Here is a 52,688-nt window from a genome sequence, read left to right as displayed (position 1 = left end):
CCGCAGTCCCACGGAACTCGGTCGAGGCCGGACGCATCGCGAAAGTCTGGGGCCTGACCGACGCCCGCATCGGCGACGCGATCGGCGAGTACCGCGCGACGACGGGTCACCTGTTCGCGCCGCCGACGTTGGAGACCGTGGTCGTGCCCGACGCGGCCGACCGGACGGCGGTGCACACCGCGCTGACGCAGTTGGCTGAGCAGGACCCGCTGATCAACCTCCGTCAGGACGATCTGCGCGGCGAGCTGTACCTGTCGCTGTACGGCGAGGTGCAGAAGGAGGTCATCCAGACCACGCTGACCGAGCAGTACGGGGTCGCGGTGACGTTCCGGGAGACCACGATGATCTGCGCCGAGCGGGTCGTCGGCGTCGGCGCGGCGGTCGAGCACATCTACCGCAACCCGTTCCTCGCCACGGTCGGGCTGCGCGTCGAACCCGGTACGCCCGGCAGCGGCCTGACGGTCCGGCTGGACGTGCCGGTCGAGACCATGCCGCTGTTCGTCTACAAGGCGGTCGACGTCTTCCGGGACGCCCTGGAGCAGACCGTACGCGAGACGCTCCAGCAGGGACTGCGTGGTTGGCGGGTGGAGGACGTCGTGGTCACGCTCACCGACTGCGCCTACAACTCGCCCGGCACGACGGCGGGGGACTACCGCAAGCTGGTGCCGATGGTGTTGATGGACGCGTTGCGGCAGGCAGGCACGGTCGTGTGCGAGCCGGTGCACCGGCTGACGATCGAAGGGCCGGCCGACACGCTCCGCGCAGTGCTGCGGTTGCTCGCCCAGCACGGAGCCGTCCCGTACGCACCGGTGACGGCCGGGCCGGCGTTCGAGCTGACCGCCGACGTCCCGGCGGCCGAGGTCCACGCGATTCAGCAACGGCTGCCCGCGTTGACTCGGGGCGAGGGTGTGATCGAGGCCGAGTTCGACCACTACCGCCCCGTCCGCGGCCGTGCCCCGGAACGAGCGCGGACCGACCTCAACCCGTTGCACCGCAAGGAATACCTGCTGCACGTCCTGCGCCGGGTCTGACCCGCCCGGCGGCCCGCCGGGCAAGGCGCGGGGGCGTCAGCTGAGGGCGGCCGCGAGTTCGGCGTTGTGTGTCGCGAACGCGGTCCACTCCGCCGGAGTCGCGGCGACCCGGGCCGCCGCGGCCGCCGCCGAGCACGGCCGGACCTGCCAGCCGTCGAGCCGCCCCGCCCGGATCTCGAAGCGCACCAGGCGTCCGGCGGCCCAGCCGTGGAAGTCCAGGTCGCGGTCGGCGTACCCGGTCACCCGTTGGGTCGCCACCACCCAGTCCACCGCCTCGATTTCGGTCTGCACTCGTGCGGCGTGTTCGTACGCCGTCCGCCGGGCGGCTTCGTCGCGCCGGGCGATCAGCTCCGCCCGCAGGAGCCGGACAGCGTCGGGATCGCGAGCCAGCACCGCGGCCAGTGCGGCGGCGAGCTGCTCCCGAGACCCGGGCGTCACCTCGCGTACGCGGGCCAGGTCGCGCTCGGCCGACGTGAGCGCGTCGGCGGCGTACGGGAGGGGGAAGACGCGGTGCAGTCCGGCGATGGCGGCGCGTACCTTCGTCCCGCCGAGATACGGGCCGAAGCCGCCCGCCGCCGGCGTGTACGCCACCCGTAGCCCGGGAGCCGTCGCCGACGCGTCCAACCGCAGGTAGACCGGGGTCTCCTGGCCGCCGGCCGTCCGGTTCCACGGCGGCAGGCGGCGTTCGAGCACAGTGCGTTCCAGCCAGGCGGCCTCGTGGTCGGAGGCGCAGACGACCGCCTCCACCCGGGTGACGCGGGGCATCATCCGCCGCAGGTGCGGCCGATCGTCCAGATCAGACCAGTACGACAGCGCCCGGCGTCGCAGATTCACCGCCCGGCCGACGTACAGCGCCCGGCCGCGTTCGTCACGGAACCGGTAGACGCCCGGCTCGGCGGGCAGCCGCGCGGCCGCCTCCCGAGCCGGCACGGCACGGGGGTCGGCGGCAGTGGGCACGGCCTAATAGTCGCGGCTGCCGGCCCGATTCGCCAGGAGGCAGATGTACAGGATGATGATCAGCACACCCAGGCCGACCGCCCACAACGTCCAGCTCTTGGCGCGTTCGGTCCGCTCCTCGGCCAGCCCGTGGTCGCCGCGGCTGTTGGCGTCCATCGCCATCGCCGAGAAGACGATGCCGACGATGCCGAGCGGGGTGCAGCAGAACAGGGTGGCCGCGATGGACAGGCCGAGCCACAACCCCGGCGAGCTGTCACCGCGGTAGGAGGGGCTGCCGTAGGGATCGGTCATGACCACTGTGTAGCAAAGCCGCGCCAATCCCGCTGACCCGTCAGAGCTGGGCTGCCCGGCCGTTGAGGTAGCGCTGCTGCTGGAGGTTGCGCGCCCGGTCGGCGGCCTCCCGATACGCCGCCCGGGCCTCGTCGAGCCGCCCGGCCCGCTCCAGCAGATGCGCGCGGACGGCGTACAGGCGGTGGTCGTCGCGCGTGCGGGCGTCGGCGGCCAGCGGTTCGAGCAGGTCCAGTCCGGTCTGCGGGCCGTGCACCATGGCCGCCGCCACCGCGTGGTTCAGCGCCACCATCGGGTTGTCGGCCAGCTTCAGCAGCACCTCGTACAACGCGAGGATCTGCGGCCAGTCGGTCTGCTCGGCGCTCGGCGCCTCGTCGTGCAGCGCCGCGATGGCGGCTTGCAGCTGATAAGGACCCACCGGCCCGCGCGGCAAGGCTGCGGTGATCAGGTCGACGCCTTCGGCGATCAGGTCCGCGTCCCACCGTCCACGGTCCTGTTCCGCCATCGGCACCAACGCTCCGTCCCGACTGGTACGCGCAGCGCGACGTGCGTCGGTGAGCACCATGAGCGCCAGCAGCCCGGCGACTTCCGACTCGTCCGGCAGCAGCCGACGCAGCATCCGGGTCAGCCGGATCGCTTCAGTGGTCAGCTCCACTCGATGCGACGCCGGGCCGGACGTGGTCGCGTACCCCTCGGTGAACACGAGGTAGAGCGTGTGCAGCACGGCGGCGAGCCGCTGATCGCGGTCGGCCGGCGAGGGCAGCGCGAACGGCTGGCCGCTGGTGGCGACGGCCTGTTTGGCGCGGGTGATCCGCCGCGTCATCGTGTCCTCGGGGACGAGGAAGGCGCGGGCGATCTCGGCGGTCGTCAGGCCGCCGACCGCGCGGAGCGTCAGCGCGATCTGCGACGCCGGAGTCAGCGCCGGATGGCAGCACAGGAAGAGCAGGACGAGGGTGTCGTCCTCGCCGGGCCCACCGGATTCCGCGTTCGTGCCCGTCGTCAGCAGCACATACCGTTCCTCGCGGGCGCGCCGCGCCTGCTCGCTGCGCAGCAGGTCGGTGAGCTTCCGGGCGGCGACCGTGATGAGCCAGCCCCGGGGACTGGCCGGCAGCCCGTCGGCGGGCCAGCTCGTCGCGGCGGCCAGCAACGCCTCCTGCACCGCGTCCTCGGCCAGGTCGAAATGGCCGTACCGGCGCACGAGCGCGCCGAGGACCCGCGGCGCCAGGTCGCGCAGCAGGTCCTCGGTCTCGGTCATGCCGTTCCTCCGGTGGTCCGCCGGGGTCACAGGTCCAGTTCGTCGCGCCCGTCGGCGATCGGCCGGACGTCGGCGTACCCGTTGGCCCAGACGTCACCCGGGCTCGGGCAGGCGGACAGCTTCGCCGCGATCTCGGTGGCCCGGTCGAAGCCGTCGCACTCCACGATCCACCAGCCCGCGAGCACCTCCTCGGTCTCCGCGTAGGGTCCGTCGGTCACGACGGGGACGCCGTTCTCCAGCCCGCGTACGCGGCGGGTGTGCACGGGCGAGACGAGCGCCTTGGTGTCGACCAGTTCGCCGGACTCGGTCAGCTCACGGTTCAGGTTCTCCATGAACTGGTACATCGGCGCCCAGTCCTCCGGGCTGACGTCGCCCTTGCCGCTCATCAGGTCGTAGTCGGCCTGCGAGCCGAACGTCAGGATCATGTACTTCATCGGGCTCTCCTCCTCTTGGCGATCCTTTCACCCGGGACGTCGGAGCCGCCGGACGTGACCGGACACCGTCGGCCGAATCAATCGGCGAATTTCTGCTGAGCGCGGTCCCGGGCCGCTCGCCGGGCTATCGCGATCATTAAGCCGAGCGCGGGCAGCAGGAGCAGTGCGACACAGAGCTGCGGGGCAAGCTTCAGCGGATTGAGCGCGGCGACGGCGTACGCCCGGCCCGGCCCGATGAGGGCGAGCTGCCGTCGGCCGGACTCCGGGATGGTGACCTCCCACTCGTAGCGGCTGTCCGGTTCGGCGGTGACGGCCTGCCAGTCGGTGCCGACGAACGCCCCGTTCACCGGGCCGTGCGCGGTGCCGAACAGCGATTGCCAATGCCCGTCGCATCGGGACTGCTGCCGTTCGAGCCGGTCGTAGGTGACGTGGCAGCGGTCGAGGGTCACCGTGGTGACTCCCGGCAGGCCCAGCAGCATGGCGAGCAGCCCGGCGCCCAGGACGGCTGCGACGGCGACGGCGCGGGGAGCGAACCTTCTCATGCCGGGTAGAGGCGCGCGGCTGTGCCGGACGTTGCCGGCGGCTGTGCTGCACGTTGCCGGCGACCGGTTGGACGTCGCCTGCGGCTGTGCCTGATGTTGCCGCGGGCAACTTATCCAGAAATCTGAATGTAGCATTGACTCGGGCACGGTCCAGCCTTAAATATTCAGGAAAGTTTCCTAAAAATAGGGGAGGGCTCATGCGCACCAGACGCCTGATGGGCGCGCTGCTCACCGCGGGAATCGTGGCCACCGCCCTGGTCGCGGCCGCGCCCGCCGCGTACGCCGCGGCCGGGCTGACCGCGACGTTCTCGGCGGCGAACAACGGCTCGTGGTATCTCGACAAGTACGTCGTCGCCAATCCCACGTCGGCGGCGATCACCGGGTGGTCCCTGGAGTTCGATCTGCCGTCGGGAGCCACCCTCGGCAACGTCTACAACGGAGTCGCGAGCCAGTCCGGTTCGCACGTGACGATCGTCAACGCGCACTACAACGGGACGGTGGCCGCCGGGGCGACGACCGAGCCGTACAGCCCGTGGTGGGTGGCGTACGGGTCGGGGGCCGCCCCGCTGAACTGCCGGATCAACGGCAACAAGTGCGACGGCAGCGCCGACCGCGCCCCCGGTACGCCCACCGGCCTGGCGGTCACCGGGCGTACCACCAAGACGGTGTCGCTGTCGTGGACCGCCGCCGCGGCGACCGACTTCCCGATCGCCGGCTACGACGTGCTGTCCGGCTCGACCGTCGTGGGCTCCAGCACCACCACCAGCGCGGTGGTGACCGGGCTGACCCCGAACACCGCCTACTCGCTGAGCGTCCGGGCGAAGGACACCCGGGGCAACCTGTCGGCGGCGAGCACGCCGGTGAGCGTGACGACGCTGAACCCGGCCGACGACACCACCGCGCCGACCGCGCCGAGCAGCCTGCGGTCCACCGCGAAGAGTTCGACGACGGTGAGCCTGGCCTGGACGGGCAGCACCGACGCCAGCGGCATCGCCGGGTACGACGTCTATACCGGCACGACCCTGCGGGCCAGCGTCACGGGCACCAGCGCGACCGTGTCCGGGCTGTCGCCGCTGACGGCGTACTCGTTCACGGTGAAAGCGCGCGACACCTACGACAACGTGTCCGCGGCGAGCAACGCCGTCAGCGTGACGACCGACGACGTGATCGGCTCCGGCCAGTACGCCAAGGTCGGCTACTTCGTGCAGTGGGGCATCTACGGGCGGCAGTACTTCGTCCGCAACCTCGACACGAGCGGCTCGGCGGCGAAGCTGACCCACATCAACTACGCCTTCGCCAACATCGACCCGGTGAACCTGACCTGCCTGCAGGGCGTCACCAAGGGCGTCTCCGGCAACCCGCAGGACCCCGACCAGGGCACCGGCGCGGGTGACGCGGACGCCGACTACGGCCGCCCGATGGCCGCGTCGCAGTCGGTCGACGGCGTCGGCGACACCGGCTGGGAGCCGCTGCGCGGCAACTTCAACCAGCTCAAGAAGCTCAAGGTGAAGTACCCGAACCTCAAGGTGCTCATCTCGATCGGCGGCTGGACCTACTCGAAGTACTTCTCCGACGTCGCGGCGACGCCGGCCAGCCGGCAGAAGTTCGTCCAGTCCTGCCTGGACATCTACCTCAAGGGCAACCTGCCCGCGTACAACGGGGCGGGCGGTCCCGGCACGGCGGCCGGCATCTTCGACGGCATCGACCTGGATTGGGAGTGGCCCGGCGCGGAGGGCCACGCGGGCAATCACGTGAGTCCGGCGGACAAGGCGAACAACACCCTGTTGCTGGCGGAGTTCCGGCGGCAGATGGACGCGCTGACCGTGACCACCGGCAAGCGGTACCTGCTCACCGCGTTCACCCCGGCGGACCCGGCGAAGATCGCGGCGGGGTGGGACATCGGCCCGACCGGGGTGTTCAGCTCGCTGGACTTCGCCAACGTGCAGGGCTACGACTTCCACGGGGCCGGCTCGGACAACTCGTGGGAGCCCAACCGCGCCGGGCACCAGGCCAACCTCTACCGCGACACGCAGGACCCGTACGCCTTCGAGTTCAGCGTGAACCTGGCGATCCAGAGCTATCTGGACGCCGGGATCAGCCCGCGCAAGCTGACCTTCGGCCTGCCGTTCTACGGCCGGGGCTGGCAGGGCGTCGCGGCCGGGAGCGTCAACGGCGAGTGGCAGTCGGCCACCGGCGCGGCGCCCGGTCAGTTCGCCGAGGAGGCCGGTACGCGCGGCTACTCGAACCTGATCGCGGGCGTGCCCGGCTGCACGGTGTACCACGACACGCAGTCGGTCTCGACCTACTGCTACACCGGAGCCAACGGGCAGTGGTGGTCCTTCGACGACACCTGGTCGATCGGCCAGAAGATGACCTGGCTGAAGAGCAAGGGCCTGCTCGGCACGATGATCTGGGAGATGTCCGGGGACACCGCGTCCGGGACGCTCATGGCAGCGGTCTCCTCGGGTCTGTAGCGCGCTGAACAACCGGCCGATGACACTCGGCCCGTAGTGGACGGCGTTTGGCCGGGGGTTTGTCGCCCCCGGCCACGCGTCCCGCCTACGCTGGGCACATGATCACCGAGGCCGACGTACCCGCGGCGGACATCACGCCGGCGGACATCATCGCCGCCCGGCGGCGCATCGAGGGCCGGATCCGGCGTACGCCCCTGTTCGAGGCGGCGCCGGAGCTGGTCTTCAAGCTCGAATACCTCCAGCACACGGGTTCGTTCAAGGCCCGGGGCGCGCTCAACAACGTGCTCGCCGCCCAGGAACGGGGCGATCTCGGCCCGGCCGGGGTGATCGCCGCGTCCGGCGGCAACGCCGGGCTGGCCGTCGCGTGGGCGGCCGCGCAGATCGGCGTACCGGCCGAGATCCACGTCCCGGCGAACGCGCCCGCCGTCAAGGTGAAGCGGCTCCAGGCGCTCGGCGCGACCGTGGTGCAGACGGGCACCGAGTACAGCCACGCCCTGGCCGCCTCGGCCGAACGGGCCGCGCAGACCGGCGCGTTCGTGTGTCACGCGTACGACCAGCCTGAGATGGTCGCCGGAGCGGGCACCATCGCCGTGGAGCTCCTTGAGGACACCGCGGTGGACACCGTGCTCGTGGCGGTCGGCGGCGGCGGGCTCGTCGGCGGCATCGCGGCCGCCCTGGCCGATACGCCGGTACGCGTCGTCGGCGTCGAACCGGTCGCGGCGCCCAGCCTGCACACGGCCCTCGACCGGGGTGGCCCGGTGGACGTCGAGGTCGGCGGCTACGCCGCCGACTCCCTCGGGGCGCGCCGCGCCGGCCGGATCGCGTACGCCGTCGCTGAGCGCACGGGAATGGTCAGCGCGCTCGTCGAGGACACGGCGATCCGGGACGCCCGGCAACGGCTGTGGGACGAATGGCGGATCGTCGCCGAACCCGGGGCGGCCGCGGCGTACGCCGGGCTGACCGCGTACCGGCCCGAGCCGGGCGAACGGGTGGCCGTCATCGTGTGCGGGGCGAACACCGACCCGAGCGACCTGGTCTAACCCTTTCCGCCTGCGCTGGGCACGATCAGGGCTTTGCCGCGGAGCCGGCCGGCTTCGGCGTCGGCGTGCACGGCGGCGATCTCGCTGAGCGGCCAGACGTCGGCGATGTCGACGGAGACCACTCCGGCGTCGACGAGCCGGACGAGGTCGGCCAGCTGCGCCGGGTCCCGCCGCATCACGAACTGCTCACTGCGTGCGCCGTCGGCCGCCACCTCGGTGGTGATGGAGACGATCACGCCGCCCGGCCGGACGAGCCCGGCGACCTCGGCTCCGGAGTCGGGGACCAGGTGCAGCAGCACGTCGACCGGTTCGGTGACGGCGTCGGCGACGGGTCCGGCGGTGTAGTCGACGATCTCGTGCGCGCCGAGGCGGCGTACGGCGTCGGCGCTGCGGGCGGAGGCGGTGGCGATCACGTGCCCGCCTGCGTGCCGGGCGAGTTGCACGACCAATCCGCCGACGCCGCCGCCCGCTCCGTTGACGAGGACTCGGCGCCCCGGCTGGATCCGGGCGCGGTCGATCGCCTGCCACGCGGTCAGCCCGGCGATCGGCAGCGCTGCGGCGTCTCGCAACGCGATCCGGTGCGGGGCGCGTACGAGTAGCTCGGCGGGTGCGACGGCGTACTCGGCGGCAGCGCCGCCGTCGAGCTGTCCGATGACCCGGTCACCCGGAGTCAGGCCGCGTACGCCCGGGCCGATCGCCGAAATCGTGCCGGCGACGTCCCAGCCCAGCGTGTACGGCAGCGTCACCGGAAGGATCTCGGTGAGCCAGCCGGACCGGAGGCCGATCTCGGAGGGGTTGACGGAGGTGGCGGCGACCTCGAGGAGGACTTCGCCGGGTCCGGGGACCGGGCGGGCGACGTCGTCGAGGCGGATCACGGACGGGTCGCCGAAGGCGTGGATTCTCGCGGCTTGCATGTCCTCGACGCTAGATCGGCCTCCGCGAGACGATCTATGGGACGCAGTCCTGAAAACTTAAGCGATCGTCTCGTGAGAGAGTGTGCCCGTGGACGTGCTCAGCGACGTGATCAGCGTGATGCGAACGGGCCGGCCCCGGTCGGCGCAGGTGACCTGGCACGCGCCGTGGGCGCAGCGGTTCGCCGGAGTGCCGGGCTCGGCCGGGTTCCAGATCATCCTGAGCGGGCCGTGCACGCTGGTCGAGCCCGGGCCGGTGGCGCTCGCTCCCGGTGACGTCCTGCTCGTGCCGCACGGGCGCGGGCTCACCCTCGCCGACAACGCGTCGACGCCGGTGACCGTGCCCGAGTGCGAACCCACCGGGCCGCCCGGTCAGCGCGGCGCCGTCGCGGTGGTGGGCGAGCCGAGTGGTCCGGGCGGTCCGGCGACGGTGACGCTGTGCGGGGCGTACGAGCTGGATCGGGCGCTGACGCATCCGTTCCTGCTGAGCCTGCCGGAGCTGATCCATCTGCCGGCGCACCTCGGCCGCCACCCCGAGCTGCGTACGGTGGTCGACCTGCTGGCGGCCGAGCTGGCCGCGCCCCGGCTCGGCGGCGACGCGGCGGTCCGGGCCCTGCTGGACACGTTGCTGCTGCTCATCCTGCGCAGCTGGGTCGACGACGCCGCGCCGGACACCCGGACCGGCTGGGCGGCCGCGTTGCGCGATCCCGCGACGGTGGCCGCGCTCGACGCCGTCCATCGTGATCCGGCCCGGCCGTGGACGGTCGCCACGCTGGCCGCCGAGGCCGGGCTGTCCCGGGCGCCGTTCGCCCGCCGGTTCGCCGAACTGACCGGTCGGCCGCCGCTGGCGTACCTGACGTGGTGGCGGATGACGCTGGCGGCCCGGCTGCTGCGGCAGACCGACGCCCCGCTGCACGCGATCGCCCGCCGGGTCGGCTACGGCTCCGAATACGCCTTCACTGCCGCGTTCAAGCGCCAGTACGCGCTGCCGCCGGGCCGGTACCGCCGATCGGGTTAGCCGAAGATCCGCGCCCGGTACGCGCTGCCGCCGGGCCGGTACGGCCGATCGGGTCAGCCGAAGATCCGGGCGCGGTCGAGGACGCAGACCGCTTCGGTGCGGTCCTCCACCGCGGCGTCGCGTTCGTAACGGAAGCCGGCTTTGAGCAGCGCCCGGATCGACTGCTCGTTGCCCGTGTCGGGGGAGGCGAGCACGCGCGCCGCGTCGGGGACCACGTCCCGGGCGTACGCCCAGATCGCCTGCGGGCCGACGCCGCGCCCGACCAGGGCGGGATCGCCGATGAGGTAGTCGATCGCGACGGCGTCCGGTTCGCCCACGGCCTGCGCGTACGCCGGATAGTCGGCGGTCCGGTAGTGCTGGAAGATCCCGGCCGGGACGTCGTCGACGAGCAGCACCTGGACGCGTACCGGGCTGTTGCCGTCGACGCGGGGGCCGTACTTGCGCTCGATCGTGGCCAGGTCCTCGGGCCGGTGCCGCCACCAGTGTGCGACGTGGGGTTCGGCGAGCCAGCCGAGCAGGGCTGGGAAGTCCGCCCGGTCCAGCGGCCGGAACGCCAGCCGCGGCAGCGGTACGCCCGACCCGCGCCGGAAGTTGTCGGCGACCGATTCCGGGGCGAGCCGGGCGAGCGCGGCATCCCGCGAAAGCCATTCGAAGCGGTCGTGCTCGGGGTCGATCATGACGACGGCGGCGGCCGGGTCGACCTCGGCGGCGAACACCGCCCAGCCGCCGGACAGGTCGACCGGGCGCAGGTCCAGGCCTTGCAGCCCGGCTTCCTCGGCGAGTTCCCGGGCCGCACCGGTCAGCACCGGCTCGCCCGGATGCCGGGCGCCGGACGGTGACGTCCACGCCCAGTCGCCCTCGTAGTCGGGGCCTTCGTGCGTCCGGTGCAGCAGCAGGAACTCCAGCCCGTCCGGCCCGGGGCGGCGGACCACCACGCCGGCGCCGCGCGGGTTGTCGGGCGCGATCGGCAGCCCATCCCAGGTGGTTTCGAGTTCCGGGTCCGCTGTCAGGTCCGAGTCTGTGAGGATGTCGGTCACGATTTCCGGGTCGGCTGCCGCTTCCGCCTTTTCGGTCACCCGACGACCCTACCGGTCGGTGCATCTGTGACGGGCTCCGCGCCGATACGATTCGATCATGGGGATCGACCCGGGTCTGAGCGGTGTGCCGGAGACCGCGCTGTGGACGCTCTATCACCGCGTACGCGAGGCCCGGCGGCCGGACACCGTGCTGCCCGACCCGATGGCGGTGCATCTGATCGAGCAGTTCGACTATCCGTTCGAGGCTCGTTTCGGGGTGGGCTTCCCGGTGCAGCCGCAGATCATGGCGCTGCGGGCGCGGACCTTCGACGACGAGGTGCGCCGGTTCCTCGGCCTGCATCCGGGCGGGCAGGTCGTCGCGCTGGGGGAGGGACTGGAGACGACCTATTGGCGGGTCGGCGACCCGCAGGTCCGCTGGCTGAGCGTCGACCTGCCGCCGATGGTGGAGCTGCGGCGCCGGCTGTTGCCGCAGGAGGACCGGCAGCGGCTGTGGGCCGGGTCGGCGCTGGACGGGGCGTGGCTGGACGAGGTGGACCCGGCGCAGGGCATCCTCGTGACCGCGCAGGGTCTGATGATGTACCTCCGGCCCGAGGAGGCGGAGGGGCTGCTCGTCACCGTCGCGGAGCGGTTCCCCGGCGGACGGATGATCTTCGACGCGATCACCCCGGCGATCGATCAGCAGGTCGTCCGGCACATACGCGGCCGAAGCGCGTTCGAGCCGCCGCCGTTGCACTGGTTCGTCGGCCCACAGGACCTGCCCCGGCTGCGGGCGCTGTCGCCGGCCATCTCCGACGTACGCGAGGTGCAGCCGCGGGTCGGCCGGGGTCTGGCGGGCTGGCTGGCGCCCCGGTTGAAGCGGATTCCCGGCCTGAGCCGCCGCCGGCCGATGATCATCGTGGTTGACTTCTAAGCATGCCTGCCGACAAGGGCTTGACCCTCACGTAACGGGAGGCGGCACTGTGGTCTCCGAAAGGAGGGAAGCCATGAGCCTCACCGTGGGACAGGTCGCCGAGCTGGCCGGAGTCACCGTACGCACGCTGCACCACTACGACGAGATCGGGCTGCTGACGCCCGGCGGCCGCACGAGCGCCGGATACCGCCGCTACGACGACGCCGACCTGGATCGGCTGCAGCAGATCCTGCTCTATCGGGAACTCGGGTTCTCCCTGGAGGAGATCGCCGTCATCCTCGACGACCCGGACGCGGACGCGCGCGAGCACCTGCGCCGCCAGCACCGGTTGCTGACCGGCCGGATCGCCCGGTTGCGGGAGATGGTGGCGGCGGTCGAATACGTATTGGAGGCACAGAAGGTGGGCATCGACCTCACGCCCGAGGAGAAGTTCGAGGTGTTCGGGGACTTCGACCCCGACCAGTACGCCGCCGAGGCCGAGCAGCGCTGGGGCGGCACCGACGCGTACGCCGAGTCGGCGCGCCGGACCCAGCGGTACACCAAGGAGGACTGGCTGCGCATCCAGCAGGAGACGGCGGATCTGCTCGAGCGCTGGATCGCCGCGTACGACGCGGGGGTGCCGGCCGACAGCGAGGCGGGCATGGCGCTGGCGGAGGAGCACCGGCAGCAGCTGTCGAAGTTCTTCTACGACTGCACGTTCGAGATCCACACCGGGCTGGCCGAGATGTACCTGGCCGACGAGCGGTTCACCCGCAACTACGATCAGCACCGGCCTGGCCTGGCCCAGTACGTGCACGACACCATCGTGGCGAACGCGATCACGCGCGCTTGACGGCCCTCGGCGTGCGCCGGAGTTCACTCATCTCGCATGCATTGAGCAATTGATGTATTTATTGCTAGCGTGTCCGGAGTGCCGTCTGCACGCACGAGGGGGTCGTGATGACCATCGCCGACCGTACGCCTGTCGAATTCCCGTTCGCCGCGCCGCCATCCCTCTACCACCCCGCACCGGAGCTGGGTGAGCTGCGGGAGGAGTGCCCGGTCGCCCCGGTCGTCTTCCCGGACGGGGCGACCGCCTGGCTCGTCACCCGGCATACCGACGTCCGCCAGGTGCTCACCGATCCGCGGTTCTCCCGCGCGCACGCCGTCGCGGGCGAGGTCGAGACGGGACTCGGCCGGCTGGCCAGCGAGTCCATCCTCGGCCTGGATCCGCCGGAGCACACGCGACTGCGGCGGCTGGTCGCCGGCGCGTTCACCGCCCGCCGCGTCGAGCAGCTGCGGCCGCGGGTGACGGCGATCGTCGACGATCTGCTCCTCGCGCTGCGGAAGCAGCCGCAGCCGGCCGACCTCGTCGCGGGCTTCAGCCTGGCGCTGCCCGTACGCGTCATCTGCGACCTGCTCGGCGTGCCGGAGTCCGACCAGCACCGGTTCCACGGCTGGTCCGACGCGGCGATGGGCGACCGCACCCGCGATCCGCGGATCATGATGGCCGCGTTCGCGAGCCTGCAGGGCTACCTGACCGAACTCATCGCGGAGAAGCGGGCGCATCCGGCCGACGATCTCATGACGGCGCTCATCGACGCTCGCGACAACGCCGACCGGCTGTCCGAGGCCGAACTGGTCAACCTCGGGGTGTCGCTGCTCATCGGCGGCCACGAGACCACCGCCAATCAGATCGTGATGATCCTGCTGACCCTGCGGGCGCATCCCGACCAGTGGGCGGCGCTGCGGGCCGACCCGTCGCGAGTGCCCGCCGCGATCGAGGAGCTGATGCGGTTCACCCAGCTCGGCGCGGGTGCGGGCGGCATCGCCCGGGTCACCACCGAGCCGGTCGAACTGTCCGGCGTCACCATCCCGGCCGGACAGGCCGTGCTCCCGGCGCTCGCCTCGGCCAACCGCGATCCGCGTGCCTTCGCCGATCCGGACACCCTCGACCTGCACCGCGGCGACTCGCACGGACACCTCGGATTCGGCGCCGGCGTACATCATTGCCTGGGCGCGCAGCTGGCCCGGATGGAGCTGCAGGAGGCGCTTGCGGGCATCCTGCGCACCCTGCCCGGGTTCGCGATCGACCTCGACGACGCCGACATCGCGTTCAAGCCGACGATGATCCTGCGTTCGGTCGCGTCGCTGCCGGTGCGCTGGGACGAATCCTGACATGGACCCGGCCCCGCGGTGGACCGTCACAGTGGACCGGTCACGGTGCATCGGCTCGGCCATGTGCGTCGGCGTCGCCGGCGACCGGTTCGCTCTCGACGGCGACGCCCGGTCGGCCCCGCTCGTGTCGCCCGTCGAGGCGGACGAGCGGGTGCGGGACGCGGCGGCGAACTGCCCGATGGAGGCCATCGAGCTGCGCGACGCGACGACGGGCGAGCTGATCGACCCCTACGCCTGACCCGTCCTCGGGTAGCCTGCGGCGAGTGATCGACACCTACTCCCTGCCGTCCGGCCCGCCCGACATCATGCCCGAGGGCATCGCGAGCCACGGGGACGTCTTCTACGTGTCCAGCGCGCGGCACGGCACGATCTTCCGGGGCCACGTCGGCGAAGCCACGCTGCAGGTCTGGCAACCAGCCGGCGCCGACGGGCGTACCCAGGCACTCGGGCTCACCGTCGACCCGCTCGGGCGGCTGCTGGTGTGCGGCTGGGAGACCGGCCACCTGTTCGCGTACGACACGGCCACGGGCGAACTCTCCGCGCGGGTCACGGTCGACGCCGAGGTCACCGGCCTCAACGACGTCTGCGTCCAGGACGGGTACGCCTATGTGACCGACTCGAAGCGGCCGGTGGTCTGGCGGCTGGCCGTCGACGGCGAGGTGGGACCGGCCGAGGAGTTCCTCGACCTCGGCGCGTTCGGCGCGCCCGATCCGGCGGACTGCTTCCTCAACGGCATCGTGGCCGGCCCCGCGCCCGGCACCCTGATCGTCTGCGATCAGGCCGAGGAGGTGCTGTGGCGAGTGGACACCGTCACGGCCACCGCCGAACGGGTGGATCTCGGGGGAGTCCACGTCGCCGGGGACGGCCTGGTCTGGGTCGGCGACGTCCTGTACGCCTGCGACAACTCCGAGGAGGACGGTGGCATCCGCATGTGGCTGACCGCGCTGACGTTGTCCGCCGACGGGCGTACGGGGAAGGTCGTCGAGCGCTGGGAGCGGCCGGTGGCGGACACTCCGACCACGGCGGCGTACCTCGACGGGCGGCTGTTCCTGGTGAACTCGCAGATGTTCGCCGAGCGTAGCGGCCATCCAGTCGGCCACCCGTTCACGGTCAGCGCGCTGATCCCACCGCACAGCTAATGTCCTAGGACGCCTTACAGGGAGTGGCGCATGCTGCCCAACGGGGAACATCGGATCACCGTCAACGACGTCGAGCACTGGATCCGGGTCGAGGGGAGTGAGGCTCCGGGCGAGCCGGTCGTCTTCATCCACGGCGGGCCCGGTGCGAACGCCTTCCTGCTGGAGCAGACGGTCGGCCCGCACCTGGCGGTGTCGCATCCGGTCGTCTATTACGACCAGCGCGGTTGCGGCCGGTCCGGTCCCGCGCTGGGCTACTCGATGGAGGCCTTGGTCGCCGATCTGGACGGGCTGATCGGCGCGCTCGACCTGAACGCGGTCACCCTCGCCGGCTTCTCGTTCGGCGGCCAGGTCGCCGCCGAGTACGCGGTGCGCCATCCGGCCTCGGTGCGCCGGCTGATCCTGGTCGCCCCGCCGATCCTGGGCCCGCTGCGGTGGGACAACCGCCTCGCCGGGCTGGACGCGGTCGCGGATCCGTCGTTCCGCCGGGTCCTGCGGGAGTCGGCGCCGTCGCTGGAGTTCACCTTGGGGCGGCCGTCTTTCGGCTCGCTGCGCCACCTGTGGGCGGCGATGGACGCCCGGACCGGTGCGCGGTTCTCGCTCCACGATCCCGACATCCAGCGTCCGCCGGGCCTGCCGGAGGGGGAGGGGCTCGCGTCCAACGCGGAGTTCGCTGACGCCGTGCTGGCGGAGCAGCGGCCGGGTTCCCTGCTCGACGACCTGGCTGCGCTGGACGTGCCTACGCTGGTCATCGTCGGGCTCTACGACCGTACCGTCGGTGTGGACGCCTGCCGGGACATCGTGGACCGCATGGCGAACGCCCGGCTGGCGCTCCTGTTACGCAGCGGGCACGCGCCGATCGAGGAACCCGAGGCGTACGCCGCCGCGATGACCGCATTTCTAGTGTCCTAGGACGGCCTACGCGGTGTGAGCGTTGGGGGACTTATTCAGCAGGAGCGCCTTCGGCGCACCGACTCAAAGGGGTCGCCCTTGTCGATCTTGAATTCGACGCATCGGTTCGTCGTCACCGAAAACGTGCTGGTCAAGCAGTACGCCTCGTGGGATCGGGGCGAACACGTACGCGAGTGGACGGTGCTGTCGGCGTTGGCCGCGTCGGTGCCGGATCTGGTGCCGCAGGTGATCGAGTCCGGTCTGGACGCCGATCCGCCGTGGCTGGCGATGACCGTGCTACCGGGCGAGCCGTTGTCGGGGCGCCTCGACAACGCACGCCTGGACGCGCTCGAGGTGGCGTTGCGCCGGTTGTGGTCGGCGCCGGTGGGATCGTTGCCGCCGCGGCGGTTCGATCCGGCGTACTGCTGTGCTGAGGTGCGCCGCCGGTTGGCGGAGTCGGCCCGGCCGGCGGGGGTCGCCGGGGATGCGTTCGACGTCGCGCTCGGCCTGGCGCCGCTGCCGTCGTCGGCCGCTGGGCAGGTCGTCGGGCACGGCGATCCGAATCTGGCGAACTACCTGTGGGACGGCGTACGCGTCCGGGTGGTCGACTTCGAGGACGCGGGCTCGTCGGATGTGGCGTACGAGCTGGGGACTTTGGTGGAGCATCTGTCGGCCCGGGAGCTGGACGCGGACGTGTTCTGCGCGCGGTTCGCGGATCTGGGGGTGGATGCGGGCCGGTTGCGGTTGGCGCGGTTGTGGTGGGCCGCGTTCTGGCTGCATCTGTTGTTGCCGGGTGGGCCGGCGGCGCGTCGGAATCCGCCGGGGACGCTGGAGGTTCAGGCGGTGCGGCTGCTGTCGCTCATGGGTTGAGTGGTTACGCGCGCGTGGTACGCCCGCGCCGCGACCACGATCTGTTCGGGTGTGTGGTCGAGCCCGTCGAGGTCGATGGTGGTTCGCCCGCCGTCGCTTTGTTCGTATTCGAGTTGGAGGTCGGCGGTGGGCGCATTCGGTCGGGGTCCTTTGAGGTAGAGGCCGGTGATGTCGGTCCAGGGTGTCGGCTTGCCGTAGAGCGTGTGGATTCCGGCTTCGGTGAGGCGCAGGAAGGGTCTTCTGCGGACGGGGAGCAGCAGAGCCCAGATGAGGGCCGTCGCAGCGGGGAGCAGTGGTGTGGTGATGAGGCTGCGGGGCAGGTCGCCGGCGTCGGGTGGGGTGGGTAGGTCGAGCCAGGTGATCTGTGCGGGGGCGATCACTGCGATGGCGACGGCGAAGAGTGTGATGCCGGTGAGTGTGATGGGCCAGGTGCGCCGGACGGCCAGTGGTCTCGGGGCGGGGACTGGTGTGGTGCGGAGGATGGCGCGGAGGTTGGTGATTTCGGCGTGGGCGGGTATGCCGGTGAGCCATCGGTCGAGTGGCAGCCGCAGGCGGAGCTGGTTGGTGGCGGCGGCGTACGCGGCGGCGCCGAGGAAGCCGAGGAGTACCGGTATCCATCGGCGGCCGGTGACCTCGAATCCGTGGAAGTAGTGCCCGACGAGCCAGCTGCCGAAGAAGAGTGTCAGACCGATGCGGCCGACGATGCGGTTGATCTGGTGGTGGCGGGTGCGGTCGCGGCGGGCGGCGGTGATGATGGCGACGGCGACTGCGGGGTCGGGGTGGGCTTCGCCGTGTTCGGCGAGCCGGAGCGCTTCGGCCCGGGTGGCGGCGGGGAGTGTCGCCCAGGCCTCCGCGTCCGCGGTGGGTGGCATGGGCAGACGGTAGCGGGTCAGCGCAATTCGCGGCGGATGACGAGTTTGAGTCCGGACCAGGTGTCGTCGATCGCGGCGACTTTGACGTCTACCAGGCCGGTGGGTAGGGCGATGTCGCGTACGGCGTCTTCGGTGAGGTCGGTGGGCGCGGCGAGGCCTTTTTTGACGGCGGTTTGTTTGGGCCAGCAGACCCAGAAGGCGGCGTCGGGGGTCATCGCTGTGCGTACGCGTGGGAGTGCTTGGAGCAGTGTGGCGCGGCTGGTGGTGAACAGGAGGATGACGTCGTGGGGGCCGCGCAGGGTGGTGTGGGCGGTGACGCCGAGGTCGAGGGTGAGGCCGGCGGGTTGGTGGAGGACGGCGAGGCGGGTGGTGGGGGTGATGCCGAGTTTGCGGGGCAGGGGAGTGCCGGAGTAGCCGCTCATGGTCGGGGCACCGTGCTTCCCATCATGCCGGTGAAGGTTAAACGAAGTTCCGCCTGATGTTTGTCCAATGTGTCCTGGAACGCCACGCTGGCGCCGGGTCAGACGCTGTCCGGTGTCGGGTTCAACGCCACCTGGGACGACTACACCAACGCGGACCCGCCGAACTTCAGCCTGAACAACCGGCGCTGCTCACGGGTCTGACCCGGACTGCCTGGACGCCGCGCGGGGCACGGCCCGCGCGGCGCCTCCGGCTCACACCGTCAAGATCAATTTCCCGGTGGTACGCCGTCCTTCGAGATCTTCGTGGGCACGTCGGGCCTCCGCGAGCGGGTACCGCTGCGACACCTGGATCCGCAGCTGCCCGCCGGCGATCCAGCCGAACAGGTCGTGCGCCCGGCCCAGCAGCTCGTCACGGTCGGCGACGTAATGGCCCAGCGTCGGCCGGGTGACGAACAGGGAGCCGAGACCGGACAGCCGCTGCAGGTCGAACGGCGGCACCGGGCCGCTGGCCGCCCCGAACAGGGCGATCAACGCCCGGGGGCGTACGCATTGCAGGTCGCCCTCGAACGTGGACGCACCGACCCCGTCGTAGACGACGTCCACCCCCCGGCCACCGGTCAGCTCCTTGACCTGCTCGGGGAACGGCGTGCGGTCATAGCGGATCACCTCGTCCGCGCCGGCCTCCCGGGCGAGTTTCTCCTTCTCCTCGGTGGACACCGTGCCGATGACCCGCCCACCCCGCAGCTTGATCAACTGGGTCAGCAGCAGGCCCATGCCACCGGCGGCGGCGTGCACCAGCACCTGGTCGCCTTCGCGGACCGCGTACGTGGACCGGGTCAGGTAGTGCGCGGTCAGGCCCTGCAGCATCGCCGCGGCGGCCAGATCGAAGTCCACCCCGGACGGCACGTGGACCAGCGCCCGCTCGGGCACCACGGCCAGTTCGGCGTAGCTGCCGGGCACCGAGCACCAGGCGACCCGGTCGCCGACGGCCACCTGGGTCACCCCGTCGCCGACCTCGACCACGACGCCGGCCCCTTCCGACCCGGGCACCAGCGGCAACGGCAGCGGATAGCGGCCTTCCCGGTGGTAGACGTCGATGAAGTTCACCCCGGACGCGGCCACCTTGACCAGCGCCTGCCCGGGGCCTGGCCGGGGGTCGGGCCGTTCGGCGTAGGTCAGGACCTCGGGACCGCCGGTGGCGTCGACGACAATCGCATGCATGCCCTCACCCTAGTGCGGGCGGCGGTCGCCGGTCCCGGGTCAGGCCAGCCCGGGCAGATACGGCGGCAGCGCGGCCCCCGGCGCGAGCCGCTGATACTGCGGCGAGTCGACGAACCGGGCCAGCACATATCCCGACGCCAAGGTGAACGCCCGCCCGGACAGGATCTCGTCACCGGGCAGGAACACCTTGTGCACCCGGGTCGGCTCAGGCAGCTCACCGGCGGGGGAGATCTCGACGACCTGCGCCACATCCTCCGGCGTGGCCGGCGTGCGCCCGCAGAACGCGACGGTCAGCACCGGATGGCCGGGGGCGAACCCGGACCAGAACAGCTCCAGATCACCGTCGACCGGCACATGCGCGACCTGCCCGGCGACCCGTACGCCCGCCGAGGCCGGGCTCTCCCCGGCCTCGACGCGCGCGTGCGGCAGACTCCACCGGTTGGGCCGGTCGGATGCCTGGTCGTCGTGCAGGTGCACGAGGATGCGGCCCTGGAAGTCGACCAGCGCCACCAGCGCGATGCGGGCTGTCATAGGTCCAGTCTGCCTCCCCGGATCAAGCCGCGCCGCCCCTGCCGTGTGGTCAGCCCATCCGGTCTCATCGGCTCAGCATCTTGTCGGGGTCGGGGCTGATCTTGCTCAGCGGGCCGGTCAGCCCATCCAGTTCATTTTGTCGGGGTCGGGGCCGATCCGGCCGTTCGCGTCGAGGCCGTCGATCGCGGCCATGTCGGCCGCGGACAGCTCGAAGCCGAACACGTCGAGGTTCTCGGCGATCCGTGCGGGCGTCACCGACTTGGGGATGACGATGTTGCCCAGTTGCAGGTGCCAGCGCAGCACCACCTGGGCCGGCGTACGCCCGAGCGCGTCGGCGATCTTGGCCAGCGCCGGGTCGTCGAGCAGCCCCTTGCCCTGCCCGAGGGGGCTCCACGCCTCGGTTTCGATGCCGTGCTCGGTGTGGTACGCCCGCAGCGCCGCCTGGTTGAACCGCGGATGCAGCTCGACCTGGTTCACGGCCGGGACGACACCGCTGTCGTCGATGATCCGCGTGAGGTTCGCCTGGGTGAAGTTGGAGACCCCGATCGCCCGTACGCGCTTGGCCTCGTACAGCTCGACCAGGGCACGCCACGCCTCGGCGTACTTGTCCTGGCGGGGCACCGGCCAGTGGATCAGGTAGAGGTCCAGATAGTCCAGGCCGAGCTTGCGCAGGCTGGTATCGAACGCCCGCAGCACCTTGTCGTGGTCGTGCTCGTCGTTCCACAGTTTCGTGGTGATGAACAGTTCGTCGCGCGGGATCCCGGACTCGGCGATCGCCCGGCCCACACCTTCCTCGTTGAAGTACAGCTTGGCGGTGTCGACGCTGCGGTAGCCGGCCCGCAGCGCGGTGGCGACCGCGTCGTGCGCCTGGTCGTCCGGGACCTGCCAGACGCCGAAACCGAGCTGCGGCATGACGACGCCGTTGTTCAACGTGACTGTCTGCATGCCCCCGATGATTCCACTTGCCAAGCATCGGCAACCGGACAACGCTGCGGAGTGTGACGCTCATCCGCGCGTACGCCGCCGGCACCGACGCCGAAGCCGTGGCCGGGCTGGTCGGCGAGATCTGGCAACGGCCGGTGCCCACGCAGGACATCCTCGAACAGGACCGGACCGCACCGGCCGGGCGGATCGCCGCGTACCTGGTCGCCGAAGCCGGCGGCGTCGTCGCGTACGGCAACGCGATCCGCGAACCGGCCAACCCGGACGGCCTGTTCCAGGTCGACGTCGTGGTGACCGCCGCCCACCGCCGCCACGGCATCGGCTCCCAGCTGCTGGCCGGGGTCGAGCGGTTCGCCGTCGAGCACGGCGCGACCCGGCTCGGCGGGGTCGTCCCCGGTGTCGCCGAGGACGCCGGCACGGCCTTCGCGACCGTCACGGATACGCGATAGTGCGTCGTGCGTACCACTCGTATCTGAACGTGGCCGACGTGGACCCGCGGCTGCTCGACCAGCCCGACCCGCCGGGTGTCCTGGTGACCACCCTGGCCGCGCTGGGCGACGACGAGCCGGCCCGGCGCACGCTGTGGGACGTGCATGAGCGGACCGTGCCGGACATGCCGGGATCGCGCACCGCGGTCCGGCGGCCGTACGCGGGGTTCGAGCATGCGGTGTTGAGCCGGCGGTCGTTCCGCGCGGACGGGGCGTTCCTCGCGTTCGCCGGCGGCGAGGCGGTGGGACTGGCGATCGTGTCGTCCCAGCCGGAGGCCGGCACGATGAACCACAACTTCACCGGCGTGCTGCCGCAGTGGCGCGGCCGGGGCGTCGCGTCAGCGCTGAAACGCGCCACGATCCGGTACGCCCGCGACCTGGGCGTGGCGACCCTGCGCGCGGGCAACGACGCGGAGAACGCGCCGATGCTGGCGATCAACGCCCGATACGGCTACCAGCGCCGCGGCGGCCACCTGCGCATCGAGAAGACCCTCTAGCCCGCGTCGGGTCAGCGAGCCGGGTCGGGCACGGCCGGCAGGGCGCCGGCGGGGTCGGGGAGGACCGCGTCGAGCAGGCCGGGGAAGCGTTCGGCGACCTCGCCGGCGCGCAGCCGGACGAACTTGCTGGTGCCTTCGCGGCGGGTGGTGGTCAGGCCGGCCTCGCGGAGCACCTTCAGGTGGTGTGAGCGGGTGGCCTTGGGCATGTCCGGGAACAGGTGGCCGCACGCGTACTCGTGGCCGCCGGACAAGGCCTGCACGATCTGCAGGCGCACCGGGTCGGACAGGGCGAACAGCACGGCGGTGACCGGCACCTCGGTCAGGGCCGGCTCGTCGGGGTGCACGGCGGAAGTCACGTGATCGTCCTCACCACGTCGATGGTTCGACTTTTCTCGAACAAGATCCTAGGCTCAGCTTGTTCGGTTCTTCTCGAACAATACCTGGCTTGGAAGGGGAACCGCCATGGGCCGCGCCGCCGCCCTCACCTCCGTACTCATCTGGGGCGTCCAGTTCAGCGTGCTCGCCGCCGCGCTGCGGCAGCTGGACGCGTACCACTTCAGCAGCCTGCGGTTCGTCCTCGGGGCGCTGGTCATCGCCATCGTCCTGGTGTGGCGGGAAGGCCGCGCCGCGCTGCGCTTCGACGGGCGGCTGCTCGCCGCCACCGGTTACGGCGCGGCCGGGTTCGCCGCGTTCAGCATCCTGCTCATCGTCGCGCTCGGCTACACGTCCCCGCAGAACGTGGCCCTGGTGGCGGCCACCTCGCCGATCCTCACCCAGTTGCTGCGCTGGGCATTGGACGGCGTACGCCCGCACCCGGCGATCCTCGCCCTGGCCGTGGTCGCCCTCTTCGGGCTGGCCCTGGTCATCACGAAGGGACACCTCGCCGGGTTCGGTGCGTTCGGCTTCGGCGACCTGATGGCGCTGGGCGCCGCGCTCGGCTGGTCGATCTTCACCTACGGCGCGGGCAAGTTCCCCAGCTGGAGCCCGCTGCGCTACACCACCCTGACGATGATCGGCGGCGCGGCGGTGACCCTCGCCGTGACCGTGCTGGCCGACGTCACCGGCCTGGCGCACCTGCCCACCCTGACCGCGGTGTGGGCGGTCACCCCGCACCTGGTGTACGTGGCCGTGATCGGCTCGGTCGTCGCCGCCCTGGTCTGGACGGTCGCCGTCCGCTCGCTGGGCGCCACGACGGCGGTGCTGTTCATGAACCTGGTCCCGATCATCGCGCTGCTCGTGGCGGTGACCACCGGCGCGCGGCTGGGCGGGGTGGAACTGCTGGGCGCGGCCGTCACCGTCGCCGCCCTGCTCGGCGCGGCCGCCGTCCACCGGCGGGCGACCGCTCCGGCCCGCGCCGCGGCCCAGCAGATCCCGGTACGCTCCGAAGCATGATCACCCCAGGTTTGTCCTTCGGCTCGGCCGCCCGGCTCTACGACACGATCCGGCCCACCTACCCGCTGACGGCGATCACCTGGGCGCTCGGCGCTCCCGGCGATCGGCCGTCACGGGTGCTGGACCTGGGGGCGGGCACCGGGCTGTTGTCCGCCGCGCTGCGAGCGGCCGGGCACGAGGTGGTGGCCGTCGAGCCGGACGACCAGATGCGGGCGGTGGCCGCCACCCGGCTGCCGGAGACCGAGGTGCTCGCCGGGTCCGCCGAGGACATCCCGCAGCCGGACGCCTCCGTCGACGCGGTCCTCGTCGGGCAGGCGTACCACTGGTTCACGCCCGAGCGGGCGCTGCCGGAGATCCGCCGAGTGCTCCGCGACGAAGGGGTGTTCGCTCCGATGTGGAACATCCGTGACGACCGTACGCCGTGGGTGGCGGCGTTCTCCGGGATCGTCGGCCACGAAGGCTGGGGCCTGGTCGACGGCTGGCAGTACGGCCCGGTCGAACCCTGGTTCACCGACCTCGAACTGGGCATGTTCGAACACACCGTGGCGATCCCACCGGCGGCGCTGGTCGACCTTGCCCGGTCCCGCTCCTACTACCTGACCGCCGACGCCGGCGAACAGGCCCGGCTGACGCAGGAACTGACCACGTTGGCGGGTACGCACCCGGACCTGGCCGGGCGGGACGCCGTCGACATGCCGTACCGGACGTGCGTGTACCGGATGCGCCCCGCCTGACGGTCCGTTCACCGGCGACGGGCTGCCCCGATCGGCTGGCGGCGGGACTTCCGGAGGCTCAGCTACGTATCCGGACCGGCGATACGTCGCTCCGCCTCCGGAAGTCGGAAGATCACGCCCCCGGCGGCCCACGCGGCGGCGGCTCGCCGATAAGGCGGTTCGATTCGAACGGCTGGGCGGGACGGGCGGCCGCTCCACGCCGGTGCCGGTGGCGCCGGGCCCAGCGAGCGGTCGCTCGTCTGACTCGGGCTAGCGCTCCGCCCGGGCGAAGGGTTGCTCAGCTGCCGCTCCGCCCGGCGATCAGCTGGCGAGAGTGAGTACTTCGGCGCCGGGTAGTTCGGCGAGGAGCTTGCCGGGCACGAGGAGCTTGCCGCGACGCCGGCCACTGCCGATGACGACCCACGGCGTACTCGCGACGGCGGCGTCGACCAGCAGCGGCCAGGTTGCGGGCAGGCCGATCGGGGTGATGCCGCCGTACTCCATCCCGGTCTGCGCCACCGCGTCGTCCATCGGCGCGAACGACGCCTTGCGCGCGTCGAGCCGTTTGCGGATCACCCCGTTGACGTCGGCCCGGGTGCTGGCCAGCACGACGCACGCCGCCACCGTGGTGTTCTCACCACGCCGTCCGGCCACCACGACGCAGTTCGCCGACTGCTCCGGCGGCACCGCGTACACCTCGCCGAAGACGGCGGTGTCGGCGTTGGCCGGGTCGGTGTCGACCACCAGCACCGACGCGGCGTGCTCCCAGCCGGACAGGGCGGCGGCCACCGGCGGGGCGAGCAGATCGGGGCGCTCGGCCGCGGGCCAGGCCGCGTCGAATCGGCCGATGGGCGTGTCAGTCATCCCGCCAGCATACGAACGACGGCCCGCCCCGCTTCGCTCACACACCCGCCCGCCAACCCTTCGCCACCGTGCGGCGGCCCGGGCCGTTTGATGCGGCGACCCGGGCCGTTGATCATGGGGTTTCCGGTGTCGACACACCGCCGACACCACCGTTAACTCCATGATCAACGGGAGGGGGAGGGGTGGGGGGCGCGTAGGCTGGCGGCCGATGGCGACCTGTCTGTTCTGCGAGATCGCCGCCGGTCGGCAACCGGCGGCCGTGGTGTACGCCGACGAGCTGGTGACGGCGTTCCTCGACGTCCGCCCGTTGTTCCCCGGGCACGTGCTGGTGGTGCCGAAGGAGCACATCGCGGTGCTGGCCGATCTGCCCGCGCCCGCCGTCGGCCCGTACTTCGAACAGGTGCAGCGGATCGCGGTCGCGGTGCAGTCGGCGATGGGCGCGCAGGGCAGCTTCGTGGCGGTCAACAACGTGGTCTCCCAGAGCGTTCCGCATCTGCACACCCATGTCGTGCCGCGTACCAAGGGCGACGGGTTGCGCGGGTTCTTCTGGCCGCGCACCAAGTACGCCTCGCCGCAGGAGGCCGACGACGTCGCGGCCAAAATCCGCGCGGCCCTCTAAGCGGGGCATCTCAAGAGAGTCGCCGCTAGGACGGCTCGGGAGCGTTGCGGTAGACGGTCGAGCTGCGGCGTACGGTCATCCCGGCGCGTTCGTAGACGCCGAGCGCCCCCGTGTCGGAGTGCGTCCACACGACGCAGGACCGCCGCCCGGCCGCGTGGTACGCGGCGAAGCAGGCCCGCAGCAGCGCCTGGGCCAACCCCCGGCCCCGATGGTCGGCGCGGACGGCGAGCCGTTCGATGTAGCCGTCGGCGATGCCGGGCAGGTCCAGCGCGAGCAGTACGCCGACCAGCTGCCCGCCGTCGGTGGCGATGACCGACCGCGCCGGGTCGAACGCGTCCCGGCCGACGGTCAGCATCGCCCATTCCTCGTAGGACTTGCGCCGCTGCTGCCATTCGTCGAAGGCGTCTTCGAGCACCACGTACGCGTCCTGCTCGTCGCCGGGCTGGAACGGTCGCAAGGTGATCCCGCCGGGGGCGTCCACCACTGGCGGCTCGTCGAACGCGATCGCGAGCTGCCAGGAGGTCACCATGGGCGTCCAGCCGTGCGAGCGCAGCAACCCGGTGGCGGCGTGGTCGCCGTCGGGGACGGTCTGGCTGATCACGGCCGAGCCCGCGCGGTGTTCGATCCAGTTCAGCAGCCCTGTCCCGATGCCCCGGCCGCGATGTGCGGGGTGGACGTCGGCGTCGCTGCGGCGGTTCATCCACGCCCAGGCGGCGACCGTGCCGTCCGGGGCGGTCACCAGCACCGTGTCGGTGGCCGGGTCGAGCCCGGGCCGGCCCAGCACCGCCCGGATCTCGTCGGCGTCGCTTTCGGCGTACCCGTGCAGTCGCTGATCGCAGGTCTGGACCAGCGCGTGCAGCGCGCTGACGTCGGCGGTCTGGACGGGACGGGCGGTGTAGCCGGCCGGAAGGACAAGATCAGTCACCGGCCGAGTCTAGGCGGCCGTCAGCCGGGTGAGGCGGCCGCGACCCGCAACCAGAAGTCCACGTCGGACGGGCCGTGGTGGCGGATCGCCCAGTCGACGAGCCGCAGGCTCATGTGCGCCCAGTACGCCCGCAGCCGGTCCGGGGCGAGCCCGGCCAGCCGTTCGTCGAGCACGGGCAGCAGCGCCGGGTTGCGCAACGCCACATCGAAACGCAGTGTCACCAGGTCCAGCGCACGGTCGCCGCGCCCGGCGCCGTCCCAGTCCACGACGCCGGTGAGCGTCCCGTCGCCGAACAACGTGTTACCGGGATGGAAATCGAGGTGCACCAGGTCGTCGCCGTCGGCTACGTCGCGGTCCTCCCCAGCCTCGCGTACGCGGCGCAGCAGCGCCTGGGTCCGCCCGTCGTAGGCCGCGAGGGTTTCGTGGACGCAGAACCCGGGACCGCTGCGCCGCAGGAACAACTCCAGCGGTGCGTCCTCACTCCCGGCTCGAGCGTTCAGGCCGGCAGTGCCGCTGTGGGCCGGCCTTCCGTCCTCACTCCCGGCTCGAGCGTTCAGGCCGGCAGTGCCGCTGTGGGCCGGCCTTCCGTCCTCACTCCCGGCTCGAGCGTTCAGGCCGGCCGGTAGCAGCCCGGCGAACCGGTCGTGGACGGCGAGCAGCTGCCCGAGCACGTCAGCGTCCAACCTCGCCGGTGGCATGCCGGGCAGCAGCTCCTGCACGACGTATGGGCCAGCGCACAGCAGATAGCCGGGGGCGAGGATCCCGGCGGCTCGGGCGACCGCGATCAGCGGGGCGGCGGCGGCCCGGCCGCTGGTCAGCACCGACCGGGTGCCGTCGGGCCACCGCACATACGCCGCACCGACCTCGCCGCCCGCACACGGGCCGTCGTAGCGCAGCCGGACGCCGGTGCGTTCGGCGATCACGTCGATCGCCGCGTACGGGTCGAGGCGGGGCACCGGGTCGGTCACGGCGCGAAGCCTAACGCTAGGCCCGGCGGCGGGTGAAGCGGATAATCCGGGCATGGACCTCAGCGCGTTCTACGGCGTCGTGTCGGGCATCAACTTCACGCTGCTCGGCCTGTGGTGGGTGGCGGTCCGGGAGCGGCCCGAGGTCGGCGTCGGCACGGCCGCCGGGCGGCGGATGGCGTACCTGGTCGCGTTGCAGTTCCTGATCCCGGGCACGATGGCGTTGCTGTCACAGGTCGCGCCGGGCGAACCGGGGCTGTGGCGGGCGTCGTTCACGATCGCCGGGCTGGCCGGCGCGTACGGCAGCGTGCTGCTGGGCCGGTCGCTGACCCGGGTCCCCGGCCAGGGGTTGGTGGCCGGGCTGATCCGGTGGGGCTCGGGCCTGCTGTATCTGGCGGTCGCGGTGCTCGCCGCGATACCGGGGCTGACCTCCGGCTGGACGCTGTCGCCGTTGCAGGTCGAGGCGGTGCTGCTGTGCCTGCTGGTGTTCCTCGGCGTGCACGCCGCCTGGGTCGTGGCGATGGTCCCCAAGGAAACATGAGCGACTTGCGGTAGGCTCCGCCGCCGTGAGCCTCACCGATCTCTGGGACCGTTTCACCGCCATCCAGCCGCCCCCGGCGTCCGGCCTGATCCTGGCGACCGCGGTCGCGGCGCTCGCGGCGGTGCTGATCCCCGCGGTGTGGCGGCTGGCCCGGAACCTGATCACGATCACCCACGAAGGCGGGCACGCGCTCGTCGCGGTGCTGACCGGCCGGCAGCTGCGCGGCATCCGGCTGCACTCGGACACCTCCGGGCTGACCCTGGCCCGCGGCAAGCCCCGGGGTCTCGGGATGATCCTCACCTTGTCGGCCGGCTACCTGATGCCGTCGCTGCTGGGCCTGGCGGCCGCCGCGGTGCTCGCGACCGGCCGGGTCACGCTGTTGCTGTGGACGGCACTGATCCTGCTGTTCCTGGTGCTGCTGGTCATCCGCAACTGGTTCGGGCTGCTGTCGGTGACCGTCACCGGCGCGGTCGTGTTCGCGGTGTCCTACTACGCCGCCGAGCAGACCCAGGCGGCGATCACCTATGTGGCGGTGTGGTTCCTGCTGATCGGCGGCGTGAAACCGGTGCTGGAACTGCGGGGCCGCCGCCGTCGCGGTGGCACCGGCTCGGACCCCGACCAGCTGGCCCGCATCACCGGCGTGCCGGCCGGGCTGTGGATCGCCGTGTTCACGCTGGCGAACCTCGCCTGCCTCGCCTACGGCGGTTATCTTCTCGTACAAGACCGGGTTATGTAGACGCCGGGTTTCGATTACCGTACGCGGGGTGATGATCCCCTTCACCTACGCCTTCGACGGCTACTGCGGATGGTGCTACGGGTTCGCCCCCGCGCTGCACAAGTTCGCGCACGACAACGCCGACCGCGTCCGCGTCCGCGTACTGTCGGCCGGCATGCGCGTCGGCGACCGCATCAAGCCGTTCAACGCCTTGCGTTTCACCACCACCTCCAACGAGAAGGTGACCGAGGCGCTCGGCGCCGTCTTCGGCCCCGGCTACCGCGCGCTGGTCGAAGAGGGAAGCTTCGCGATGGACTCGCACGGTCCCGCGTACGGGCTGATCGCGCTCAGCCTCCAGGACCCCGACCGGGCCCTGGAGTTCGCCGGCGCGATGCAGTCCGCGTTCTTCCTGGACGGCTCCTCGCTGTCCGACCCCGACACCTACCGCGCGCTCGCCGACCGGTTCGGCCTGGACCCAGAGCAGGCGGCCGCCGCGTTCGCCAGCCCCGAGGTCCAGGAACGTGCCCTGCGTGAGATGCGAGAGGTACGCGAACTCGGCGTGCCCGGCTATCCGACGCTGCTGATCCACCTGCCCGGCCAGACCCCGCAGATCTTCGGCGCCGAGGAGATGACCGGCGACGAGCTGACCGCCGAGCTCAACAAGACCCTGGCCGAGCACAACCTGGCCTGATACTGGACAGGTGACCGATCCGCTGCTCACCACGGCGTACGCCGCCTACGGGTGGGGCCCGCAGGTCACCGTCACACCCGGACCCCGGGGCGCGCTCGGCCGGATCTGGCGGGTACGCGCCCCGGCCGGGCAGTACGCCCTCAAGCACTCGTTCGACACGCCGCCCGACGGCCGCCTCGCGGCCGAACTGGACCTGACCCGGCGAGCGGCCGACGCCGGCGTACGCGTACCGGCGACCCACCCCGCCGCCGACGGGCGGCTGCTGGTGCCCGCCCCGGGCGGTGGGGTCCTGCGGCTCTACGACTGGGTGGACCTGCATCCGATCGACCCCGACGCGCCCAGTACGCCGCGACGCCTGGGGGAGTTGCTGGCCCGGCTGCACTCGTGCGCCCCGCCCGCCGCAGGCGAGGAACCGTGGTACCACCAGGCTCCGGACGCGGCCGAGTTCACGCTGCTCGGCTTCACGGCGTTCGGCGGGCAGCCCTGGTCGGACCGGCTGGCCCGGCTCGCCGAAGACCTGCCGCAGTTGACCGGCGCGCTGACCCCACCCGATCCCGCGGCGCTGCGGCTGTGCCATCGCGACCTGCACCCGGAGAACGTCCAAACCGGACCGGACGGCGACCTGGTGGTGCTCGACTGGGACCAGCTCGGCCCGGCCGAACCCGCCCGCGAGCTGATCCAGACCCTGTACGCCTGGTTCACCACCGACTCGGACACCACCGACGCGGAGACGACCGGCTCGGATGCCGCCGACTCGGATGCCGCCGCCGAGGATCGGATGCTCGCCTGTTACGCGGCCTATGTGGACGCCGGGGGACCGGGCCGGATCCGCGGACCCGCCGACTACACGATGCTGCTCGCCGACCGGCTCAACTTCCTGCTGCACCAGGCCCGCATCGCCGCCGCCCCGGGTACGGCCGACGACGACCGAGCCTGGGCCGAACAGGAGATCGACGAGACGTTGCGGCTGTTGCCGACGCCGCGGCAGCTGTCCGTCACCGTCGCGCGTATCGCGCGAACGCCTCCCGCAGCACCCGGGTCACCTCCGGATGACCCGAACCGTGCTCGGCCGGCCCGACGATGACCAGCTCCGCGTCGGTCCAGCGCTGCGCCAGCCGGTACGCGATATCCGGCGGCCCGCTCACATCCGCACGCCCGGTCACCAGTACACCCGGAATCCCGTTCAGCTTCACCGCGTCGGCCAGCAGCTGACCGTCGGGCAGGAAGCCGGCGTTCGCCCAGTAGTGCGTGACGAGCCGGGCGAACTGCAGCCGGAACCTCGGGTCGGCGTACCGGGGATCGGGCGACGGTTCGGACAGGACCGCGACATGCGTGTCCTCCCATCGACACCACTCTTCGGCGGCCGCCGCCCGCACCTGCGGATCGGGATCGCTCAGCAGCCGGGCGTACGCCGCCGCCAGGTTCCCGTGGCGGTCGGCGGCCGGCACGTGCCCGGCGAACCGGTCCCACTCGGCCGGGAAGATCCGCCCCATCTGCCGGGTCACCCAGTCGACCTCGGCCGCCGTCGTCGTCACCACGCTGAACAGCACCAGCTCCGACACGCTCGCCGGATGCGCCTCGGCGTACGCCAACCCCAGCGTCGATCCCCACGAACCGCCGTAGACCAGCCACCTGGCGATGCCCAGATGCTCCCGCAGCCGCTCGATGTCGGCGATCAGCTGCGCCGTCGTATTGGTCTCCAGGGAGGTGTCGTGGTCGGCCACGTTCGGTGTGCTGCGCCCGCAGCCGCGCTGATCGAACAACACCACGCGGTACTGCGTCAGGTCGAAGTCGCGGGCCCAGAAGGGACCGGCGCCCGAGCCGGGCCCGCCGTGCAGGCACACCGCGGGCTTGCCGTCGGGGTCGCCGAGCACCTCCCAGTAGAGCTGGTTGCCGTCGCCGACGTCGAGCATCCCCATGTGCGTCCCCTCCCATAATCTAACAGCACTGTTATATCATGGCGACGTTTTCCTAGATATGTTAGGTTCAAACCTAGAGCTGTTAGGGAGACGTCATGAGCCTGCACCACCACATCCAGACCTACCTCGACCACCTCATCACCACCGGCCGCGAAACCGGCCTCCAAGTCACCGCCTACCACCACGGCGAACTCATCCTCGACGCCGTCGCCGGACACGCCGACCAACAGGGGAGAGCCGTCACCCCCGACACCCCCTTCTTCGCCTTCTCCATCGGCAAAGGACTCACCGGCGCCGCCATCCACCACCTAGCCGACCACGGCCACCTCGACGACGACCTCCACCTCGCCGACGTCTGGCCCGAATTCGCCCAGCACGGCAAAGACGCCATCACCCTCCGCCACGTCCTCACCCACAGCGCCGGACTACCCACCCTGCCCGCCGACACCACACCCGACGACCTCACCGACTGGCACCACATGTGCCACCTACTCGCCGACGCCCACCCCACCTGGGAACCCGGCACCCGCCACGGCTACCACGCCTGGACCTACAGCTGGCTGACCGGCGAAACCGTCCGCCGCGCCACCGGACGCACCCTCAGCCAAATCCTCGACGAAGACATCGCCACACCCCTGGGCGTACGCGGCGAACTGCACTTCGGCGTACCCGACAGCGACCAACCCCGCCTCGCCGTCCTCGAAGACCACGGCTGGGCCGACGCCTTCACCCACCTCAGCCAATACGCACCCAACGTCGCCGCCGCCTCGCCACCCGGCGTACGCCCCGACGCCACACTCGGCAACAACCCAGCCATCCTGCGCGCCGACATCCCCGCCGTCGGCACCGTCACCGCCCGAGCCGCCGCCCGCCTCTACAGCGCCCTGCTCACCGGCGAACTCATCACACCCGACCGACTCAAGACCGCCACCACCACCGCCGTACACGGCACCGACTGGACCTTCGGCGGCCCCAGCGCCTTCACCCTCGGCTTCGGCGTCATCGACGACACCTGGATCGGCTACGACGGCAGCGGCGGCAGCATCGCCGCCATGGCCCCCGCCCACGGCCTCGCCCTCGCCGCCACCAAGAACGCCCTGTCCTACACCGACGACGACCCCATGGACACCATCCGCCGCATGGTCCTCGACGCCGTCACCCGCTGACCGTCACACCAGCCCATCACTCCGGCAGCGCGCGCCGGTAGTGCATGGCGACCGCACCATTGCGCAGCGGCTTCGCCGAGACCAGCTCGAGCCGTCGCGTACTGGGCAGCCCACTCTCATACAGGGTCGGGCCATGGCCCGCGATCCTGGGGTGCACAAGGAACTTGTACTCGTCGACCAGATCCAGCCGATCCAGCTCGGCCGCGAGCCTGCCGCTACCGAGCAGCACCCCGGCCGGCGTCGCGTCCTTGAGCATCTGCACACCCGCACGCAGGTCGCCGGCGATGCGGTGACTGTTGGCCCACGGGAAGTCCTCACGTGTCGACGACACCACGTACTTCGGCTTGGCCTCCAGCTTGACCGCCCACTCGCGCATCGCCGGCGGCGCCTGCTCGTCGCCCCGCGCGACCGCAGGCCAGTAGCCTTCCATCAGCTCGTAGGTGACACGGCCCCACAGCATCGCCCCACCCTCATCCAAGAGGCGGGTGAAGTAGGCGTGCGTCTCGTCGTCCGCGACTCCCTCCTGGTGGTCGACGCAGCCGTCCAGGGTGACGTTGATGCTGAACGTCAAAAGTCCCATGCGGCGAGTCTAAGCCACATCGAACGCCGCTCATCGGCATCGCGGTCACCGCGCCGCCCCGACGAACTCGTCCACGACGGACCACGCGACCCGCGCCGAAGCATCGGCGGGGGAGACCGCCATGAACTCCGCCACCGCCGCCCCCACCACCTCACGCTCCGCGGCCAACCCCCGCAACGCGCCCAGCAACTGAGCCTCCGACAACCCACCCGGCGCAGGGAAACCCACCGACCCGAACACCGACGGATCCAACACATCCAGATCCACATGGACATAGACCCGCCGAGAACCCACCGCCGCCAGCACATCCTCCGGCGCGACCACCGCAATGCCAGACCGCGCCACGAACTCCACCTCACCCGGATCCAGGTCCCGCGCACCCACCAGCACCACCTGATCCGGCCGCAACGGACGCCCCGGCACCAACCCCGGCGGCCCCTCACCCAACAACGTCCGCAACACCATCCCGTGGAACGCCCCCGACGGCGACGACTCCGGAGTGTTCAAGTCCGCGTGCGCGTCGAACCACACCACCACCAGATCGTCGAACCGCGCCGACGCCGCCGACACAGGGGAGAGGTCCACCGAACAATCCCCACCCACCGTCACCACGAACCGGCCACCCAGCTCCGCGACCGCCCGCGCCGTCCGTGCAGCCACCTGCTCCACAGCAGACCAGACTGGTACGCCGTCCGGCACCTCTACGAACGTATGTTCCACCGCAGGATAGTGGCCGGCGATCAACCCGGCACCGACCGCCAACCGGCGCGCGTCCGAACGTGCCGAACCCTGCCACTGCGGGATCACCAGCAGCGCCGGCGTCTTCGTCACGTTGTCTGCCGGATGGGTCGTGTCTGCTGGACGGTCGGCGAGGAATCTTCCTAGGACGTCCGCGTCCAGGTGGACGAAGGCCCGACCGTCCCAGATGGACTCTCGTTCGGCGAACACCAACGCCACACCCTCACCGAGGATCAAGTCGTCCGCCGACGCCGACGTCGCGACGGTGTAGACGAACCGCTCCAGGCGGCGTTCCGGCACGACCTCATGCGCGAAGAACTCCAGCGGCTGCTCCGGCCGTAGCCCGGTCTCCTCGAGCAGCTCTCGGCGGGCCGCCTCCTCGGGCGACTCGCCCGCCTCGACATGACCGCCCGGCAGCCCCCACAGATCTGGGAAGTTCGCCGCGTCGGGCGCCCTCAGTTGCAGGAGAACCCGGCCGGCCGGGTCGACGACGATCACGACGGCGATCTGGATCATGGGCAGACCCTACAGCGACCCCCAGACAATCCCAGACGGAGCTTTTGGGCGTATTTGACCCTAGGCCTACCCCTACCTCGGGGGATTTCGGCGCTCTACGGCCATCTGAGGGCGTTTTCGCAGGTCAGAGGGCATATTGGAGATCAACATCGGGCTTCGGCGCCTGCGGCGGTCGGCGCGCCCGCCCGGGGCCCGGGTGATCTCCGGTGGAGGGGATACCCATCGGCGACGTGGAAGCTTACGTGGGCGTCCGGAGATCGCTCCGCAGGGAGTGGGAGGTCGCCGGGATCGTGATCTTGAGGCCGAATTATTGGTTCGCGCCCCCACCGGGACGGTCGTCGTCTCGCGCATCATGCGCGCCCATAACGGTCATTATGGGCGGCATAAATCCGAGCGAGATTCCACGTTCGGACCCCTATATCGGATTTCAAAATTACGAATATCGGTAATCCAGTAATTGGTAACCGGGTGGGCTGAAAAGTGTGGGGCGGGTTTTCGCGCGTACGCGGGCGGGTTTCGGCCTTCCCGGCCGGGCCAACATGATCAACTAACGGGTCGCGATAATCGGCCGATGCTGGTTGTGATGTGCGGGCTGCCCGGTTCCGGCAAGAGCACCGTCGCCGTCGAGCTGAGCCGCGTACTGCGAGCCGTCGTCGTCTCGGTGGATCCGATCGAGGCGGCGATGCTGCGAGCAGGGGTGGACTCTGGTCAGCCGACCGGGTTGGCAGCGTACGTGGTGGCGGAGGCGGTCGCACAAGGGGCGCTGGAGTCCGGGCTGCCGGTCGTCGTGGACGCGGTGAACGACGCGGTCGAGGCGCGGGCGCAGTGGGTCGGGCTGGGTACGCGGTCGGCGGCGCCGGTGCGGTTCGTCGAGGTGGTGTGCCGGGATGAGGCGGTTCATCAGGCGCGGTTGGCGGCCCGTGGTCGCCGGTACGCCGAGCTGCCGGAGCCGTCGTGGGATTCGGTGGTACGCCGTCGGGCGGCGTTCGAGCGGTGGCGGGATCAACGGTTGGTGGTGGACGGGGCGCGTCCGGTGGGTGAGGTCGTGGCGGAGCTGGTTGTGGGCCTCTCCCCCACTGCTGATCTTGGTTAGCATGCGGTCGTGAAGGTTGTTCGGGTCGGGGCCGACGAGGTCGGTGGGGTCGTCGACGGGCTGGCCGAGGTGCTGGTGGACTCGGTGGCCGGTGGGGCGTCGATGGGGTTTCTGCTGCCGTTCGGGCTGGTGGATGCGCGTGCGTGGTGGTCGCGGGTGGAGCCTGAGGTGGCGGCTGGGCGTACGGTGCTGTGGGTCGCGCGGGAGTCGTCCGGTGTGGTCGGCACGATTCAGCTGAGGCTGGAGCTGGAGTATCCGAACGGGCGGCATCGGGCGGAGGTCGCGAAGTTCATGGTGGCGTCGTGGGCGCGGGGTCGTGGGATCGGCCGGGCGTTGCTGGGCGCGGTGGAGGCGGCGGCTCCGGGTGTCGGGGTGTCGTTGCTGGTGCTGGACACGGAGACGGATAGTCCGGCGGAGGGTTTGTATCGGTCGGCGGGGTGGACGGAGCTGGGTGTGATGCCGGCGCATTCGGCGGATCCGTGGGGTGTGCTGCGGCCGACGACGTTCTTCTTCAAGCAGCTGGCTGAGCGGGTGGTGGCACGGTGACGCCGCCCGCGCGACGGGGGTACGCGCGGGCGGCGGGTCTGGTTTCCCGGTCGGGGTCGGTGGCAGACCCTGCGGGTTGGGTCAGCCCGCGTTGCCGAAGGCGGTCACCGCGTGGGCTTTGCCGAGTGGGTTGTGGATGGTGACGATCCAGTATTCGCCGGTGGCCGTGAACTGGGCGTTGTAGACCCAGTGCGGGTCCGGGGACAGGGTCAGGGTGTATCCGGCCGGTGGGGCGTCGGCGACGACGGAGTCCACGACGCTCTGCGAGGACAGGGCGAGCATGCGGGGTTTGTTGTGGTTGACGAACGCGTCGAGGAATTCGCGGGCGTACTTCTCGGCGTCGGTGTAGTAGACGGTCGCGTCGAGGCGTACTTCGGTGATGGCGTGGTCGGTGGCGTCGTTGCGGCTGCGGATGATCAGGTCGGAGCCGAGTTTGTTGCGGTAGGTGCAGTAGGTGGAGCCGGCCGCGCCGTCGCAGGTGGCTTTGGTCCAGGTCATGTCGATGTTCGGGGTGCCGAGTTTGGTGACCTGGGTGTAGGCGGCGTCGCTGGTGAGCTTCTTCAGCTTGGTGGTGTCGCAGCCGAGCCAGGCTTTCATGAACTGCAGGCCGACGCCGTCGCCGCCGGTGACGGTGCCGTGCGGGGCGCAGCCGGTCGTTCCGGTCGTGCTGGTGGCCTCGGTGGACGGTTGCGGAGTCGCCTCGGTGCTGGTGGTCGTGGCCGGTCCGACGGTGGTGTTGGCCGAGGGTGCGGCGCCGGGGTCGTCGGCGCCTTGGCAGCCGGCCAGGAGGGCGAGCGCGGTCAGCAGTGTGGCGGCGGTCGCGTACAGACGCATCGAGGGTCTCCGTGGGTGAGGTCGGTTGCTTGAGGTGACCTCACGGTAGGGAGTCGCCGGGTGGCTGGGCATCGGGACGGGTACGGATCTTTGCCGCCGTCCGGTGGGTCCGTACCGTCGTGCGTACCGGCTGGTCTGCCGGGCTGGTGGGGTCGTGGCGGGCCAGGTGGCGGGCTAGGTAGTGGCCGGTGAGGCTGTCGGGTTGGTGGGTGAGGTGGTCGGGGGTGCCGGCGGCGACGAGGGTGCCGCCGGCGATGCCGCCGCCGGGGCCCATGTCGATGACGTGGTCGGCGTTGGCGATCATGTCGAGGTCGTGTTCGATCACCAGGACCGTGGCGCCGTTGGCGGTGAGGCGTTGCAGGACGCCGAGCATGGTGCGGACGTCGAGCGGGTGCAGGCCGACGCTGGGTTCGTCGAAGGCGAAGAGGGTTTCGTGCTGGTCGCGGCCGAGTTCGGCGGCGAGTTTGAGGCGTTGGGCCTCTCCCCCGGACAGTGTGGGGGTGGCTTCGCCGAGGGTCAGGTAGCCCAGGCCCAGGTCTTGGAGGGTCTGGATGCGGGTGCGGGTGGTACGCAGGTCGCCGGTGTGGTCGAGGGCTTCTTCGACGGTGAGTTTGAGTAGTGCGGGCAGGGTCAGGCCGGCGTGCTGGTAGCGGTCGGCGCTGGGTGCGTACCGGGAGCCGTTGCATTCGGGGCAGACGATGTCGACGTCGGGGAGGAATTGCACGTCGAGGGAGATCTCGGCGGTGCCTTGGCAGCGTGGGCAGCGCAGGGAGCCGGTGTTGTAGGAGAAGTCGGCGGCGGTGAGTCCGTCGGCTTTCGCTTCGGGTGTGGCTGCGTACGCGCGGCGTAGTTCGTCGAGGATGCCGCTGTAGGTGGCCACGGTGGAGCGGACGTTGGCGCCGATCGGGGTGCTGTCGACGGTGGCGACTCGGGTGATCGGCCCGGCGTCGACGGTGGCGACGTGTGGTGGGGCGGGTGTGCCGGTGGCGTGGGCGTGCAGGGCGGGGATGAGGCATTCGAGGACGAGGGTGGTCTTGCCGGAGCCGGATACGCCGGTCACCGCGGTGAGGCGGCCGGCGGGGATGCTGACGTCGAGCGCGTGGACGGTGTGCAGTGGCCGGGTGGTGAGCTGGATGCGTCCGAGGTCGAACATCTCCTGCTCGGTGGCCCGCGTACGCACGACGACGGGTTCGCGGCCGCTGAGGAAGGGGCCGATGAGCGAGTCGGGGTCGGTGGCGATGGCGGTGGTGTCGCCGGTGGTGATTATGCGGCCGCCGTGGGGGCCGGAGCCGGGTCCGATTTCGACGAGCCAGTCGGCGTCGCGCAGGATCTGGGTGTCGTGGTCGACGATGATCACGGAGTTGCCGTCGGTCAGCAGGTCTCGCATGATGCCGATGAGCGCGTCCACGTTCGACGGGTGCAGGCCGATCGAGGGTTCGTCGAGGACGTAGAGGACGCCGGTGGTCTGGTTGCGTACGGCTCGGGTGAGCTGGACGCGTTGGCGTTCGCCGGTGGACAGGGTGGAGCTGGCTCGGTCGAGGCTGAGGTAGGACAGCCCGAGGCCGAGGAGCCGGTGGGCGATGTCCTGGAATCGTTCGCCGATGTCGCGGGCCATCCGGGCCAGGTCGGGCGGTTGGGTCTGGATGACGTTCGGGATCCAGGTGTGGAGGTCGCTCAGGGTTTTCGCGGTGGCTTCGGCCAGGTTGATGCCGTCGAGCGTGGTGGATCGGGCCTGTTCGCTCAGCCGGGTGCCGTGGCAGTCGGGGCAGGTCTGGACGCTGAGGAAGCGGTTGACGCGGGCGAGGCCCTTCTCGTTGGTGGCGTTGCGGACTGCCTCTTCGACGGCTTGCCGGGCGTTGCGGTAGGTGAAGTTGAGGTCGAACAGTTTGCCGCTCTTGGAGGAGACCCGGATCTCTCGTTTGACCGGTGGCCCGTGCAGGACGGTCTCGTGTTCGGCCGGGCTGAGGTCGGCGTAGGGGACGTCGGTGCGTACGCCGAGTTCGGCGGCGACTTGGGGCATGACGGTCAGGCCGAACATCGACCAGGGTGCGACCGCGCCTTGGTCGATCGTCTTGGCGGGGTCGGGCACGAGGGTGTCCTCGTCGACTTCGCGTACGGTGCCGGTTCCTTCGCAGCGTGGGCAGGCTCCGTCGGAGTTGAACGCGAACGATTCGGCGCCTGGTGGGGTGAACACCGCGCCGCAGACCGGGCAGGTGAGGTTCAGCCCTTGGGCGACGTCGATGGTGGGCTGCTGCCGGTGGCCGTTCGGGCACAGGTGCGCGCCCAGGCGGGAGAACATCAGGCGCAGGTAGTTGAGCAGTTCGGTGGAGGTGCCGAAGGTGCTGCGGACGGTGGGCGTACCGGGTCGTTGGCGGAGCACCAGGGCGGCCGGGACGTGTTCGACGGAGTCGACGTCGGCTCGGGGTGCCTGGGCCAGTCGCCGGCGCGTGTAGGTCGACAGCGCCTCGAGGTAGCGGCGGGATCCTTCGGCGTACAGGACGCCGAGGGCGAGCGACGACTTGCCTGAGCCGGAGACGCCGGCGATCGCGACGAGTCTGCGCAGGGGAATCGTGACGTCGATGTCGCGCAGGTTATGGACGCGGGCGCCGTGGACCTTGATCGTCTCCGGCGAGGAGTTCGGGTCGATCAGTCCCATTTGGTAACCGTACAGCTACCGAAAGTGATCGAGGGTGGACTAGCGGACCTTGCGGGTGGTCCGGGCGACGATGTCCTCGTATTCGGGGTGCTTGTCGAGCCAGCCGTGGATGAACGGGCAGATCGGCACGACGGTGCGGCCCTTCGCGCGAGCGTCGTCGAGCACGGCGCGGGCGAGCGTGGAGCCGACGCCCTTGCCCTCGTACGCCGGGAGCACCTCCGTGTGGGTGTAGGCGATGATGGCGCCGGTGAGCTGGTAGGTGACGAATCCGGCGAGCTCGTCGCCGTCGTGGGCTTCGAATCGCTCGCGTTCGGGCGCGTCGGTCACGGTGAGTTGCATGGGTTCAGCCTAATTCGGTCGCCGGGCGGTCCGGGGCGGACCTACGCTGCGCGACATGACGGTGCGGTGGACGCAGTTGACGGATCAGGACGCGGCGGCGTGGGCGCTGCTGTGCGCGCGGGCGGAGGAGGTCGACAAGACCGGGGAGCATTACGACGCGGAGGATCTGGCGGAAGAGCTGGCGGATCCGCTGGTGTCGCTGGAGCTGGGGAGCCTCGCCGCGTGGGACGGCGATGTCATGGTCGCGTCGGCGGTGCTGCGGAACCGGGCGACGGCCAACCCGGTGAACCGGGTGTACTTCGACGGTGTGGTGCATCCGCAGTACCGGCGTCAGGGGTTGGGCCGGCGGTTGACGGAGTGGGCGATCGAGACGACGCCGGTGGTGTCGCGGTCGCGGTTCCCGGACGCGCCGATGGAGTTGCACGTGCAGGCGCACGAGGCCAACACGGTGAAGGCCGGGCTGCTGGCGGCGTCGGGGTTCGTGCCGCAGCGGTGGTTCTTCTCGATGCAGCGTTCGCTGTCCGGTGAGCTTCCCGCGCCGGTGTTGCCGGAGGGCGTACGCGTGGAGGGGTTCGACCACGCGCGGCACGATCTGGCGGCGTTGCGCGTACGCAACGAGTCGTTCGCCGACCACTGGGGCAGCTCGCCGCAAGACGAGGAATCGTGGAAGCAGTGGTACACGGGGACACGGGCGTTCGTGCCGGAGCTGTCCTACGTGGCGCTGGCCGGGTCCCCCGGCGCGGACGACGAGATGGTGGCGTTCCTGCTGACGGCGTTCTTCGAGGCCGACGAGGTGGCCACGGGCCGGCGGGAGGCGTGGATCTCGACGATCGGGACGCTGCGTGCGTACCGGCGGCGCGGGCTGGCGTCGGCGTTGATCGCGACCTGCCTGCACGCCGCGGCCGAGCAGGGTTACGACCAGGCGGCGTTGGGCGTGGACGCGGCGAACCCGACCGGCGCGCTGGGCGTGTACGAGGCGGCCGGATTCGCGGTGGACCGCAAGCACGTCGCCTACGTCCGCGAGTTCTAGTCGCGTTGATCGCCCCGTTGGTCGTCGCGGTGGTCGCCCCGTTGATCATGGAGTTTCCGGTGCCGACACACCGGCGACACCACGGTTAACTCCATGATCAACGGGGCGAGGCGGGGGCGAGCGGCGGCGAGCGACGAGCGGGGGCGGCGGCGAGGCGGGGGGCGGCGGGGCGAGCGGAGTGAGGCGGAGGGGCAAGCGGGGTTAGAGCACGTCGGTGAGGGGGACGGTGGGGTCGGCTAGTTTGCGCAGGTCGACCCGCTGGCCTCGGTAGCCGGCGCGGACGAGGTCCTGGATCGGGTCGACGACGTCCCAGACGTTGCCGTTCATCCCGGCCAGGACCCGTTCGCCGGAGATCCAGAAGGCGAGGAACTCCGGTGCGGTCCCGTCGGGTTTCACCGTGAGGTCGCCGCGCACGACGATCCGGTCGTAGCCGTGCAGCGGCACGTAGCCGGAGTACTCCATGCCCAGGTCGTACTGGTCGGAGTAGAAGTACGGCACGGGGTCGTAGGGTTCGTCACGGTCGAGGATGCACTTCGCCGCGGCGGGACCGCCGTTGAGGGCGTTGGCCCAGTGCTCGACGCGGATGCGGGAGCCGACGAGGCGGCTGTTCCAGGCGGCGACGTCGCCGCACGCGAAGATGTCGGGGTCGCTGGTGCGCAGGTGCGAGTCGACGGCGATGCCGTTGTCGAGGTCCAGGCCGCACGCCTCGGCCAGTTCGGTGGCGGGCCGGATGCCGACGCCGACCACGATGAGATCGGCCGGGATCTCGGTGCCGTCGGTGAGGACGACGTCGGTGACCTGCCCGTCGAGGCCGCCGAATTCGCGTACGCCGCTGTCGAGGTGGAACTCGACACCATGCGCCGCGTGCAGGTCACGGTAGAGACCGCCCAGCTCGTCGCCCAAGACCCGGCGCAACGGCAGCGACTCGGTCTCGATCACGGCCACGGTGCAGCCGTGCGACCGCGCCGCCGCGGCCACCTCCAGACCGATCCAGCCCGCCCCGACCACCACGACCTGCGTGCCAGGCTTCAGATCCGCGCGCAACTGGTCGGAGTCCGGGAGGGTACGCAGATAGCGGACCCCGGAGTTCTCACTGCCGGGCACGTCGAGCCGGCGTACGCGGGAGCCGGTCGCGAGCAGGAGCCGGTCGTAGGGCACCGACTGGCCGTCGGCCAGCGCCACGGTGTGGGCGTGCCGGTCGACCGCCACGACCCGGGTGCCCAGCCGCAGGTCGATGTTCTGCTCGGCGTACCAGGGCTGGTCGTGGACCTGCCCACCGTCGCGGGGGTCGTTGCCGAGCAGGTAACCCTTGGACAACGGCGGCCGTTCGTACGGCAGTTCGGTCTCCTCCCCGATCAGCACGACCCGGCCGGTGAACCCTTCGGCGCGCAGCGTCTCGGCGGCTTTGGCACCGGCCAGGGACGCGCCCACGATGACGACGGACTCCATGGGTTCCACTCTCGCACCGTGGGCGACCGGGCGCAGCCAGGACGGGGCGACGCGCCACAATGAGGTGTGCGATTCCGGCCGGTGACCTTCGACAGGCTCGTCGAGGAGGTGGCCGACCGCGTCGCCGCCCTCGATCCCCAGGACGCGCCGTGGCCCCGGGTCGCGATCGACGGCGCTCCCCCGGCCGAACCGCAGACGCTGGCCGACGCGCTGGTGGCGCCGTTGCGCGTACGCGGGCGGCCGGTGCTGCGTGTGCGGGCCGAAGACTTCCTGCGCCCGGCGTCACTGCGGTTCGAGCACGGCCGGACCGATCCGGACGCCTACTACGACGACTGGCTGGACACCGGCGGGCTGCTGCGGGAGGTGCTCGAACCGCTCGATCCGGGCGGAACAGGCCGGGTGCTGCCGTCGCTGTGGAATCCGGTGACCGACCGGGCCACCCGCGCCGAGTATGTGACGATGCCGCCGGGTGGGGTGGTGATCGTCGACGGGGCGCTGCTGCTGGGCCGGTGGCTGCCGTTCGATCTGACCGTCCACCTGCAGCAGTCCCCCGCGGCGTTGGCCCGCCGGACGGCCGACGCCGACCGGTGGCGGCTTCCCGCGTACCAGCGGTATGAGACGGACGTGGAACCGGTGACGGCCGCGGATCTGGTGGTGCGCGTGGAGGATCCGCGGCGCCCGGCGGTGCTGGAGTGAACCGGGGTGTGATCTCCGGAAGGTGGCGCACCTGTCCCGGGCGCCCATGGGTACCTGAGCCTCCGGAGATCACCAACGTTCGGAGATCACCGAGGCGCGCCGAGGTACGCGGGTCAGAGGCGCGACAGTAGTTCCTGGGCCTGTGCCTGTTCCCGGTGATGGCGGCCGGGCCGCGCGGCGACCAGTCGCTTGTAGAGTTCGACGGCTTCGGCGGCGGGCGTGCGGGCGTCGGCTGGGCGGCCGTCGGCGACCAGGGCGGCGCTCAGCGCCCACAACGCGCGGGCCTGCAGGCCGCTGTCGGACGGCGCGAGTTGGGTCGCCTCCTGCGCGGCGGCGACCGCGTCGGCCGGGCGGTCCAGGACGGTGAGCATCTCGGCTGTGGCCGTCAGACTGTCGGCGAGCCAGGACCGGCCCCGGTGCGGGTGACGGGTGGCGGCGGCGCGCGCGAGGGCGAGCGCGTCGCGCAGCGGAGCTTCGGCCAGTGGCGTACGGCCCAGGGTCAGCAGGCATCGGCCGAGGACGGTCAGCGTCGCGCAGTGCTCGAACGAATGCCCGTCGAAGCCCTGGGCGCCGTGCTTGACCGCCTCGTTGACGGCCGCGAGGGCTTCCTCGTCCCGGCCGGCGGCCAGCAGGATCGCCGCGTGGTCGGCCCCGGCCGAGGCGAGCGCGGCCCGGTCGGCGGTACGCAGCAGCGTGGTCGCCTCGGCCGCGGCGGCCAGGGCCTCGGCGGCGCGGCCGATCTCGTGGAAGTGGCGGGCCTCGGCGGCCAGGGCGAGCCCGAGCTGCCGGGCGTACGCGGTGGGGCGGTCCTGGGCGAGGTCGCGCAGCAGCGGCACGATCCGCCCGTCGAGGCGCAGCGCTTCGTCGGCGTGCCCGAGGTCGGCCTCGGCGGCGGCGGTCGCGGTCAGCACGTCGGCCAGCATGGGCCGGTGCCGGACGGGGTCGGCGTCGACGCGTTCGGCCAGCACCGCCTGCGCGGCGGCCAGATGGGCGAGCGCGGCCTCGGCCCGGCCGGCGTTACGCAGGTCGTCGCCGTACGCCACGGCCAGTCCGGCGACCCGGACCCGCAGCGCGGCCGAGGTGGGCGGCGTCCCGGCGGACTTCCACGCGTCCAGGGCCTGCTGTCCGATCTCGACCGCCCGATCGACCTCGGCGGACCGGTCGACCGGGGTCTGCCCGACGACGGTGGTGTCCACAGCGGAGGTCAGCGCCAGCCGGGCGCGCTGATAAAGCTCGGCAGCCGAACGCAACGTACGCCAGCGGCCCCGGCGAACCAGGTGCAGGACGATGCCGAGTACGCCGAGGGCGCACAGCGCCACCCCGGCGACGAGTACCACGCGCGCCACGTATTGCCCTCCCCAGCAGGACGTGTCGGCAGAGTACCCGGACCGTGCCGGGCCCGGCGAGCGCCAGCCACGATCTTGGTGAAAGGCGTCCTAAGTACCCTATTGGGCTATAGGTACTTTCGCACTGAATGTCCGATACTGAGGGAGCGGCCTCGAACCCCTTGGAGGTGACGACAGTGGACGCCATCGGCGGACTCCTCGGCGCCATCGGCGGACTCCTCGGCGCCATCGGCGGACTCCTCGGCGCCATCGGCGCCCTGCTCACCGGCCTGCTCGGAATACTCTTCCCGATCAGCCCACCGAACCTTCCCGTCTCCCCGCCCAGTGTGCCGGGCGTACCCGGCGCGCCCAGCCTCCCCGCGACCCCACCGAGCCTGCCGGTGGATCCGCCCAGCGTCCCGGTCGACCCCGGCGCGCCCAGCGTCCCGGTAGACCCGAGCGTCCCCGTGGACCCGAGCCTGCCGGTGAGTCCCAGCGTCCCGCCGCCGCCCGGCGCGTAACACCCGCCGTCCGCCTTCCGCCCCGCCCTGCCGCGCCCCGCTTACCGCCCCGCCCCGCCCCGCCCGGCGCGGCGGAAGGGAGCAGATCACGGATATGCCTGCGATCTTGGGCCCGGGAAGCATGCAGATCCCTGATCCGCTCCAAAACGGCGCCCCGAAGCCGAAGGCGCCGCCGCGAACCCGAAGCGAAGGCGCCGCCGCGAAAAGGCGCCCCGAAGCGAAGGCGCGCGTCCCGAGAAGCGGAGGCTAGAAGGCGAGGGCGACCAACGCGACGAGCGGGAGGAACCCCTGCATCACGGCGGCGCGAGCCATCCGGCGTTCGCCGGCGACGAGCACGATCGCCGCGCCGAGCATGCAGGCGCAGGCGAAGCCGGTCAGCGTACGCCCGGGGGTGTCGGGCAGGAACACTCCGACGATCGCCCCGATCCCGAGGAACAGGTTGTAGAAACCTTGGTTGAACGCCCACGGGCGGACGGCGTCCACGTCGGACGCGGCGGTCCGGAAGCGGCGGTGGACGTCGGGTCGGCGGAACAGTAGCGACTCCATCGCGAAGATGAGCACGTGGAGCAGGCCCGCGAGGGTCGCGGCGATCACGGCCACGAGATTCATGCCGCCAGTATTGCCCGGCCTGTGGATCAGCGTGTCACCATCGGAGGATGCAGAGCTCCAACCCCGCCTTGGCGAAGTTGTCCGAGACCCCGGCGACGAGTGCGTACGGCGATCCCGGCTGGTATCAGCCCGGCGCCGGCGGCGGCACCGCGACCTACCCCGGCGTGGTCACCAGCGCGCGTACCGGTGTGATGACGGTCGACGGCGTCATCGGCCGCACCCTCGCCCTGATGGCGATGCTCACCTTGGCGGCCGCGGCCGCGTGGATCTGGGTGCCGGACCGGCTCACCGGACCGGCGGTCTTCGGCAGCGCCATCGCCGCGCTGATCGTCGGCCTGATCGTCAGCTTCCGGCAGTCCACCAGCCCGGTCCTGATCGGGGCGTACGCCCTGCTCGAAGGCGCGGCGCTCGGCATGATCAGCGAATGGTTCAACCGGGTCTACCCGGGCATCGCCGCCCAGGCCGTCGCGGCGACCATCGGCATCTTCTTCGTGATGCTGATCCTCTACCGGTTCCGGGTCATCCGGGCCACCCCCCGGTTCACCAAGGGCCTGATGGGCGCGCTGATCGCCGCGGTGGTCCTGATGTTGGGCAACTGGGTGCTGGCGTTGTTCGGGATCAACACCGGGCTGCGCGAGGCCGGGACGATCGGCATCATCTTCAGCCTCGCGATGATCGTGATCGGGGCGCTGACCTTCATCCTCGACTTCGACGTCGTCGAGCAGGGCGTGCGCAACGGCCTGCCGGCCCGCTACGGCTGGTTCGCCGCGTTCGGCATCATCCTCGGCCTGGTCTGGGTGTACCTGGAGGTGCTGCGGCTGCTCAGCTATCTGCGCGGCCGGGACTGAGCGCGGGCATCCGCTTCTTCTTGCGGTTCTCGCGGACGATCCAGCGCGCGTCGGGGTCGTCGTCACCGTCCCATTTCTGATCTCCGCGCCCCGGTCGTGTCGGCGTACCTGCCTAAGATGAGCGCGTGTCGCGTAAGGGCTGGCTGCTGTTCGCCGCGTTGGGCATCATCTGGGGTGTCCCCTACCTGTTCATCAAGATCGCCGTCGGTGGGCTGACCCCGGCGTCGGTGGTGTTCTGGCGGTGCGCGATCGCCGCGCTCATCTTGCTGCCGATCGCGATCGCCCGGGGCCAGCTGCGCGCCCTGCTACCGCACTGGAAGGCGCTGCTGGCGTTCACGGCGGCCGAGATCGCCGTCCCGTGGTTCCTGCTGACCTCCGCCGAGCAGCGGCTGAGCAGTTCGCTGGCCGGGCTGCTGATCGCCGGGGTGCCGCTGGTGGCGGCGCTGCTGGGCTGGGCGACCGGCGGTGAGCGCCTGGGTCCCCGGCGCATCCTCGGCCTGGGCGTCGGGCTGGCCGGGGTGGCCGCCCTCGTCGGGCTCGACCTGTCGGCCGACGACACGTGGGCGCTGGTGCAGATGGCGATCGTCGTCGTCGGGTACGCCGTCGGCCCGTTCATCCTCAACCGGCAGCTCAAGGGCGTGCCGGGGCTGGCCGTGATGGCGGTGTCGCTGGCCTTGTCCGCGCTGATCTACGCCCCGGCCGGGATCATGCAGCACCCGGCGACCATGCCCGGCGCCGACGTGATCATCGCGGTCGTCGTGCTCGCCGTGCTGTGCACCGCGGTCGCGCTGACCGTGTTCAACGCGCTGATCGCCGAGGTCGGCCCGGTCCGGGGCCCGGTGATCACCTACGTCAACCCGGCGGTCGCGGTGATCCTCGGCGTGATCGTGCTCGGCGAGCCGTTCACCGCCGGGATCGGGATCGGGTTCGCGCTGGTGCTGGCCGGTTCGGTGCTGGCGACCCAGCGGGCGGCCGACAAGAAGACCCCGGCGCGCGACCCGGCCGCCGACGCCGGAGCCGAGCCGGTAGCGTCGCGGAAATGACCGCGCCCCAGCTCTCCGTCGCCGGCGACACCCAGATCGGTAACCGCTACCCGGCCAACTATGACGTGCTCGCCGTCGACGGCCCGCCCGCCGACCGCACCGTCCTCGTGGTCGCCGACGGGATGGGGTCCGGCCGCGGCAGCGCCTTCGCTGGGCGTACCACTGTGGACACCTTCCGGGAGGTCACGCGGACCGGCGTGCCGAGCGCGGACCTGCTGCGCGCGGCGGTGGCCGAATGCCAGCGGCGCGTGATCGACGGCGGCCGGGCCTGGCCGGAGCTGACCGGCTGTACGCTCACCGCCCTGGTCGTCGACGGCGCGCAGGCCTGGATCACCCAGGTCGGCGACTCGCGCTGCTACCGGTGGCGCGACGGGCTGCTGGAGCAGCTGACGGTCGACCACACCGAGGCCTGGCTGGGCGCGGTCAACGGCTGGTGGCCGCACGACTCGCGGCAGGCCCAGACGGCCCGCTACCACCTGCTGCGCTATGTCGGGCATCCGGACGCGCCGGAGCCGGACGTGCTCAACGTGGCGCTGCGCCCGGGTGACGTGCTGTGCCTGTGCACCGACGGCATCGGCGAGGAGGTGTCCTACCGGAAGCTGGCGCAGGTGCTCGGCTCGGGCGCGACGCCGGCCGAGATGTGCTCGCAGCTGCTCGCCGAGGCGCTGGCGACCGGCGGGAACGACAACGCGACCGCTGCGATCCTGAAAGTCTCCTAGTCGGCGCGGTATGAGCGGCGATAGTATGACGGTATGCCCGCGAAGCGTGTGACGATTACGGTGCCGGAGGACGTCGCCCGGCTGATCGAAAACGTCGACAACGTGTCCGCCTACTTCACCGCCGCCGCCCGCGCCTCCGACCGCCGGATGCGGACCGAGGCGCTGCTGCGCCGGGCGGTCGGCGACAACGTCGACCCCACGGTGCAGGCCAAGGTCCGGGCGAACATCGAGCGGCAGCGCGCCGCCAACGCGGCCGCGCGGGCGCAGCGAGAGGTCCGCGACGCGCAGAAGGCGCTGGACGAGGCCGAGGCGCGGGTCGCCGCACTCGACGCCCATCAGCGGCGGAACCCGGCATGACGGTCCGGGCGGTGCTCGACACCTCGGCCATGCTCGCCTACGCCAGCGTCGATCAGGCCATCCCGGTGTCGGAGTTCGTCCGGTCGGTGATGGAGGAGAACGAGGCGATCGGCGAGGACCCCGACGACGTCGAGGCGTGGGCCGAGATCAGTCAGGTCGGCATCCCGACCTCGACGTTCATCGCCGCGTATGCGCAGTCTGACGCGTTCGGCCGCAATCTGCTCGCCGACCTCGCGTCGGACCTGGCCGTGGCGGAGGAACTGGCCGACACCGAACGCTCCACATTCGTCTTCCTGCCGATGGCCGGCGTCGCCGACATCCTCGAGGCGAGCGAGCTGGAGCGACAGTGGCCGGGCCGGGGCGAGGCCATTCACCACGCTTTGCGGCTCAACGCGGAGCTGGCCACCTTCGACCCGCCCAAGAAGCCCGTCCCGAGACTGCAGCTCACCGATCTCTCGATGACCTGGGACGACTAGGCGTTCTCGGCCGCCCGGTCGAGCAACGCCCGCCGCTCGGACTCACTGTGGGTCCGGGCGGCCGCTTCCCGGAACAGGTCCGCCGCGCGTTCCCGGTCACCGTCGCGGGCGGTCAGGTCGGCCTCGGCCGCCAAGGCGAGCGGATAGTCGTCCAGGGCTCCCCCGGCGCGGGCCTTCGCGAGCAGTTCCAGGCCGGCGGCCGGGCCGAAGGCGTACCCGTGGGCGACGGCCCGGTTCAGTTCGATGACCGGGCTGGGCTGGCGGCGGACGAGCTGGTCGTAGCAGTCGGCGATGGTGGCCCAGTCGGTCCGCTCCGGGGACGGCGCAGTCGCGTGACAGGCCGCGATCCGGGCCTGGAGGGCGTACGGGCCGTCCCCGGGCACGGCTGCGAGCAGGTCGACCGCCTCGGCGATCGCCGCGTGGTCCCAGCGGGCGCGATCCTGTTTGTCGAGCGTGACGAGGTTGCCGTCGGCGTCGCGGCGGGCGGCCCGGCGAGAGTGCTGCAACAACATGAGGGCCAGCAGCGCCGACGCCTCCGGCTGCTGCGGCATGAGCCGGGCGAGCAGCCGGGTCAGCCGGATCGCCTCGGCGGCGAACGCCGGTTCCCCGTCGGCGTTGTAGCCGTGGGTGAACAGCAGATACAGCACGGCCAGGACGCCGGGCAGCCGCTCGGTCAGCGCCGGGCCCTCGGGGACGGCGTACGGGATGCCCGCGTCGGCGATCTTCGTCTTGGCCCGGGTCAGCCGCCGGGTCATGGTCGACTCGCTGGTCAGGAAGGCGCGCGCGATGTCGGCCGTCGGCACGGCGCAGATCGTGCGCAGGGTCAGCGCCACCCGGGCCTCCAGCGCCAACGCCGGATGGCAGCAGGTGAAGATCAGCCGCAGGCGGTCGTCGACCACCTCCTCGGCCGGCAGCGGCTCGCCGGTCGCGGCGGTCAACGCCAGCACGGCCACGTCGCGGAGCTTGCGGCGTTCCACGGTCGCGCGGCGGATCATGTCCAGCGCCCGGTTGCGGGCCACCGTCATCAGCCACGCCCCCGGATTGCCCGGTACGCCGTCCACGGGCCAGCGTTCGAGCGCGGTCGCCAGCGCGTCCTGAGCGCTGTCCTCGGCCAGCGTCCAGTCGCCGGTGATCCGGATCAGCGCCGCGACGATCCGGGGGTACGCGTCGGCCGCCGCCTCGGCCGCGGCGCCCCGAGCCGCCGCGGCCGAAGACTGCGTCGTCATCGAGCACTCACCCGGACGCCGTCACTGCTCGAAGTCGGCGAACGGGCGGATCTCGATGCGGCCGCCGCGCGCCATCGGGTGCGTCCGCGCGACCTCGATGGCCTCGTCGAGGTCGGCGCACTCCAGCAGGTCGAAGCCGACGATCAGCTCCTTGGTCTCCGTGAACGGGCCGTCGGAGACCAGCAGCTGGCCGTTGCGTACGCGGACCGTGGTCGCCGCCTCGGCCGGGGCGAGCACGTGCCCCCGCAGCCGGCGGCCCTTCGCGTCGTTGGTCGCCACCCACTCGTCGATGTCGGGCTCCGGCGCCGGGTCGGTGTCGGGGTCGCCGTCGACGCAGACGAACATCATGTACTTCACGGTGAACTCCTTCGCTGGTGAAGTTGCTTTCACCGGAGATGACGATCGGCGGACGGCCGACCGGACAGCTCCCGCGAAAAAATTACCGCTCGCCCGGGAAGACCACGCCGACCTGGGCGCGTACGCCGTCGAGCAGGCCCATCACGTCGAGAGTGTCCTGCCAGCTGACCAGCGGGCTCTCCTGCCGCCCCTCGCGTACGCAGCGCATCACCTCGATCGCCTCGTGCACCATCCCGCGGGCGGTGAACGGCACGCGGATGGTCTGCGGGTCGGCGCCGGCCCGGTGCAGGGTGAACTCCTCGGGCCGGAAGAAGATCGAGTCGAGCACGATCCGGCCCCGGGTGCCCGACACCGCCGCGCGTACCGGGCTGTCGGCGGTGATGCCGCAGGTCAGCGCGGCGAGCGCACCCTGATGCGGGCCGTGCGCGTAGCCGAACAACATGCCGGTGTTGGCGTCGGTGCCCTCCGGGTTCAACGCCGACCACGCGGTCACCGACGACGGCACGCCGAGCACGGCGTGGGCGAAGGTCACCGGGTAGACGCCGAGGTCGAGCAGCGCGCCGCCGCCCTGGTGCGGGTCGCGCAGCCGGTGGTCGGCGGCGAACGGGCCGGCCAGGTGGAAGTCGGCGTGCACGGTGCTGATCTCGCCGATGGCCCCGTCGGCGAGCATCTCCAGCATCCGGCGGAACGCCGGGTTGGTCCGCATCCACATCGCCTCCATGAGGAAGACGCCGCGGTCGCGGGCCAGCTCGATCAGCGCCTGGGCCTGGGCGAGGTTGAGCGTGAACGCCTTCTCGCACAGCACGTTCTTGCCCGCGCGCAGCATCAGCTCCGCCGCTGGGAAGTGCGCGTTGTGGGTGTTGGCCACGTAGACGACGTCGACGTCGGGGTCTTCGGCCAGGTCCTGCCAGCTGCCGTGGGCGCGCGGGATGCCGAACCGCTCGGCGAACGCGCGGGCGCTGGCGAGGCTGCGCGAGCCGACCGCCACGACCTCGGCGTCGGGCAGCGTACGCAGGTCTTCGGTGAACGTGGCGGCGATGCCGCCGGTGGCGAGGACACCCCACCTGATCTTGTCGGCCATGCACTCCATCTAACCGGGTCCGCGGACGCCGGATAAGCTCGGGCCGTGCTGGCGACCAAGATCCAGAAAACGTGTCACCTGACCGGGGAGTTCCGGCTGCGCTCCGGCCGGGTCACGACGGAGTATTTCGACAAGTACCGGTTCGAAGCCGATCCGGTGCTGCTCGACGAGGTCGGGGCCGGGCTGGCCGGGCTCGTCCCGGCGTACGCCGAGGTGCTGGCAGGGCTGGAGATGGGCGGCATCGCCGTCGTCACCGCGCTCGGCCGCCACAGCGGGCTGCCCTGCGCGTTCGTCCGCAAGACCGCCAAGGAGTACGGCACCCGCCGGCTCGCCGAGGGCGCCGACCTCGCCGGGCGGCGGGTCGTGATCGTCGAGGACGTCGTCACCTCCGGCGGCCAGATCGCGATCTCGACACGGCAGCTACGCGACCTCGGCGCGATCGTCGACACGGCGCTGTGCGTCATCGACCGCCAGGAAGGCGGCGCCGAGGCGCTGGCCGCCGACGGGATCGCCCTGCGGGCGCTGCTGACCCGGGCCGACCTGGAAGCCGCCCGCTCAGCTGGGTGAGGCCGACGGACGGGTGGCGGACGACGGGCGGCCGCCGATCCGCAGCGTCAGCTCGCCCGACCCGGACTCGTTGACGACGCGGACGGTCCAGCAGCCCGCGGCCGGGAAGTCCAGGCCGACGCCGAACTCGCCGCCGGGCTTGTCGAACGTGCTGTCGCCGTGCCACTCCGGACCCCATTCCGGGGTGATCCGCCGCTGACCGGGACCGTCGGCGGTCACGGTCACGTGCTGCCCGCCGGTGAGGCGTACGACGACCTTCAGGGTCTGCCCGGGGACGAGGTCCGGCTGCGTCGGGAACAGCATCACCCACATCTCCACCCCTTGCCCGTACGCCTGGCGTACGAGCGGCTCGGCAGCGGCCGTCGCGGGACAGGCGGCAGCCGGCCCGATCACGCCGACGGACGACGCGGCGGGAAGGGCGGTCGGAGCAGGGGCCGGGGTGGCGGTGCAACCGGCGGCGAACAGGACCACGATCAGCAGAGCGCGTCTCATGTGAGAGGGACACCGCTCCCCGGGGCGAGGTTCCTCAACACGTCGTGAGCATCTCCCCGAGCGCCGTCCGGCCAGTAAGATCCGCGACCCGTCACGAAGGCATCCCCGGGGTGTCGCGAAGCGTCTTTCCTTGAGTACCCTCACCGCGGGAGGAAC

Annotated in this window: 61 protein-coding genes and 1 pseudogene; 33 read left to right on the top strand and 29 right to left on the bottom strand. The window is 71.4% G+C overall.

Annotated elements, in window-relative coordinates:
- Positions 1-1,031, top strand: a pseudogene (locus tag AB0M47_RS21705) (GTP-binding protein); the annotation flags it as partial.
- A 36-nt stretch (positions 1,032-1,067) separates the two neighbouring features.
- On the opposite strand, the gene AB0M47_RS21700 reads toward AB0M47_RS21705, so the two are convergent.
- From AB0M47_RS21700 to AB0M47_RS21680, 5 genes are all read right to left on the bottom strand, one after another.
- Positions 1,068-1,988, bottom strand: a complete 921-nt coding sequence (locus AB0M47_RS21700) for a hypothetical protein (RefSeq protein WP_363416498.1) — start codon at positions 1,986-1,988, stop codon at positions 1,068-1,070.
- Between the two features lie 3 nt (positions 1,989-1,991).
- The gene (locus tag AB0M47_RS21695) at positions 1,992-2,279 is read right to left on the bottom strand and encodes a CD225/dispanin family protein (RefSeq protein WP_363416495.1); all 288 of its coding nucleotides are present in this window, start codon (positions 2,277-2,279) and stop codon (positions 1,992-1,994) included.
- Between the two features lie 40 nt (positions 2,280-2,319).
- Positions 2,320-3,531 carry a DUF6596 domain-containing protein gene (locus AB0M47_RS21690; protein ID WP_363416493.1) on the bottom strand — a complete coding sequence of 404 codons (1,212 nt, stop codon included), beginning with the start codon at positions 3,529-3,531 and terminating at the stop codon, positions 2,320-2,322.
- A 26-nt stretch (positions 3,532-3,557) separates the two neighbouring features.
- Positions 3,558-3,965, bottom strand: a complete 408-nt coding sequence (locus tag AB0M47_RS21685; RefSeq protein WP_363416491.1) for a YciI family protein — start codon at positions 3,963-3,965, stop codon at positions 3,558-3,560.
- Between the two features lie 77 nt (positions 3,966-4,042).
- Positions 4,043-4,507 (bottom strand): hypothetical protein, encoded by a 465-nt coding sequence (locus tag AB0M47_RS21680; RefSeq protein ID WP_363416488.1) that lies wholly within the window; start codon positions 4,505-4,507, stop codon positions 4,043-4,045.
- Positions 4,508-4,704: 197 nt separating this feature from the next.
- On the opposite strand from AB0M47_RS21680, the gene AB0M47_RS21675 reads away from it, so the two are divergent.
- Both AB0M47_RS21675 and AB0M47_RS21670 read left to right on the top strand, forming a co-directional pair.
- Complete coding sequence (locus tag AB0M47_RS21675; protein ID WP_363416486.1) at positions 4,705-6,981, top strand: glycosyl hydrolase family 18 protein; 2,277 nt, start codon at positions 4,705-4,707, stop codon at positions 6,979-6,981.
- Between the two features lie 98 nt (positions 6,982-7,079).
- Entirely contained in the window at positions 7,080-8,021 is a 942-nt protein-coding gene (locus AB0M47_RS21670; protein WP_363416483.1) for a serine/threonine dehydratase, read from the top strand.
- Here the strand turns inward: AB0M47_RS21670 and AB0M47_RS21665 are convergent.
- Positions 8,018-8,935 carry an NADP-dependent oxidoreductase gene (locus AB0M47_RS21665; protein ID WP_363416480.1) on the bottom strand — a complete coding sequence of 306 codons (918 nt, stop codon included), beginning with the start codon at positions 8,933-8,935 and terminating at the stop codon, positions 8,018-8,020. The two genes, AB0M47_RS21670 and AB0M47_RS21665, sit on opposite strands and share 4 nt — an antisense overlap.
- A gap of 88 nt (positions 8,936-9,023) precedes the next feature.
- On the opposite strand from AB0M47_RS21665, the gene AB0M47_RS21660 reads away from it, so the two are divergent.
- On the top strand, positions 9,024-9,950 hold the full coding sequence (locus AB0M47_RS21660) for an AraC family transcriptional regulator (protein WP_363416478.1): 927 nt from the start codon (positions 9,024-9,026) through the stop codon (positions 9,948-9,950).
- A gap of 53 nt (positions 9,951-10,003) precedes the next feature.
- Here AB0M47_RS21660 and AB0M47_RS21655 read toward each other — a convergent pair whose 3' ends face one another.
- The gene (locus AB0M47_RS21655; protein WP_363416475.1) at positions 10,004-11,026 is read right to left on the bottom strand and encodes a GNAT family N-acetyltransferase; all 1,023 of its coding nucleotides are present in this window, start codon (positions 11,024-11,026) and stop codon (positions 10,004-10,006) included.
- A gap of 58 nt (positions 11,027-11,084) precedes the next feature.
- Here AB0M47_RS21655 and AB0M47_RS21650 point away from each other — a divergent pair, with 58 nt between their 5' ends.
- The 7 genes from AB0M47_RS21650 to AB0M47_RS21620 all read left to right on the top strand — a co-directional run bounded on the left by AB0M47_RS21650 (position 11,085) and on the right by AB0M47_RS21620 (position 16,951).
- Positions 11,085-11,897 (top strand): class I SAM-dependent methyltransferase, encoded by an 813-nt coding sequence (locus AB0M47_RS21650; RefSeq protein WP_363416473.1) that lies wholly within the window; start codon positions 11,085-11,087, stop codon positions 11,895-11,897.
- Between the two features lie 73 nt (positions 11,898-11,970).
- A complete protein-coding gene (locus AB0M47_RS21645; RefSeq protein WP_363416470.1) occupies positions 11,971-12,729 on the top strand; it encodes a MerR family transcriptional regulator in 759 nt (252 codons plus the stop codon).
- 107 nt (positions 12,730-12,836) lie between these two features.
- On the top strand, positions 12,837-14,054 hold the full coding sequence (locus AB0M47_RS21640; protein ID WP_363416467.1) for a cytochrome P450: 1,218 nt from the start codon (positions 12,837-12,839) through the stop codon (positions 14,052-14,054).
- Position 14,055: 1 nt separating this feature from the next.
- Positions 14,056-14,292, top strand: a complete 237-nt coding sequence (locus AB0M47_RS21635) for a ferredoxin (protein ID WP_363416464.1) — start codon at positions 14,056-14,058, stop codon at positions 14,290-14,292.
- Positions 14,293-14,317: 25 nt separating this feature from the next.
- Positions 14,318-15,193, top strand: coding sequence for a hypothetical protein (locus tag AB0M47_RS21630; protein WP_363416461.1), 876 nt, complete (start codon positions 14,318-14,320; stop codon positions 15,191-15,193).
- 30 nt (positions 15,194-15,223) lie between these two features.
- Positions 15,224-16,102 (top strand): alpha/beta hydrolase, encoded by an 879-nt coding sequence (locus tag AB0M47_RS21625; RefSeq protein ID WP_363416458.1) that lies wholly within the window; start codon positions 15,224-15,226, stop codon positions 16,100-16,102.
- A gap of 78 nt (positions 16,103-16,180) precedes the next feature.
- Positions 16,181-16,951, top strand: a complete 771-nt coding sequence (locus tag AB0M47_RS21620; protein ID WP_363416455.1) for a phosphotransferase — start codon at positions 16,181-16,183, stop codon at positions 16,949-16,951.
- Here the strand turns inward: AB0M47_RS21620 and AB0M47_RS21615 are convergent.
- Together AB0M47_RS21615 and AB0M47_RS21610 are read right to left on the bottom strand one after the other, a co-directional pair.
- Positions 16,918-17,823 (bottom strand): hypothetical protein, encoded by a 906-nt coding sequence (locus AB0M47_RS21615; RefSeq protein ID WP_363416452.1) that lies wholly within the window; start codon positions 17,821-17,823, stop codon positions 16,918-16,920. The genes AB0M47_RS21620 and AB0M47_RS21615 overlap by 34 nt on opposite strands.
- A gap of 17 nt (positions 17,824-17,840) precedes the next feature.
- On the bottom strand, positions 17,841-18,245 hold the full coding sequence (locus AB0M47_RS21610; protein ID WP_363416449.1) for a DUF3052 domain-containing protein: 405 nt from the start codon (positions 18,243-18,245) through the stop codon (positions 17,841-17,843).
- A gap of 69 nt (positions 18,246-18,314) precedes the next feature.
- Here AB0M47_RS21610 and AB0M47_RS21605 point away from each other — a divergent pair, with 69 nt between their 5' ends.
- Positions 18,315-18,446, top strand: coding sequence for a hypothetical protein (locus tag AB0M47_RS21605; RefSeq protein WP_363416446.1), 132 nt, complete (start codon positions 18,315-18,317; stop codon positions 18,444-18,446).
- A 51-nt stretch (positions 18,447-18,497) separates the two neighbouring features.
- Here AB0M47_RS21605 and AB0M47_RS21600 read toward each other — a convergent pair whose 3' ends face one another.
- The 3 genes from AB0M47_RS21600 to AB0M47_RS21590 form a co-directional block, all read right to left on the bottom strand.
- Positions 18,498-19,466: a quinone oxidoreductase gene (locus tag AB0M47_RS21600; RefSeq protein ID WP_363416444.1), complete on the bottom strand. Its 969-nt coding sequence runs from the start codon at positions 19,464-19,466 to the stop codon at positions 18,498-18,500.
- Between the two features lie 39 nt (positions 19,467-19,505).
- Entirely contained in the window at positions 19,506-19,997 is a 492-nt protein-coding gene (locus AB0M47_RS21595; protein WP_363416441.1) for a hypothetical protein, read from the bottom strand.
- A 117-nt stretch (positions 19,998-20,114) separates the two neighbouring features.
- A complete protein-coding gene (locus tag AB0M47_RS21590; RefSeq protein ID WP_363416438.1) occupies positions 20,115-20,942 on the bottom strand; it encodes an aldo/keto reductase in 828 nt (275 codons plus the stop codon).
- Between the two features lie 53 nt (positions 20,943-20,995).
- Here AB0M47_RS21590 and AB0M47_RS21585 point away from each other — a divergent pair, with 53 nt between their 5' ends.
- Entirely contained in the window at positions 20,996-21,388 is a 393-nt protein-coding gene (locus AB0M47_RS21585) for a GNAT family N-acetyltransferase (protein WP_363416435.1), read from the top strand.
- Positions 21,388-21,924 carry a GNAT family N-acetyltransferase gene (locus tag AB0M47_RS21580; RefSeq protein WP_363416432.1) on the top strand — a complete coding sequence of 179 codons (537 nt, stop codon included), beginning with the start codon at positions 21,388-21,390 and terminating at the stop codon, positions 21,922-21,924. Before AB0M47_RS21585 ends, AB0M47_RS21580 begins: the two co-directional genes overlap by 1 nt.
- An 11-nt stretch (positions 21,925-21,935) precedes the next feature.
- Here the strand turns inward: AB0M47_RS21580 and AB0M47_RS21575 are convergent, their stop codons facing one another.
- Positions 21,936-22,280, bottom strand: coding sequence for a helix-turn-helix transcriptional regulator (locus AB0M47_RS21575; protein ID WP_363416429.1), 345 nt, complete (start codon positions 22,278-22,280; stop codon positions 21,936-21,938).
- Between the two features lie 106 nt (positions 22,281-22,386).
- On the opposite strand from AB0M47_RS21575, the gene AB0M47_RS21570 reads away from it, so the two are divergent.
- Together AB0M47_RS21570 and AB0M47_RS21565 are read left to right on the top strand one after the other, a co-directional pair.
- A complete protein-coding gene (locus tag AB0M47_RS21570) occupies positions 22,387-23,316 on the top strand; it encodes a DMT family transporter (RefSeq protein ID WP_363416426.1) in 930 nt (309 codons plus the stop codon).
- On the top strand, positions 23,313-24,050 hold the full coding sequence (locus tag AB0M47_RS21565; RefSeq protein WP_363416423.1) for a methyltransferase domain-containing protein: 738 nt from the start codon (positions 23,313-23,315) through the stop codon (positions 24,048-24,050). Before AB0M47_RS21570 ends, AB0M47_RS21565 begins: the two co-directional genes overlap by 4 nt.
- A 300-nt stretch (positions 24,051-24,350) precedes the next feature.
- On the opposite strand, the gene AB0M47_RS21560 is transcribed toward AB0M47_RS21565, so the two are convergent.
- Complete coding sequence (locus AB0M47_RS21560) at positions 24,351-24,893, bottom strand: YbaK/EbsC family protein (RefSeq protein ID WP_363416421.1); 543 nt, start codon at positions 24,891-24,893, stop codon at positions 24,351-24,353.
- 208 nt (positions 24,894-25,101) lie between these two features.
- On the opposite strand from AB0M47_RS21560, the gene AB0M47_RS21555 reads away from it, so the two are divergent.
- The gene (locus AB0M47_RS21555; protein WP_363416418.1) at positions 25,102-25,512 is read left to right on the top strand and encodes an HIT family protein; all 411 of its coding nucleotides are present in this window, start codon (positions 25,102-25,104) and stop codon (positions 25,510-25,512) included.
- A 25-nt stretch (positions 25,513-25,537) separates the two neighbouring features.
- Here AB0M47_RS21555 and AB0M47_RS21550 read toward each other — a convergent pair whose 3' ends face one another.
- Together AB0M47_RS21550 and AB0M47_RS21545 are read right to left on the bottom strand one after the other, a co-directional pair.
- On the bottom strand, positions 25,538-26,437 hold the full coding sequence (locus AB0M47_RS21550) for a GNAT family N-acetyltransferase (protein WP_363416415.1): 900 nt from the start codon (positions 26,435-26,437) through the stop codon (positions 25,538-25,540).
- Positions 26,438-26,457: 20 nt separating this feature from the next.
- Positions 26,458-27,405 (bottom strand): phosphotransferase, encoded by a 948-nt coding sequence (locus AB0M47_RS21545; protein WP_363416413.1) that lies wholly within the window; start codon positions 27,403-27,405, stop codon positions 26,458-26,460.
- 52 nt (positions 27,406-27,457) lie between these two features.
- On the opposite strand from AB0M47_RS21545, the gene AB0M47_RS21540 reads away from it, so the two are divergent.
- The 4 genes from AB0M47_RS21540 (at position 27,458) to AB0M47_RS21525 (ending at position 30,433) form a co-directional block, all read left to right on the top strand.
- Positions 27,458-27,943 (top strand): hypothetical protein, encoded by a 486-nt coding sequence (locus tag AB0M47_RS21540; protein WP_363416410.1) that lies wholly within the window; start codon positions 27,458-27,460, stop codon positions 27,941-27,943.
- A gap of 85 nt (positions 27,944-28,028) precedes the next feature.
- Positions 28,029-28,679: a M50 family metallopeptidase gene (locus AB0M47_RS21535; RefSeq protein WP_363416507.1), complete on the top strand. Its 651-nt coding sequence runs from the start codon at positions 28,029-28,031 to the stop codon at positions 28,677-28,679.
- 31 nt (positions 28,680-28,710) lie between these two features.
- Positions 28,711-29,349 (top strand): DsbA family protein, encoded by a 639-nt coding sequence (locus tag AB0M47_RS21530; RefSeq protein ID WP_363416504.1) that lies wholly within the window; start codon positions 28,711-28,713, stop codon positions 29,347-29,349.
- 10 nt (positions 29,350-29,359) lie between these two features.
- The gene (locus tag AB0M47_RS21525) at positions 29,360-30,433 is read left to right on the top strand and encodes a phosphotransferase (protein WP_363416407.1); all 1,074 of its coding nucleotides are present in this window, start codon (positions 29,360-29,362) and stop codon (positions 30,431-30,433) included.
- Here AB0M47_RS21525 and pip read toward each other — a convergent pair.
- Positions 30,345-31,268 carry a prolyl aminopeptidase gene (gene pip / locus AB0M47_RS21520; protein ID WP_363416404.1) on the bottom strand — a complete coding sequence of 308 codons (924 nt, stop codon included), beginning with the start codon at positions 31,266-31,268 and terminating at the stop codon, positions 30,345-30,347. The two genes, AB0M47_RS21525 and pip, sit on opposite strands and share 89 nt — an antisense overlap.
- A 95-nt stretch (positions 31,269-31,363) precedes the next feature.
- Here pip and AB0M47_RS21515 point away from each other — a divergent pair, with 95 nt between their 5' ends.
- Positions 31,364-32,434: a serine hydrolase domain-containing protein gene (locus AB0M47_RS21515; protein WP_363416401.1), complete on the top strand. Its 1,071-nt coding sequence runs from the start codon at positions 31,364-31,366 to the stop codon at positions 32,432-32,434.
- A 16-nt stretch (positions 32,435-32,450) separates the two neighbouring features.
- Here AB0M47_RS21515 and AB0M47_RS21510 read toward each other — a convergent pair whose 3' ends face one another.
- On the bottom strand, positions 32,451-33,014 hold the full coding sequence (locus tag AB0M47_RS21510; RefSeq protein ID WP_363416398.1) for a dihydrofolate reductase family protein: 564 nt from the start codon (positions 33,012-33,014) through the stop codon (positions 32,451-32,453).
- A 45-nt stretch (positions 33,015-33,059) separates the two neighbouring features.
- On the bottom strand, positions 33,060-34,268 hold the full coding sequence (locus AB0M47_RS21505) for an arginase family protein (RefSeq protein ID WP_363416395.1): 1,209 nt from the start codon (positions 34,266-34,268) through the stop codon (positions 33,060-33,062).
- A 571-nt stretch (positions 34,269-34,839) separates the two neighbouring features.
- Between AB0M47_RS21505 and AB0M47_RS21500 the strand changes: the two genes are divergently transcribed.
- Together AB0M47_RS21500 and AB0M47_RS21495 are read left to right on the top strand one after the other, a co-directional pair.
- On the top strand, positions 34,840-35,361 hold the full coding sequence (locus AB0M47_RS21500; RefSeq protein ID WP_363416392.1) for an AAA family ATPase: 522 nt from the start codon (positions 34,840-34,842) through the stop codon (positions 35,359-35,361).
- A gap of 9 nt (positions 35,362-35,370) precedes the next feature.
- Positions 35,371-35,907 carry a GNAT family N-acetyltransferase gene (locus AB0M47_RS21495; RefSeq protein WP_363416389.1) on the top strand — a complete coding sequence of 179 codons (537 nt, stop codon included), beginning with the start codon at positions 35,371-35,373 and terminating at the stop codon, positions 35,905-35,907.
- Positions 35,908-35,988: 81 nt separating this feature from the next.
- Here the strand turns inward: AB0M47_RS21495 and AB0M47_RS21490 are convergent, their stop codons facing one another.
- Genes AB0M47_RS21490 through AB0M47_RS21480 form a run of 3 tightly spaced genes read right to left on the bottom strand, consistent with a single transcriptional unit; the run spans position 35,989 to position 39,736 of the window.
- Positions 35,989-36,741 carry a hypothetical protein gene (locus AB0M47_RS21490; RefSeq protein ID WP_363416386.1) on the bottom strand — a complete coding sequence of 251 codons (753 nt, stop codon included), beginning with the start codon at positions 36,739-36,741 and terminating at the stop codon, positions 35,989-35,991.
- 40 nt (positions 36,742-36,781) lie between these two features.
- On the bottom strand, positions 36,782-39,397 hold the full coding sequence (locus tag AB0M47_RS21485; RefSeq protein WP_363416383.1) for an excinuclease ABC subunit UvrA: 2,616 nt from the start codon (positions 39,395-39,397) through the stop codon (positions 36,782-36,784).
- Positions 39,398-39,436: 39 nt separating this feature from the next.
- Complete coding sequence (locus AB0M47_RS21480; RefSeq protein ID WP_363416380.1) at positions 39,437-39,736, bottom strand: GNAT family N-acetyltransferase; 300 nt, start codon at positions 39,734-39,736, stop codon at positions 39,437-39,439.
- A gap of 55 nt (positions 39,737-39,791) precedes the next feature.
- Between AB0M47_RS21480 and AB0M47_RS21475 the strand changes: the two genes are divergently transcribed.
- Complete coding sequence (locus AB0M47_RS21475; protein WP_363416377.1) at positions 39,792-40,766, top strand: GNAT family N-acetyltransferase; 975 nt, start codon at positions 39,792-39,794, stop codon at positions 40,764-40,766.
- 201 nt (positions 40,767-40,967) lie between these two features.
- Here AB0M47_RS21475 and AB0M47_RS21470 read toward each other — a convergent pair whose 3' ends face one another.
- Entirely contained in the window at positions 40,968-42,215 is a 1,248-nt protein-coding gene (locus AB0M47_RS21470) for an FAD-dependent oxidoreductase (RefSeq protein ID WP_363416374.1), read from the bottom strand.
- 66 nt (positions 42,216-42,281) lie between these two features.
- Here AB0M47_RS21470 and AB0M47_RS21465 point away from each other — a divergent pair, with 66 nt between their 5' ends.
- Positions 42,282-42,911, top strand: coding sequence for a uridine kinase (locus AB0M47_RS21465; protein WP_363416371.1), 630 nt, complete (start codon positions 42,282-42,284; stop codon positions 42,909-42,911).
- Between the two features lie 113 nt (positions 42,912-43,024).
- Here the strand turns inward: AB0M47_RS21465 and AB0M47_RS21460 are convergent, their stop codons facing one another.
- Positions 43,025-44,257, bottom strand: a complete 1,233-nt coding sequence (locus AB0M47_RS21460) for a hypothetical protein (RefSeq protein ID WP_363416368.1) — start codon at positions 44,255-44,257, stop codon at positions 43,025-43,027.
- Between the two features lie 128 nt (positions 44,258-44,385).
- Between AB0M47_RS21460 and AB0M47_RS21455 the strand changes: the two genes are divergently transcribed.
- Complete coding sequence (locus AB0M47_RS21455; protein ID WP_363416365.1) at positions 44,386-44,757, top strand: hypothetical protein; 372 nt, start codon at positions 44,386-44,388, stop codon at positions 44,755-44,757.
- A gap of 246 nt (positions 44,758-45,003) precedes the next feature.
- Here AB0M47_RS21455 and AB0M47_RS21450 read toward each other — a convergent pair whose 3' ends face one another.
- Positions 45,004-45,366: a DUF1304 domain-containing protein gene (locus AB0M47_RS21450; protein WP_363416362.1), complete on the bottom strand. Its 363-nt coding sequence runs from the start codon at positions 45,364-45,366 to the stop codon at positions 45,004-45,006.
- 47 nt (positions 45,367-45,413) lie between these two features.
- Between AB0M47_RS21450 and AB0M47_RS21445 the strand changes: the two genes are divergently transcribed.
- The 5 genes from AB0M47_RS21445 (at position 45,414) to AB0M47_RS21425 (ending at position 48,809) form a co-directional block, all read left to right on the top strand.
- Positions 45,414-46,214 carry a Bax inhibitor-1/YccA family protein gene (locus AB0M47_RS21445; protein ID WP_363416359.1) on the top strand — a complete coding sequence of 267 codons (801 nt, stop codon included), beginning with the start codon at positions 45,414-45,416 and terminating at the stop codon, positions 46,212-46,214.
- Between the two features lie 125 nt (positions 46,215-46,339).
- Positions 46,340-47,257, top strand: a complete 918-nt coding sequence (locus tag AB0M47_RS21440; RefSeq protein ID WP_363416356.1) for an EamA family transporter — start codon at positions 46,340-46,342, stop codon at positions 47,255-47,257.
- A complete protein-coding gene (locus tag AB0M47_RS21435; protein ID WP_363416354.1) occupies positions 47,254-47,976 on the top strand; it encodes a protein phosphatase 2C domain-containing protein in 723 nt (240 codons plus the stop codon). The genes AB0M47_RS21440 and AB0M47_RS21435 overlap by 4 nt, the downstream gene beginning before the upstream one ends.
- Before the next feature lie 33 nt (positions 47,977-48,009).
- The gene (locus tag AB0M47_RS21430) at positions 48,010-48,333 is read left to right on the top strand and encodes a hypothetical protein (RefSeq protein ID WP_363416351.1); all 324 of its coding nucleotides are present in this window, start codon (positions 48,010-48,012) and stop codon (positions 48,331-48,333) included.
- A complete protein-coding gene (locus AB0M47_RS21425) occupies positions 48,330-48,809 on the top strand; it encodes a hypothetical protein (RefSeq protein WP_363416348.1) in 480 nt (159 codons plus the stop codon). Before AB0M47_RS21430 ends, AB0M47_RS21425 begins: the two co-directional genes overlap by 4 nt.
- On the opposite strand, the gene AB0M47_RS21420 is transcribed toward AB0M47_RS21425, so the two are convergent.
- The 3 genes from AB0M47_RS21420 to AB0M47_RS21410 form a co-directional block, all read right to left on the bottom strand.
- Complete coding sequence (locus AB0M47_RS21420) at positions 48,806-50,035, bottom strand: sigma-70 family RNA polymerase sigma factor (RefSeq protein WP_363416345.1); 1,230 nt, start codon at positions 50,033-50,035, stop codon at positions 48,806-48,808. The genes AB0M47_RS21425 and AB0M47_RS21420 overlap by 4 nt on opposite strands.
- Before the next feature lie 21 nt (positions 50,036-50,056).
- A complete protein-coding gene (locus AB0M47_RS21415) occupies positions 50,057-50,383 on the bottom strand; it encodes a YciI family protein (RefSeq protein WP_363416501.1) in 327 nt (108 codons plus the stop codon).
- A 91-nt stretch (positions 50,384-50,474) separates the two neighbouring features.
- Complete coding sequence (locus AB0M47_RS21410; RefSeq protein ID WP_363416342.1) at positions 50,475-51,473, bottom strand: Gfo/Idh/MocA family oxidoreductase; 999 nt, start codon at positions 51,471-51,473, stop codon at positions 50,475-50,477.
- 45 nt (positions 51,474-51,518) lie between these two features.
- Between AB0M47_RS21410 and AB0M47_RS21405 the strand changes: the two genes are divergently transcribed.
- On the top strand, positions 51,519-52,040 hold the full coding sequence (locus tag AB0M47_RS21405) for a phosphoribosyltransferase family protein (protein WP_363416339.1): 522 nt from the start codon (positions 51,519-51,521) through the stop codon (positions 52,038-52,040).
- On the opposite strand, the gene AB0M47_RS21400 is transcribed toward AB0M47_RS21405, so the two are convergent.
- Complete coding sequence (locus tag AB0M47_RS21400; RefSeq protein ID WP_363416336.1) at positions 52,029-52,532, bottom strand: hypothetical protein; 504 nt, start codon at positions 52,530-52,532, stop codon at positions 52,029-52,031. The two genes, AB0M47_RS21405 and AB0M47_RS21400, sit on opposite strands and share 12 nt — an antisense overlap.
- Between the last annotated feature and the right edge of the window lie 156 nt (positions 52,533-52,688).

The organism is Hamadaea sp. NPDC051192 (assembly GCF_040682475.1).
Lineage (GTDB): Bacteria > Actinomycetota > Actinomycetes > Mycobacteriales > Micromonosporaceae > Hamadaea > Hamadaea flava.
The sequence above is the reverse complement of the archived record's forward strand: the minus strand, read 5'-3'. Positions and strand labels throughout refer to the sequence as shown.

What these genes read in the sequence shown, in the direction of transcription:
- AB0M47_RS21515 (WP_363416401.1), top strand. Translation starts at nt 31,364, where the DNA reads ATGAGCCTGCACCACCACATCCAGACCTACCTCGACCACCTCATCACC.
- AB0M47_RS21410 (WP_363416342.1), bottom strand. Translation starts at nt 51,473, where the DNA reads ATGGCCGACAAGATCAGGTGGGGTGTCCTCGCCACCGGCGGCATCGCC.
- AB0M47_RS21470 (WP_363416374.1), bottom strand. Translation starts at nt 42,215, where the DNA reads ATGGAGTCCGTCGTCATCGTGGGCGCGTCCCTGGCCGGTGCCAAAGCC.
- AB0M47_RS21690 (WP_363416493.1), bottom strand. Translation starts at nt 3,531, where the DNA reads ATGACCGAGACCGAGGACCTGCTGCGCGACCTGGCGCCGCGGGTCCTC.
- AB0M47_RS21600 (WP_363416444.1), bottom strand. Translation starts at nt 19,466, where the DNA reads ATGCATGCGATTGTCGTCGACGCCACCGGCGGTCCCGAGGTCCTGACC.
- AB0M47_RS21595 (WP_363416441.1), bottom strand. Translation starts at nt 19,997, where the DNA reads ATGACAGCCCGCATCGCGCTGGTGGCGCTGGTCGACTTCCAGGGCCGC.
- AB0M47_RS21555 (WP_363416418.1), top strand. Translation starts at nt 25,102, where the DNA reads ATGGCGACCTGTCTGTTCTGCGAGATCGCCGCCGGTCGGCAACCGGCG.
- AB0M47_RS21490 (WP_363416386.1), bottom strand. Translation starts at nt 36,741, where the DNA reads ATGCGTCTGTACGCGACCGCCGCCACACTGCTGACCGCGCTCGCCCTC.
- AB0M47_RS21625 (WP_363416458.1), top strand. Translation starts at nt 15,224, where the DNA reads ATGCTGCCCAACGGGGAACATCGGATCACCGTCAACGACGTCGAGCAC.
- AB0M47_RS21665 (WP_363416480.1), bottom strand. Translation starts at nt 8,935, where the DNA reads ATGCAAGCCGCGAGAATCCACGCCTTCGGCGACCCGTCCGTGATCCGC.
- AB0M47_RS21640 (WP_363416467.1), top strand. Translation starts at nt 12,837, where the DNA reads ATGACCATCGCCGACCGTACGCCTGTCGAATTCCCGTTCGCCGCGCCG.
- AB0M47_RS21645 (WP_363416470.1), top strand. Translation starts at nt 11,971, where the DNA reads ATGAGCCTCACCGTGGGACAGGTCGCCGAGCTGGCCGGAGTCACCGTA.
- AB0M47_RS21430 (WP_363416351.1), top strand. Translation starts at nt 48,010, where the DNA reads ATGCCCGCGAAGCGTGTGACGATTACGGTGCCGGAGGACGTCGCCCGG.
- AB0M47_RS21685 (WP_363416491.1), bottom strand. Translation starts at nt 3,965, where the DNA reads ATGAAGTACATGATCCTGACGTTCGGCTCGCAGGCCGACTACGACCTG.
- AB0M47_RS21425 (WP_363416348.1), top strand. Translation starts at nt 48,330, where the DNA reads ATGACGGTCCGGGCGGTGCTCGACACCTCGGCCATGCTCGCCTACGCC.
- AB0M47_RS21530 (WP_363416504.1), top strand. Translation starts at nt 28,711, where the DNA reads ATGATCCCCTTCACCTACGCCTTCGACGGCTACTGCGGATGGTGCTAC.
- pip (WP_363416404.1), bottom strand. Translation starts at nt 31,268, where the DNA reads ATGGGGATGCTCGACGTCGGCGACGGCAACCAGCTCTACTGGGAGGTG.
- AB0M47_RS21590 (WP_363416438.1), bottom strand. Translation starts at nt 20,942, where the DNA reads ATGCAGACAGTCACGTTGAACAACGGCGTCGTCATGCCGCAGCTCGGT.
- AB0M47_RS21450 (WP_363416362.1), bottom strand. Translation starts at nt 45,366, where the DNA reads ATGAATCTCGTGGCCGTGATCGCCGCGACCCTCGCGGGCCTGCTCCAC.
- AB0M47_RS21615 (WP_363416452.1), bottom strand. Translation starts at nt 17,823, where the DNA reads ATGCCACCCACCGCGGACGCGGAGGCCTGGGCGACACTCCCCGCCGCC.
- AB0M47_RS21445 (WP_363416359.1), top strand. Translation starts at nt 45,414, where the DNA reads ATGCAGAGCTCCAACCCCGCCTTGGCGAAGTTGTCCGAGACCCCGGCG.
- AB0M47_RS21480 (WP_363416380.1), bottom strand. Translation starts at nt 39,736, where the DNA reads ATGCAACTCACCGTGACCGACGCGCCCGAACGCGAGCGATTCGAAGCC.
- AB0M47_RS21675 (WP_363416486.1), top strand. Translation starts at nt 4,705, where the DNA reads ATGCGCACCAGACGCCTGATGGGCGCGCTGCTCACCGCGGGAATCGTG.
- AB0M47_RS21415 (WP_363416501.1), bottom strand. Translation starts at nt 50,383, where the DNA reads ATGATGTTCGTCTGCGTCGACGGCGACCCCGACACCGACCCGGCGCCG.
- AB0M47_RS21565 (WP_363416423.1), top strand. Translation starts at nt 23,313, where the DNA reads ATGATCACCCCAGGTTTGTCCTTCGGCTCGGCCGCCCGGCTCTACGAC.
- AB0M47_RS21540 (WP_363416410.1), top strand. Translation starts at nt 27,458, where the DNA reads ATGGACCTCAGCGCGTTCTACGGCGTCGTGTCGGGCATCAACTTCACG.
- AB0M47_RS21435 (WP_363416354.1), top strand. Translation starts at nt 47,254, where the DNA reads ATGACCGCGCCCCAGCTCTCCGTCGCCGGCGACACCCAGATCGGTAAC.
- AB0M47_RS21650 (WP_363416473.1), top strand. Translation starts at nt 11,085, where the DNA reads ATGGGGATCGACCCGGGTCTGAGCGGTGTGCCGGAGACCGCGCTGTGG.
- AB0M47_RS21420 (WP_363416345.1), bottom strand. Translation starts at nt 50,035, where the DNA reads ATGACGACGCAGTCTTCGGCCGCGGCGGCTCGGGGCGCCGCGGCCGAG.
- AB0M47_RS21510 (WP_363416398.1), bottom strand. Translation starts at nt 33,014, where the DNA reads ATGGGACTTTTGACGTTCAGCATCAACGTCACCCTGGACGGCTGCGTC.
- AB0M47_RS21560 (WP_363416421.1), bottom strand. Translation starts at nt 24,893, where the DNA reads ATGACTGACACGCCCATCGGCCGATTCGACGCGGCCTGGCCCGCGGCC.
- AB0M47_RS21570 (WP_363416426.1), top strand. Translation starts at nt 22,387, where the DNA reads ATGGGCCGCGCCGCCGCCCTCACCTCCGTACTCATCTGGGGCGTCCAG.
- AB0M47_RS21400 (WP_363416336.1), bottom strand. Translation starts at nt 52,532, where the DNA reads ATGAGACGCGCTCTGCTGATCGTGGTCCTGTTCGCCGCCGGTTGCACC.
- AB0M47_RS21610 (WP_363416449.1), bottom strand. Translation starts at nt 18,245, where the DNA reads ATGAGCGGCTACTCCGGCACTCCCCTGCCCCGCAAACTCGGCATCACC.
- AB0M47_RS21475 (WP_363416377.1), top strand. Translation starts at nt 39,792, where the DNA reads ATGACGGTGCGGTGGACGCAGTTGACGGATCAGGACGCGGCGGCGTGG.
- AB0M47_RS21455 (WP_363416365.1), top strand. Translation starts at nt 44,386, where the DNA reads ATGTCCGATACTGAGGGAGCGGCCTCGAACCCCTTGGAGGTGACGACA.
- AB0M47_RS21500 (WP_363416392.1), top strand. Translation starts at nt 34,840, where the DNA reads ATGCTGGTTGTGATGTGCGGGCTGCCCGGTTCCGGCAAGAGCACCGTC.
- AB0M47_RS21635 (WP_363416464.1), top strand. Translation starts at nt 14,056, where the DNA reads ATGGACCCGGCCCCGCGGTGGACCGTCACAGTGGACCGGTCACGGTGC.
- AB0M47_RS21680 (WP_363416488.1), bottom strand. Translation starts at nt 4,507, where the DNA reads ATGAGAAGGTTCGCTCCCCGCGCCGTCGCCGTCGCAGCCGTCCTGGGC.
- AB0M47_RS21505 (WP_363416395.1), bottom strand. Translation starts at nt 34,268, where the DNA reads ATGATCCAGATCGCCGTCGTGATCGTCGTCGACCCGGCCGGCCGGGTT.
- AB0M47_RS21485 (WP_363416383.1), bottom strand. Translation starts at nt 39,397, where the DNA reads ATGGGACTGATCGACCCGAACTCCTCGCCGGAGACGATCAAGGTCCAC.
- AB0M47_RS21670 (WP_363416483.1), top strand. Translation starts at nt 7,080, where the DNA reads ATGATCACCGAGGCCGACGTACCCGCGGCGGACATCACGCCGGCGGAC.
- AB0M47_RS21695 (WP_363416495.1), bottom strand. Translation starts at nt 2,279, where the DNA reads ATGACCGATCCCTACGGCAGCCCCTCCTACCGCGGTGACAGCTCGCCG.